This is a genomic window from Neobacillus drentensis NBRC 102427, assembly GCF_001591445.1.
GTDB classification, from domain to species: Bacteria; Bacillota; Bacilli; order Bacillales; family Cytobacillaceae; genus Neobacillus; species Neobacillus drentensis.
Genome location: NZ_BCUX01000016.1, coordinates 57672 through 115342, shown reverse-complemented (window position 1 = coordinate 115342; position 57671 = coordinate 57672). Strand labels below are relative to the sequence as shown.

Below are 57671 nucleotides of genomic sequence, written 5' to 3'. Positions count from 1 at the left end.
CCTCTTAATTGAATTGACGAAAGCGTAAAACAAAAAGTTGCCAGGGAGTGGGTATCCCTGGCAGCTTTTTTATTGTTTATTTCTTTTTGATCTAGAATATAACAAAATAAAGTAACTTAAGACGCCAAACAGGCACGTAATAAAGAAGGCATGCAGGAGGGCGATATACAGGTTTAGTCTGCTGAAGATAATCAATGCTCCCGCAATAACTTGTAAGGAAACTAGTATGAAGGATATAATCCAGCCCCAATAAAGTATCTTTTGGTCTTTGTAATGGCGAACAGCCAAATAAAGGATGTAAGCAATCCATATAAAAATTAAACCGGCAGCGGCTCTGTGCCCCATTTGTACCCATTCGTACATGTTTGAGGGCAAGGAAGGAGAGTCATTTAAACATAACGGCCAGTCTCGACAAACAAGACTCGACTTTGTGTGGCGAACCAGTGCGCCTGTGTAGATGAGAAGATAGCTATATATGGAGACCCCGATAATATGAAAGCCCATTCGCTTATCGATATAGAGCTTTTCTGCATCAAACTTCTTATCAATTTCGAAAATTAGCAGAGTTAACAATAAAACCGCTGAAAAGGAAATAAGTGAAATACCAAAATGTAAAGCGAGTACAAATCCCGATTGTCCCCATTTTACAGCAGCTGCTCCAACTAGTGCCTGTAAAAGTAAAAAGAAAAAGGAAAGGAACGAAAGAAATTTAGTTTCTCTAATATGGCCAATCGCCTTCCATGACCAAACAGAAAGTACAAGAACCATGATGCCTACTACACCGGAAACAAGTCGGTGGGATAGTTCGATAACTAATTCTGGGGTTATTTCCAACGGAAGAAATTTTCCGTTGCAAAGGGGCCAAGATCGCCCACAGCCCATACCAGAACCTGTCTTTGTTACTAAAGCCCCGCCTATTAAAATAAAAATCATTCCAATGGTAGTGGCAACCGCTAACCACTTCAAAGATTGCCTCAAAAAATTCACCTCTTAAAAAAGTTCAAAAATTTGTCATAAGTTAAGCCTGACAGTATAATAATGGAAAAGTCATCAGAAAATTAAATTCCCTATTAATAATAACGAATAAACTCAAAAATGAACAGGAATTAAGGAGAGATTTTAAGATAACTTTTATTATTAAACAAAGCTGATGAATAATAAAAAGTTTAACCTATTATTATAGTGAAAACCATTGAAACTTTGATTAGAGTCTGTTAGAAATATATATGAGGGAGTTTAATTAGAATTATTACTAATTAGTAGTCATATAAATTAACTTTGAATTTTTTTGTAGATACAAGGTTTTATAACGAATCTTGGAGATAATAAATTTAATTGGTATGGCTTTTTGTGAAAAATTGCAACTATATTTTACAAAAATGAACTTTGTCACAATTTAGTTTAAAATTATTCAAAAAAAGTTCACAAAAATATCGGAAAGTGTGATTTAATATACAGAGAAAGTGTTTTAATTCTCACTGCACTTTATAATTAATTATTTGTTCGGATTGAAGAAATTGAACTGTTATTTAGGTTTAGGAGGAGAATCAAATGCCAAACTCTAAGGCTTTTGGAGAAGCTGCCATAGAAAATGGTACGGCAAGCCTGCATTCCGATATAAAAACCACAGCATGGAAAGACTTGATGGCCCTTATCAAAATTGGGATTGTAAATTCAAACCTAATTACGACGTTTACTGGACTATGGCTCGCGCTTCATTTTTCAGGGCAAAGTTTTCTAAATAATTTAGATATTGTGTTTTTTACAGTAGTAGGTTCATCTTTAATCATTGCCGGGTCATGTGCAATCAATAATTATGTTGATCGTGATATTGATCATTTAATGGAAAGAACAAAAGCAAGACCAACCGTTACAGGGAAAGTAGGTCCAGTAAAAGTTCTCTCATTAGGTATTTTACTTATTGGACTGGGAACACTGTCTTTATTCTTTACTACCATAACTGCAACAGTAATTGGACTGCTTGGAGTTTTTAGCTATGTCTTCCTGTATACATTGTGGTCAAAACGTCAATTAGTTTCCAATACTATTATTGGGAGCATATCAGGAGCAGTCCCACCACTTATCGGATGGGCAGCGGTTGATGCAAATCTTGACATCATGGCGTGGTCATTATTCGTATTAATGTTTGTATGGCAGCCTCCGCATTTTTATGCATTGGCGATGAGAAGGGTGAAAGAATATAAGGCAGCTGGTATTCCGATGTTACCTGTAGTAAAAGGTTTTAAAACTACAAAAATTCACATCATCCTTTGGGTAGCTGCACTTCAGCCTATTCCATTTTTTCTAACCAAATTAGGAATCCCATTTCTAATTCTGGCCATCGTGTTAAATATTGGGTGGCTTGCTTTAGGGATTTATGGATATAGAATCAAAGATGACATTAAGTGGGCAAAACTAATGTTTGTTTACTCTTTGCAATATTTAACTATCATTTTTGTAGCAATGGTTATAGTTACATTAATTTAGTTTTGCATATGATTGTTTCTTGTTTAAAGGGAAGCAATCGTACTACATAATTCTTTGATCAACATAATGCTTTAAATAATTTTATTAGTGAAAGAGGGGTTTGATTAAGCTATGAAAAGGCTTGCAAAGTGGCGTTTGATTTCGTTATTTGGAATTTTAGCGCTTGTTCTCTCCGGATGTGGCGAACCGTACCTTTCCACGTTAAAGCCTGCCGGTGAAGTTGCGGAAACGCAATATGATTTAATGAAGTTAAGTACCTTAATCATGGTTGGGGTTATCGTTATTGTTGCGATTATTTTCGTTTTGATTTTGGTTCGTTTTAAAAGAAAAGATGACAGAATACCAAAACAAGTAGAAGGAAGTCACAAATTAGAAATTATTTGGACTGCTGTGCCGATTCTGTTACTATTAATTCTTGCCGTGCCGACTGTGGCCGCAACCTTTAAACTTGCAGATGTTTCTCCAATGGATAAGAAAAATTCCAAAGCACTTGTTATAAACGTACGATCACATTTATACTGGTGGGATTTTGAATATCCAGGTCAGAAGATTGTGACAAGTCAGGATTTAGTCGTCCCTACGGATGAAAAAGTTTATTTTAATTTAAAATCTACCGATGTTAAACATTCATTTTGGATTCCAGCAGTTGGTGGTAAGCTGGATACAAATACTGAAAATGTTAATAAATTCTGGCTAGAGTTTGACGATAAAAAATCAAACGAAGCAGGAAATCTTTTCTATGGAAAATGTGCAGAACTATGCGGGCCATCACATGCTTTGATGGACTTTAAAGTTAAAGCAATCAGCCGAGACAAATTTGATGCCTGGATTACAGCGATGCAGAATGTGAAAGAACCACAAAAAGCACAAGGTGCTGTGGCTGCACAGGGGCAAGAAATATTTAATCAAAGCTGTATTGGTTGCCATGCCGTTACACCATCAAACAAAATGCCTGAAACAGCACGTCTAGCACCAAACTTGTCAAACTTTGGTGAACGATCTCGTGTAGCCGGTGTTTTAGATCATAATAAAAAAGAATTAAAAAATTGGATTCGTAATCCAGAAACCTACAAACCAGGTAACATGATGACTGGTAAGTACCCGGAAATGTCTGAAGAACAGCTTGATGCTCTAGCAGAGTATTTAATGGGATTAAAGGCCCAGGAATAAAAGGGGAATTGGTGAAAGGGAGGTAAAATTGTGAGTACCTATGCTCAAAAAAAAGGATTTGGCGCAACTTTATGGGACTTTTTAACAACTGTTGACCATAAAAAAATTGCCATCCTATATCTCATTGCAGGTGGATTTTTCTTCTTAGTTGGCGGACTTGAAGCAGTATTTATCCGTATCCAACTTGCAGTGCCAAATAATGATTTTGTCAGTGCCGGATTATTTAATGAAATTATAACAATGCACGGAACAACAATGATTTTCTTAGCGGCGATGCCGCTGGTTTTTGCTTTTATGAATGCAGTAATGCCATTACAGATTGGAGCACGCGATGTAGCGTTTCCATTTGTTAATGCACTAGGATTTTGGTTGTTCTTTTTTGGAGGAATATTCCTAAACCTCTCTTGGTTCTTAGGAGGAGCACCTGATGCAGGATGGACATCATACGCGTCACTTGCACTTCATTCAAAAGGACATGGTGTAGACTTTTATATCTTAGGTTTACAGATATCTGGTATTGGAACCTTGATTGGTGGTATTAACTTCCTGGTTACTATCATTAACATGCGTGCACCAGGTATGACCTATATGAGAATGCCGTTGTTTACTTGGACAACTTTTGTCACTTCAGCACTTATTTTGTTTGCATTTCCTCCATTAACAGTTGGTTTAGTTTTAATGATGTTTGACCGTTTGTTTGGAGCAAATTTCTTTGATCCTACTCTGGGTGGAAATACTGTTATTTGGGAACATCTTTTCTGGATCTTCGGTCACCCAGAAGTATATATTTTAATACTTCCAGCTTTCGGTATTTTCTCGGAGATTTTCCCAATTTTCTCAAGAAAGCGTTTATTTGGTTACTCTTCCATGGTATTTGCAACTGTATTAATCGGTTTCTTAGGCTTCATGGTATGGGCTCACCATATGTTTACAACAGGTTTAGGTCCTGTTGCAAATGCCATTTTCGCAGTTGCTACAATGGCGATTGGTGTACCAACCGGAATTAAAATTTTTAACTGGCTGTTAACAATGTGGGGAGGAAGTGTGAAATTTACAACTCCTATGCATTGGGCAATGGCGTTTATTCCATCATTTCTTGCTGGTGGGGTAACAGGGGTAATGCTTGCCTCCGCAGCAGCCGACTATCAATATCATGATACTTATTTCGTTGTTGCACACTTCCATTACGTAATTGTGGGAGGTGTGGTATTTGCAGTTTTTGCAGGTACACATCTATATTGGCCAAAAATGTTTGGAACAATGTTGAATGAAGTTTTAGGTAAAATTACTTTCTGGTTGTTCTTTATCGGGTTCCATTTAACATTCTTTATCCAACATTTCTTAGGTTTATGGGGAATGCCGCGACGCGTTTTCACATACCTTCCTGGTCAAGGATTTGACGCTGCTAACATGGTAAGTTCTATAGGCGCTGCGTTTATGGGCTTAGGTGTTATCGTAATGTTATATAACATCATTATTACTTCTGTGAAAAATGTCAAAGTTGGAAATGATCCATGGGGAGACGGAAGAACACTTGAATGGGCAATCCCTTCTCCACCACCGTTTTATAATTTTAAGCAACTTCCACTCGTTCGCGGTTTAGATGCTTACTGGTTAGAAAAAATGGATGGTAAAAAGGGAATGACTCCGGCTGAGCCGCTTGGTGATATTCACATGCCAAATTCATCATTTTTACCGTTTATGATGGCAATGGGATTATTCATTGCCGCCTTTGGTGCAATGTACCATGTAAATGATAAAGCGTGGGCGTTACCAGTAATGATCATCGGATTATTAGTAACTTTTGGTTCCATGTTCTTACGTTCAGTGAAGGACGATCATGGATTCCATATTCATAAAGAGGATTTAATGGATGAAGAGGATAAGGGGGTTAAGGCATAATGCACGCTGATGAAAAATTTACCTATGAAACTTGGCCTGCTGCGCCAGAAAAATCAACCCTTGAATCGAAAAATAAATTCTTAGGATTTTGGTTTTTCCTGGGGGGAGAGACGGTTCTTTTTGCCTCTCTCTTTGCCACCTACCTTGCACTAAAGGATAAAGTTCCTAGTACAACTCATCATTTAGCAAAGGATTTATTTGAATTACCGTTAACTTTTGTCGCTACAATGTTATTGTTAACTAGCTCATTAACAAGTGTTTACGCGATGTATCATATGAAGAACTTTGCCTTCAAAAAAATGATGGTCTGGCTTGGACTTACAGCTCTTTTAGGTGCTGGTTTCTTAGGACTTGAGGTTTACGAGTTCACCCTATATGTTCATGAAGGGCATACATTTACAAGCAGTGCTTTTGGATCTGCTTTCTATACCTTAGTTGGTTTTCACGGGGGTCACGTTGCCTTTGGTTTACTTTGGTGTCTAACATTAATGATTAGAAATTCTAAACGTGGTTTAGACCTTTACAACGCGCCAAAATTCTATGTATTTAGTTTATATTGGCATTTTATCGATGTTGTTTGGGTATTTATCTTTACAGTAGTATATTTAATGGGAATGGTGGGATAAGCTGATGGCAAATCAACAGTTAAATTCAGGTAACCCAAGAGTTGACATTGAATATCGTCGCAAGAAAAATGCAGAAGAAATGAGATATCAATTAGTTTCATTTGCTTTAATGATTTTCTTGACTCTCATTGCTTTTTCTGCTGTTTATATTAAAGGATTTACTGCATGGTTTACAGTTCCATTTATTATCCTTTTAGCTGTTGTGCAGGTTATTTTTCAATTATATTATTTCATGCATATGAGCCACAAAGGACATGAAGCTCCTTCACTCTTTTTGTACTCAGGTGTGTTGGTAGGTGCAGTCACTATTCTTGCATTCACAACTATTATTTGGTGGTAATATGTCAAAAAAAGAAAATCGGCTTAGGCCGATTTTCTTTTTTACAGTATATATTTAGAAGGTTTCATTTCTTTGCTTATCGTTTTGACCAAGGGTATAATATAGTCAATAATTCTTCTAATTCATAATGAGGTGATTTGGGTGCTTACATTAGATATATTCGGTTTTAAAGCACTTTGGAGCCCGTATTTTTTACTGATCTTACTAGCCATTACTGTAGGGTATTTTGTTCTTACCACAAAATACAGAAGCTTATTTTTAGATAGTGAACCATTAACGAAAAAACAGGGTAGTTTATTTTTATTATCGATGATCCTGCTTTATGCCATTAAAGGATCTCCGATCGATTTATTAGCCCACCTTATGTTTTGGGTCCACATGATACAAATGGCTGCTTTAGTTTTAGTCGTCCCACCTATTTTTATTTTAAGTATTCCGAATTGGTTTTGGAGAAAATTATTTAGCAATGGGGTAGTTAATTCCGTTTTTGTGGTCTTGACCAAGCCACTCATTGCATTGATAGTCTTTAATGGATTATTTTCCTTTTATCATGTGCCTATGATTTTTGACCATGTTATGCAAAATGTATGGTTACATGCTGGCTACTCTATCCTTTTGTTTATTGTAGCCACCTTCATGTGGTGGCCTTTGCTTAACCAAATGCCTGATCATCAGACTTTAAGCGGGCTGAAAAAGGTTGGTTATATCTTTGCTGATGGAATTTTATTAACGCCTGCATGTGCTTTAATCATTTTTGCAGATACACCTATGTATGGGACCTATTCTGATCCACATGTGTGGGGGCAAGTTATGAGCCTTTGCGTAGGTTCTGCCAATTTCGCGAGCTTAAATTTGAGTGGTCCTGAACTTTTTAGTTCCATGTCCTTACTACATGACCAGCAGCTTGGTGGAGTACTAATGAAGATTATTCAAGAAATCATTTATGGAGTTATCCTAGGCCATGTTTTCTTTGAATGGTACCGAAAGGACCAGGCTGATTCTGAACGAGAAATGAAACAAACCTTAAATCCATCACTTATCAAATAAATCTCCCTCTTATGGGAGATTTTTTACTGATTAATATAATTTTAAAGTTATTAGTTGAAAAACTAGTTTAGTTACTCTAAGATTGTTGTAGAATATATGAAAAGAGAGGATTTTTGAATGAATTCCTTACCGATTTTACCGACAATCAGTACATCCTTTATTGTACTAAGTGCTATCACCGTTGCTATTGGTTGGTGGCAAATCAAGCAAAGAAAGATTGAATCTCACAAAAAGACGATGTTTATTGCAGCTATTTTTGCTGTTATCTTCTTTATTATCTATGCTTCTCGAACACTATTCATCGGGAATACTTCTTTTGGAGGACCTGATGATATTAAAAAATATTACACTATATTTTTAATATTTCATATTACTCTTGCAACTACGGGGGCTGGATTCGGGATTGTATCTATCTTAACAGGGTACAAAAACAAACTTGCTATCCATCGCAAGCTTGGACCACTAACTAGTTTTATTTGGTTCTTTACTGCTATCACGGGTGTAGCCGTTTACCTATTGCTATACGTATTTTATCAAGGCGGTCAGACAACATCGTTGATAAAAGCAATTCTTGGCCTCTAGAATTAATCATATGTAAAATAATAAAAGACGCATAAATCTATGCGTCTTTTATTATTGCTTATAAAGCGAATTTACTGACCTCAGTTTTAACTTCATCAAGTATTTTTTTACATTGATTCACGAGAGAAGTTGGGAAAGTTTCGCCTTCACCATATTCAACACCATGTGGATAATAATGTTTGCCAAGTAGTGGGGTCATTAATTGAATGGTTGCCTTATCAGCACCAATGTCGCCCTCAATTGCATGGCCACGAACACGCAGGTAAAATACACCTTCTCTTAATTCAAACTTGCGGTCGTATGTAACACGTTCGTAGTCCCATTGTCCCTCGCGAACTAAACCGTGATCTAGCATTACCTCATCTAAACGGTTTAAGTCAGCCTTTAACTTTTCAAATTCGGTATTCTCGAATTTCATCATTAATCCCTCCTAAAAACAATACCATTGCCCCTAAGTTTTCTACTTCAATAGTAAAGCAATATAATTCAATTTAATAATAGTTGAAAATGTAGCAACTTGCAATGAATTCATACAGCGAATAAAACATTCTTGATTGGAAAAACTAGAAAAATGATAAGAGGAATAAATACATGGGGGTAGTAATATGGAAAAAATCAAAGAGATCATGACAAATGATGTTGAAAGTTGCACGTTATTGGATAATGTCTATGAAGTTGCTTTAAAAATGAAACAGCTTAATGTAGGGGCCATTCCGATTGTTGATAAGGAGCAGTTAGTGGGTATGATTACAGACCGTGATATTGTTATTCGCGGAGTTGCTGAAAAACATCCTGGTTCAACCAAAGTAGAGGATATCATGAGTAATAACCTTATTACCATATCAGCTGATGCCACGAGCAAAGAGGCTGCTAAGTTAATGGCAGAACATCAAATTAGACGATTACCTGTGGTAGAGGAAGGAAAGTTAATCGGGATCGTTTCCCTTGGAGATTTCGCTGTTCATGAATTAACGGATGATCAGGCTAAAGTAGCATTAACGGAAATTTCTGAGCAGAACTTTAATGGAGTCCAATAATCAAAAATATTATATAAATAAAATAGTTTAACTAAAATGAAACAGGTACTTATAGTGCCTGTTTTCTTGTAATCATTTCATTTGTCTGACATTATTGATAATGCCTATTACTATTCAAGATATAAATGATATAATAATTTTATCTATACATATAATGATAGAAAAAGTAATAGAGAGGGTGAATGCCTCTGCGTATACTGTCTAGAATACTTATCCTTTCAGCCGTTTTTTTAACAATTGGATTTTATGCAAGTATAAATGATAATAATGATGGTAATATTTTGATCAAAGAAGATCATACGACAGAAATGAAACCAGCCAACACACAAATTCCTGATTTAAAGCAAAGTAAAAAAATATCTTCTGAAAAACCAAAAGAGGGTTTAGCATTATTGATTGGGGAAAATTTATCTGAACTACAAAAAAAACTTGGAACACCAGCGAGAATAGATGAGTCCATGTATGGCTATCAGTGGTACATCTATAATCAAGACCATAAAAGTTATCTGCAAGTGGGTGTTGAAAATAAGCATGTAGTGACGATTTTTGCCCTTGGTCAAAACCTAGATGTGGCTCCATTTGAAATAGGCCAGCCAGTTGAGGAAATTTTTAATACGCAATTTATTGATACCAATATTAATCTTGAATATAAAGGGAATACCTATCGCTTTGAATTAAACGATACCGATTTAAATCTTCGGCCAATGGTACAATTAGGTGATATATACGTCCAGCTGTATTTTGATAAGTTTACCGGCAATCTTTCAAGTGTGCGTTTCATGAATGCAGAAACACTAATTAAACAAAGCCCATATGAACTTGTTTATAGTGGAATCTTAATTCAAGCCCCTGTACTTACCGAGGAATTACAGCGTGCAATTGAAGAGGATGCGGAACAAGAGATATTTGATATAACCAATGTCTTACGGGCAAGGCATAAACTAAATGAATTAAAATGGGATGAAAATACAGCGGAGGCTGCGTTCAAGCATAGTAAGGATATGTCTGAGAACAATGATTTTTCACACACCTCTAAGAAATTTGGAGATCTTTCCAAGCGATTGAAAACTGCACAGGTGGTCTACAAAGCAGCCGGGGAGAATATTGCTGCCAATTATACCGATGGACCTGCAGTTGTCGAGGGTTGGTTAAATAGTAAGGGACACCGTGAGTCACTGTTAAACAAGGATTATTCACACCTTGGTGTTGGGGTATATCAAAAGTATTATACACAAAACTTTATTCAAAAAACAGAACAATAAATGAAAAAAGGTGACCACTTGGTCACCTTTTTTCAACTTTATATTCATTAAATAAAAATTTATTGTTATCCCAGGTTCCATACACCCGTATAACATCCCCTACTTGAAAGGACTCTTTTTTGAAGTGGTTGGTTACGGGTGTTATCTTCTGGGTTGTTATTAATCTTGTTTCTGTTTGCAGCTTTAATGACTGGACATAAATGTAGCGGTGATAATAAAAACGTTGTTTTTCCTCTGAAATGTCTTTAATTTCCCCCGACAAGATTGCCTCTTGATTTACAGAACCAGAATTAAGCCACTTTCTATCATTCTCCCTCATTTCTTTTTTTGTAAGGAAAAAAAAGTAAAGGCAAATTATTGGGATAACAATAGCGGTGACCATGTTTGATCAAACTCCTTCAGTCATTATTTACTGATGGTAAAGAAAGTACCTGTTGCATAAGCGATTTTTTTTCCGTCATCACGATAAGCTTCCCCTGAAATAACCATCGTTTTAGTGCCTTTATGTACAACCTCTGCTTTACATCGAAGTGTTTCTCCAATTCCTGGTGCAATGTAATGGATATTTAATTGATTTGTTACAGCCCCATATCCTTCTGGCTGAAGATAATTAGCTAAACTCCCCATCGCTGTATCAAGGACGGTTGCCGTCATTCCTCCATGGAGGATATTTAGGTTATTATTGAGAATTGGGTGTAAAGGGATCGTTATTTCACAGCTTGTCTCATCTATTTTTCTCTCCATGTGGAGAATCCCGTCAATATAGGTGCTGTTGTTCTGAATTTTTCTTTGGAATCCTTCTAAAAGTTGGGCTAGGGAATTTAAGTATTCCTCTGAACCACCTTCGATACAAGTTTCAAATAATTGACGTAAATCATCTTTCAAAATCTTTTCCTCCCATATTTCTTTGTCTTTTGACATCTTACCATTTGCCAGAAAATTAATAAATATATTCCACTTGGTGGGAGCTTTCACATTTGTAAAATTATTTCATATTCTATTATTGGCATTAATATGGGCTGAGGTGAGAAAAATGACGGAAAAAAAATTACACCCTTCCGTGTTACAATTTAAAGAATTTGTAAAAGAAAACCCGAAAATTATCCAAGAAGTCCGGAAAGGGAAGTCGACCTGGCAGGAGTTATATGAAGATTGGTATTTATTGGGTGAAGACGATAGTCGCTGGGAAACAATTGCAACGGTTAATAATTCAGAAGGTGAAAGCAGCTCTGAATCTAAAGTGGATTGGATGTCCAGTATTGTTGGTATGGTAAAGAAAATGGACCCCAATCAAGTGCAAAGCCATATTAATAATTTAAGTCAGGCACTCGGTGCAATCCAAAGTGTGATTACACAATTCCAAGGGAATAATCCGGCTGTGGGATCTGTGAAGCCGCCTGAAGGTCCTAAAAATCCATTTATGTTTAGAAAAGATTGAAGGAAGGAACTTTAAACCTATGCGAAGAGATGTGCTTGAGTATATCGAAAGTCAAAAGGACCTAAAACAATTTATTCGTGAACAGCCGATCTGGTATCGAAAGCTTTCTCGGAATCCCTATGAATTAAAGGCACTTGAAATTGAATCGTTACATTATTATAAAAAGACCATTCCAGACCAGGTTAATAAATTTTCAAATAGTGTACAAATGGCTTCGATGATGTATAACATGTTTCAAGCGATGAAAAATCAAAATTAACTTAAGCCACATTATCCATCATGTGGCTTTTTTTGTGCGAGAAAGAGGAGCGGAGACTAAAAAATTAGATGAAGGCGAACAATACAAGCAAAAGAAGGAGTGAAATTAAATGAAAAATCGTTTTCCGTACCTAATCCTACTGGTCTTATTGATAGGAATACTTTCGGGATTTAATCATGTATTGCCAAGCACTGAATTTCCTTCGTTAGTCGTTCACCATCAAATAAAAGGTAAACAAGTATTGATTGAATGTATTGTTACAGGCGTCAGTTTCCGGGAAAGAGACCAATCTATGCAGAGAATTGGTAAGATCGTAGTTTGGGTTGATGGGAAGAAGAAGACCGAAGTTAATTCAGCAGCATTTATTATTAGTGACTTTACACCGGGTAGCCATAAAGTGAAGCTCGAGGTTGTCAACTTAAAGAATGAATCCTATGGAATTGCAAAAGAATTTATGGTAAATATCCCTAGATAATAGGAAATTTTCGCATTACTAACACTTTCATGTTAAAATATCAGTGGAGGTGGGCGTAAAGTGCTTGCTACGTTAGAAAGTGTTGAATTATTGGAACAAGCTGAGCAATTAGCAAAAATGGTTTTAGAATCGGATATTGCAGAACAATATCAAATTTGTTTATATAAATTGCAAAGCAACAAAGAATCACAACGGAAAATAAACCGCTTTGTGAGTTTAAAGGAACTATATGAAGAAGTTCAGCGCTTTGGTAAATACCATCCTGATTATAAAAAAATCATGACTCAAATCCGTGAAAATAAGCGGGAAATGGATTTGGATCCTTTTGTTGCTGAGTTTAAATTAGCTGAAAATGATTTGCAAGACCTGCTGGATGCGATTAGTATCATTATCGGCGGTTCGGTCTCTGAACATATAAAAGTGCCATCAGGCAACCAGTTTTTTGAAACACAAACCAGTCATAGCAGTGGCTGCGGCGGTGGCGGCAGTTGTAATTGCGGGTAAAAAAATCAGCTAATTAAGGCTGATTTTTTCTTTATAATTGCAGTGTTTATTCTGTTGCAATCATAGAATATTGAAAAGAATCAAAGTTTGAATTGAAATGAAGCGTTTTAATATGCTAGACTTAGTTAAAATGATGGTTCTGTTGAAGGGGAAAAAAGTATGTTTGTTCAAAGACAAGGATTGGTTGTTTGGCTTTACTCTTTAAAACAAGCCAAAATGCTTAGGCGGTTCGGAAATGTACATTACGTTTCAAAAAAGTTGAAATATGTCGTTCTGTATTGTAATCAAGAAGAAGTGAATGAAATAATGGAAAAGTTGAATTCTTTTTCGTTTGTTAAGAAAGTAGAACCTTCCTATAAACCATTCTTAAGAATGGAATATGAGAATTCAGCACCAGATAAAGCAAAAGAATACGATTATAAAATGGGTATTTAAAAAGGTGAGGGAGAAATCCCTCACCTTTTCCTATTGAAGTGGCAGTAAATAATGATTTAGACGGAGAATGCCGATAAGGTGCTGGTAATATAGTTCTTTTTCATAAAAGATGGTGGATGGCTTAACAGATAGCTCATGTATTTTCTTACCATGTTTTTCAGCTGCAGCAGCAAAGAGATCATATCTTTTATTAGGTATAAAATTGGGGTTTGGGACACCCTCACGGCAAATATATAGAGCTTGGAACTTACCAGGGTCAGTTGGCTTTAAAACCACAACCAGGGAGGTCCTCTCCTTATCATCAATCTTTGTATTTAGTGCGAGCATGTGTTGAAGACGGTGCTGATTTGCATCTGTAAGTTCAAGCAATTCATATAAATCTGAATATCCTTCTCCTAATTCAATAAAACGCTGGATCACTGAAAACTCTCCTTTAAAATGGGGCAATTAATCAATACTTTATCATGGATGATTCATTTTTTAAATAAAAATAAAAAAAACCTGCAGAAAATTCTGCAGGGTCCTTCCATATCCTCATAAAGGATTGAAGGCAAAGGGAGAGGAGAAACCGGAGGAAGAACTTATGGGGAAACGTAAGTCTTCTCCGCGGTTGGCAACAACATCCTCGAATTGATGTTGTTACTTACATTATTTCCACAACCCAAAAGCTTATACGTACTTTATAATAAAAATTCGTAATGAAAAGATATCATCTACAGAATTGTCTACTTTTTATAAATTATGGTAGGATGTACTAAGAAATTATTTATGAAAAAGATGTGGTGATAAGTACGTGAGAGTGGTTTCAGGCGTTTGCAAAGGCAGACCTTTAAAGTCAGTTCCAGGAAATACAACAAGACCGACAACCGATAAGGTTAAAGAAGCATTATTTAATATGATTGGTCCTTATTTTGATGGCGGCATAGGGTTGGACCTATTTGCTGGCAGCGGTGGACTTGGTCTGGAGGCACTTAGTAGGGGATTGGATAAAGTGATCTTTATTGACCGAGAATCCAAAGCTATTCAAGTGATTCATGAAAATATTAAAGCTTGTAAATTTGAGGATCAAACTGAGGTTTATCGTAATGATGCAGATAGAGCCTTAAAGGCTCTCATCAAAAGAGAACTCTGCTTTGATTACATATTTTTAGACCCACCATACAAAAAACAACAACTGGTCAGTTTAATGGAAAAAATGGATAAACAGGATGTTGTTAAAAAAGATGGAATAATTGTCTGTGAACATAGTTTTGATGTTGAGTTACCAAAATCAGCGGGGCATTTGACGCAAATAAAACATGAAAAATATGGTATGATCGCGGTAACTATTTATATAAAAACAGATATTGAATAAGGGGGAGTCAATTTGACAAGAATAGCTGTCTGTCCGGGGAGTTTTGATCCAATTACATATGGTCATTTAGATATTATTAGAAGAGGTGCCAAAGTATTTGATACTGTATATGTGAGCGTTTTAAACAATTCGTCGAAAAATCCTTTATTTACTATTGAAGAGCGAATGAATCTAATTAAGGCTGTAACAAAAGATCTTCCTAATGTGAAAGTAGATGTCCATTCGGGCTTACTGGTAGATTATGCAAAGGCTGTTAATGCTAGTGCTATTATCCGTGGATTAAGGGCGGTATCAGATTTTGAGTATGAAATGCAAATCACTTCGATGAATAGAGTATTAAATGAGGATATTGAAACGTTTTTTATCATGACCAACAATCAATATTCGTTTTTAAGCTCCAGTATTGTAAAAGAAGTAGCAAAATATAATGGTGATATCTCGTCACTTGTCCCGCCAATTGTGGAAAAAGAACTAAAAAAGAAATATAAAGGTTAATAAAAAAAGAGCTAGGCTCTTTTTTTATTTAAGCGGGAAAACAAAATAAGCACATACACTAAAAGGGAAAAGATGGTGACAAGAGGACCGACCTCAATCATTTTATGATAAAAATGGTTTGACCATGAACCTTCCTCAAAAAAACCAACGGGCAGGGCATTAGAAGGCTGCTCTTGCCTACTGAAGCGCAAGTAAACGGGTTTCCACAAAATCAAGGCAAATAAGCTTGCGAAAATACCTTGAAGGATTCTTGCAATAAAAAAGGGCTTAAATCTGATATCTGTTTGGGCCAGGATACTTGCAACCTGTGCTTGGACACTAAATCCACTGAAGGCCAGGATAAAGCTGGTAATCATTGCTTTCTGCACTAGAGTAGCATCCTGTACCAGGCTAGTTAGCTTACTGCCTAATGTAATTTCAAATAAACCGGAAATAAAGGGAATACTTAACATATCCGGGAAAGACATTGAGGATAATAATATCTCAACTGCTTTTGCCAGTGCCGCTGTGATATGTAATTGATAAAGTAATTTATTAATTACGGAAAATAAAATAATAAAGCCGCCAACCATTAATAAAGTTTGAATGGAAGAATTGACTGCATCGCCTAGAAGTTTACCAATGGGGCGATTATCTTTTAATCTGGTTTGATGTAAAGCAGAAAGAGCCGATCGGATTTTGAATTTCTTTTTTTTCGTACTAGTTTCGTCAGGAGATTCATTCCCATAAAAACGCATGATTAATCCAACGCAAATATTTCCTAAATAGTGGGCTATGGCAAGGAGCACACCTAATTGTGGGTTATAGAAAAATCCAACGGATACAGCACCAAAGATAAATAAAGGATTTGAAGAATTAGTAAAAGAAACGAGTCTTTCTGCTTCGATTTGTGTTAAGTGGCCTTCCTGCCTTAGCCTTGCGGTAAATTTCGCACCAGCAGGGAATCCTGATGCCATACCCATCGCCCAAACAAATCCGCCAACACCAGGTACCTTAAAAAGAGGCCTCATCAATGGTTCCAATAATACACCGATAAATTTGACAACCCCAAATCCAATCAACATCTCAGAAACGATAAAAAAAGGTAATAGGGAAGGAAAGACAATCTCCCACCACATATTTAGTCCTCGTATGGAAGCATCTAAAGACTCTTGTGGAAATGAAATAAGTGAAGCAGCTAATATGGTGACAGAAACGGATAAAAAAATAGTTTTTAGTTTGGACCGAAACAATGAGGGGGCGCCTCCTTCCGAGGGGAATCGTTGAAACTGTGCAATCAATAAATTGAATGTTAAAATAAGAAATATTCTTATCCTGACTTGTCCTTATATAACACAAATATACTCATAGAACGTATATTTAGACCATAAGATTGAACGAGAATTCTCATTTCAGTGGAATAGACTTTGGTAGGTCCATTTTGATAAGAAGATAAAATTTTCAATCGCTTTAAATAGGAGGTCTTTCGTTATGGAGCACCCTAAAATAGGCTTGGCGCTTGGTTCAGGTGGTGCACGCGGGTTTGCTCATTTAGGAGTTATTAAAGCATTAAAGGACGCTGGAATTCCGATTCATCTGATAGCAGGAAGCAGCATGGGTGCGCTTGTTGCGAGTTTTTACGGAGCAGGAATTGACATGGAGCGGTTATATAAATTATCGACTGCCTTTAAAAGAAAATACTTTTTGGATTTTACTGTTCCGAAAATGGGGTTTATTTCAGGGAAAAAAGTAAAGGAATTTATTAAAGTTTTTACGCATGGAAAAAACATTGAGGAGCTAGACATCCCAATTGGTATCGTCGCCACTGATTTGCTGACAGGGGAAAAGGTTGTTTTTCAAACAGGGCCAGTCTCTGATGCAGTAAGAGCAAGTATCTCTATCCCCGGGATTTTTGTTCCGGAAAAATATAATGGAAGAATCCTAGTGGATGGTGGTGTATCTGACCGGGTTCCTGTGTCTGTTGCTAAAGAGATGGGGGCGGATATAGTGATCGCAGTAGATGTTTCCAGGGTGAAACGAAACGCAGAGATTCTATCTATTTATGATGTAATTATGCAAAGTATAGACATTATGCAAGCTGAAATAATTAACAATAGGGAGATTGCAGCTAGTGTAATGATTCGACCTCCAGTGGAAATTTATAGTTCACGAGCCTTCACAAATATTGATGAAATCATTAATCTTGGTGAGGAAGAAGCAAAAAAATCTTTACATCAAATAAAAACCGTGATTGACCAGTGGAAGGGGTAGAAATGCCATGCGAAAAAAAGTATATATTGGATCTACACTATTTGTTGCCATTATTTTAATCTGGGGAATGTTTTATTCCTTACCTTATTATGTTTCAAAACCTGGAATGGCGAAAGAACTTGGACCAATCATCACGGTTGATGGTGGTGAAAAGGATGAAGGCAGTTTTATGCTTACAACAGTTAGGATGGGCAGGGCAAATATTTACTCCTATTTAGAAGCAAAAACCCGAAAATATGAAGAACTCTATCCATTAGATATGATATTAAATAAAAAAGAAACAGAGGAAGAATACAATACAAGACAACTTCATTTGATGGCTGGGTCGAAACTGAACGCGATTGAGGTTGCGTACCGTAAAGCAGGATTGCCTGTGAAATATAAATATAAGGGGATTTATGTTATGCAGGTGATTCCAGATATGCCTGCGGTTGGGAAGCTTTCAGCGGGGGACCGCATATTTAAGGTAGATGGAAAGCAATTGCCTTCTTCGGAGAAATTTATTGATTACGTAAGCAAAAAACAATCTGGTGACAAAGTAACATTAACTTATCAGCGAAATAAAAGCACCAAGACTGTTACATTAAAACTTCAGCCCTTTAAAGAGGATCCTCAAAAGGTGGGTATTGGGATTTCGCTTGTGGACGATAAAGAAATAGTAGTGAAGCCGAAGGTTAAGGTAAAGACGGATGAAATAGGTGGACCATCTGCCGGCTTTATGTTTTCGTTAGAAATCTATAACCAGTTAACAGAAGGGGACTTAACTAGAGGATATCAAATTGCTGGCACTGGAACGATTGATGGGGATGGTACAGTCGGACCTATTGGAGGAATTGAACAAAAAATTGTTGCAGCTGATAAGGCGGGTGCAGAATACTTTTTAGCCCCTAATGAAAAGGGGATAAAGAATTCTAATTACCATGATGCTGTAAAGACAGCTCGGGATATTAACACCAAAATGAAAATCATTCCAATTGATACATTTGATGATGCGGTGAATTATTTAGAAAAGTTGAAAGAAAATAAAAAATGATGGTGCGTCTGCATCATCTTTTTTATTTTTCCATTATATATATTGGCGGCTGCTCAAATTCCTGCCGAAGCATTTTAGCTTTTAAATGACTGGGAATCCCAATCGAATAAATACGAGCAGCTTTAATATCTAGGTTTATTTCTTTTTCCTTAAACGAAGCTAGTTTCGAAATAAGCGGCAAACTAAGGTGAGATTTCTTTTTATTTAAATATTCCCTACCAGTAGAGGTCATTCCTAGAAGTCTTAAATAAGTGGCTTTTTCCGAATGTCTTGCCATTTCCTCTTTTTTTGTGTTCGTTAAAATATGAACACATAGCCTTTGCAGTCTTGTCCAAGTATAGCGTTTCGTTTTAATTTTCTGCATGAATTGATGAAAGTTATCTGTCTCAAGAGCTGCAGCTTGAAGCCTGTTTTCAAGCCCCTCTTCCACCTCGTAGATTTCCCTAAGTTCACTGGGGCTAGAATGAATCAAGCGAAATTGGAGGTAGTTCCAATAATTCTCCCATTGGTGAAATCCATGATATTGGTGAATATACTCTTTTAACAAAATCTTTGTTTGCTCTGGCACATATTGATCTATTTCTGTTTGGTTATTGTCATTTGTAAAAATAGCTTTACGGATACTTGTTGCACTGGCAATTGTTGCCGAAGCGAAATGCTCATCGTGATAGTCAGCGTTTTTCCGAGCAATCGTCAGCGGCCTGACTGCGCTCTTTTGCTGTTGGATTGCTTTTATGTATTCAAGTCCCAGAATATTATTGGGCTTTGCTAGATCCAAATAATTATCTGCAGCAGGCAATTGTTGAAAAGCCAGGGATAGGGCTTTTGGATAGCTGACACCAGTATCTAAGTGACTTTTAATATTTTCATTATAAGGGTTTTGCTGTTCTTTTAAGTAATCAATCGTTTGAAGAAAGTCGGATAAATCTCCACTTTCACTACCAAAACAAAGGGAGTCACAGTGGACGGCATCTAAAATTGACACAGCCCCGAAGGCAAAGGATTCTGCTTTTTGAGTAGCAAAACGATACGGAAGTTCAAAAACAATATCAACTCCATTAAGCAATGCCATCTTGGTGCGCTGCCATTTGGATACAAGGGCAGGTTCTCCGCGCTGCAAAAAGTTCCCACTCATTACGGCAATGACAACGTCTGCCTGCGCAGCCTCTTTAGATGCTTGCAAATGATAAGCGTGTCCATTATGGAAAGGATTGTATTCCACGATTAAACCAACAGATTTCATATCTTCGCTCCTTTTTTTAAAAGTACTAATATTATAGCAAAATTTTAAGGTAACCAATCAAGTTATATGATAAGATATTAAAGATGTTTGCAAATAGCTTATCTGGTTAAACTAATATAGGAAACTCATATGAGCGTTTTGCCTTTTTTAATCACCTGACGGGGTGTAAAGAAAAAACATTGACAAAAAATTTATCGAAGGCTATAATTATTTTTGTTGCCTTGGGGTGATTCAATTGAAATGGACATTAAGTCAATTACAAAAATATCGAAACAAGGATTTTTTGATTGATGAAATAGTTCGTGTGGATGAGATTATACAAGATGATCCAACCATTCGAGAAGTTTCTCCGATGCATATTACCGGTCGGGGAGATATTGATTCAACAAAAGTAACTTTCCATTTAAAAATAGAAGGTTACTTAATACTTCCTTGTTCTCGTACTTTAGTGGATGTTAAACTTCCAATTAATGTCGAAACAACTGAAACGTTCCTCTTACAAGCTTCAGTATATGAAACTGAAGAGGAAGCATATCAAGTAAATGGTGATGTGATTGATATTATGCCAATCCTTCGAGAGATTCTTTTACTTGAAGTTCCAATGCAGGTTTATTGCGAAGATGTTAATCATGAAGATGCGGCTCCACAGTCTGGCAAGGATTGGGAAGTTGTTCATGAGGAAGATAAATCTAAAAAAATGGATCCAAGACTTGCAGGTCTTGCCAAGTTTTTTGACGAAAACAATTCTTCTTCGTAAATCTAATCGACAAAACCTAAGAAGCAAAGTGAAGCCCAGCATTTCTGGCCTTCATTACTTTCTTAATACTCTTTAAGGAGGTGGGAAGAATGGCTGTACCTTTTAGAAGAACTTCTAAAACTGCAAAAAGAAAACGTCGTACTCATTTTAAATTAAACGTACCTGGTATGGTAAGCTGCCCAAACTGTGGTGAAATGAAACTTTCACACCGCGTATGTAAAGCTTGCGGAACATACAAAGGAAAAGATGTAGTAAACGACTAATTTTAAGGTAAGATAGTAAGCACAAGGACGTATGAGTCCTTGTGCTTTTGTCGTTTTTAGATAAATACATAAATATATAATGAAAGGTTGCGGCAGTTTGTCATATTCGATTGAAAAACAGGAAAAGGGTTATTTATTATTTACGATTAATAGAAGCGAAAAAAGAAATGCTATTAATTTTGACGTAATGGAAGGCTTGGCAGAAGCGATAAAAAAAGCAACTCAACCTGATATTAAAGCACTTGTTATTACCGGAAAAGACGATCAGGCTTTTTGTTCAGGTGGAGACTTATCTGTTTTTCATCAACTTCGTACAAAGGAAGAAGCATACAACATGCTCTCAAAAATGGCAAATATTCTTTATTCTCTACTTACCTTGCCTATCCCTACTATTGCTCTTATTAATGGAACAGCAGTTGGTGGGGGCTGTGAACTTGCTGCGGCTTGTGATTTTCGCCTCGCCCGAGAAGGAATAAAAGCAGGGTTTGTCCAAGGGAAACAAGCAATAACAACGGGATGGGGAGGAGGTTCGATTTTAGCAGAAAGGCTGCCATCGGCGATTGCTATGAAACTTTTAATGGAAGCTGAACTCCAACCAGTCGCATATTTAAAGGAAATTGGCTTTATCAACTCTTTATATACGGATAACTCTCTTCAGGCTTGTGAATCATATCTTGAAACAATGCTATCGAATGATTTAAGTGTGCTAAACTCCTATAAAAAGATCTGGATCAGAAAGTGGGAAGAAACAAAACTGCGTGAAAGAATTGAGGATGAGGTTAGGAATTGTGCAGTCCTCTGGGAAAGCGATGCCCATCATGAATATGTAAAAGCTTTTATACGAAAAAAACAATGATTTAGGATGAAAACACAGGGCTTGATTAAGTCTATCTTTTCTAGTAGATGCATATGTATTATAAAAACACTAGGAGGGATGATTTTATGTCACCGACTCGACAAGATGCATGGTCTCAAGACGAAGACTTGTTGCTTGCTGAAGTTGTGTTACGTTACATCCGAGAAGGCGGGACTCAACTGCAAGCTTTTGAGGAAGTAGGGAAGCAGCTGACGCGTACCTCAGCAGCCTGTGGCTTTCGTTGGAATTCATTTGTCAGAAAACAATATAAATCGGGAATAGAGCTAGCCAAAAAGCAGCGTAAAGAGTTGAAAAAGCAACCAGCCTATAATGAAGAAGAGTTTGTTCAAGAAGCGGTTAAGGAAGAAGTCGTTCCATCACCCGCAGGAAATGAGCAAGGCAGCAAAATCACGTTTGCGACTGTTATTCATTTCTTAGAGGGTCTCCAACAAAAAGCGCAAGCCTCAACCAGTTATGAAACAGACCGGAAGCGTTCTACTGAAAAAATCAAAGAGTTGGAAAAGAAGGCATACCATTTGGCCGCGGAGAATGAAAGATTAGCCAAAAATTTAAAAGCGATTGAAGAGGATTATCGTTCTTTAATTGAAATTATGGAAAGAGCTCGGAAAATGGTCGTCCTTCAGGATGAGGACCGACAACAAAAGGTGAAATTCCAAATGGACAAAAATGGAAACCTTGAAAGAGTAGAAAAGTAGAAAAAGCGGACTAATCGTCCGCTTTTTACTTTATATATTAATTATTATTCTGTGCCTCGACACCAGTTGGATACCAAACCAATGGATTTTCCCCACGGTCACGCTCCATATCATATTCTACATTGGCGAAGTCCATCTTTTCCCAGAAGTCTCTTGATTGGACTCTAGGGTTTGTCTTAATTGGGAGACCAAAGCTCTTCGCGAATTCTACAAGTACTTTCCCATACCCCTTACCTTGATATTCAGGTAATACTTCAAGCTTCCAAATCTCTAAGTAGTTTTGCGGTGGATAGAAGTAGCGGTCAAATTTTGCTTCAATTTGATATAAACTCATCCGTGCTACTAATTTATCACCAAAGTAAATTCCGTAAAATGGAGAATCGCTATCGTTATCGACCAAATTTTCTTCAAGGTCTTCCGACATTGACAGTTCTTGAATCCCGTATTCTTTAAATTTTTTAAACTCTTCTAGTGTTTTAAAGTTTACTTTTAGTTTTTCCACTTTAGTTACCATAGCCAAACCTCCCTATAATGAAAACCTCATAACCTTGTATATATTCATTTGTCCCTGAATATCATGATATGAAACAATTTTTTGGATTATTCAAATGAATCACTATTATTATATAACATAAACTTAAAAAATTCTTCAAATAAGTTCAAAGCGTTTTCATAATTTGCGTGGAAGGTAGAGAATGATACAGAAACATATTAACGAAAGTTTTTTGAGGAGGGGAATTATGGCTGTAAATAACACATGGAATAATCACTTAAACGAGAACCGTAAGATGATTGAGGCGGGCGGGCATCCAAAATATCATGAGAAGGCTAAAGAGCAAAAGAAGCTTTTTGTTCGAGAGCGTCTTGCCTTATTGTTTGATGGAGGAAATTATGAAGAAGATGGTAAGTTTGCCAATTTTAAAGCCAAGGATCTTCCTGCTGATGGTGTTGTAACGGCGATTGGTAAAATTAAAGGCCAGACGGTATGTGTCATGGCAAATGATTCGACAATCAAAGCAGGTTCATGGGGAGCAAAAACGGTTGAAAAAATTATTCGCATTCAAGAAGTAGCCGAGAAATTAAAAGTTCCGTTATTTTATCTGGTTGATTCAGCTGGAGCAAGAATTACAGATCAAGTTGAGATGTTTCCAAATCGTCGTGGTGCTGGAAAAATCTTTTATAATCAAGTGAAGCTTTCCGGGATGATTCCTCAAGTGTGTATTCTGTTTGGCCCATCCGCGGCAGGTGGAGCTTACATCCCTGCATTTTGCGATATTGTGATTATGGTCGATCAAAATGCTTCTATGTATTTGGGGTCACCCCGTATGGCTGAAAAGGTTATCGGCGAGAAGGTAACGCTTGAAGAAATGGGTGGTGCCAAGATGCATTGTTCCGTCAGTGGCTGTGGGGATGTACTCACCATCAGTGAGGAAGAAGCGATAGAATCAGCAAAAAGGTATATCAGCTTCTTTCCAGGCAGTTTTAAAGAAAAAACAAAGATGACTAATGGGATTGCTGCAAAACGAGGTCGTGAACTAGAAGCGATCATTCCAGAAAACCAGAATGCACCGTTCGATATGTATGAATGTATTGATAGACTTGTGGACCAAGATAGTTTTTATGAAATTAAAAAATTATTTGCCTCAGAATTGATAACTGGATTAGCTAGAATCGATGGAAGAGCGATTGGAATTATTGCTAATCAGCCCAAAGTAAAAGGCGGCGTTTTATTCGTTGATTCTGCTGATAAAGCTGCAAAATTTATTCAGCTTTGTGATGCATTTCATCTCCCTTTATTATTTTTGGCAGATGTACCTGGTTTTATGATTGGAACAAAGGTTGAACGTGCTGGGATTATCCGTCATGGAGCAAAATTTATTGCTGCAATGAGTTCAAGCACCGTTCCGAAAATATCTGTCATTGTTAGGAAAGCATATGGTGCCGGTTTATATGCCATGGCAGGTCCTGCTTTTGAACCGGATTGCTGCATAGCATTGCCGACTGCACAGATTGCTGTTATGGGGCCGGAAGCTGCTGTCAATGCCGTTTATTCAAATAAAATTAATGAAATAAAAGACCCAAAAGAAAAAATTGCTTTTGTCTTAGAGAAGCAGAGAGAATACAAAGAGCATATCGACATTTACAAGCTAGCCTCAGAGCTTATTGTAGATGAAATTGTCGCTCCCTCTGAATTACGAAATGTGCTAATTCAACGCTTTGCTTACTATGAAACGAAAGAAATTACTTTCAGCGTCCGCAAGCATCCCGTTTATCCTGTCTAACAAGAAAAGCGGAAGCGCCCCTATTCGACGATTATAGAATAGGGCTTTTTTTCTAATCTTTCTAACAAACTATCGACAGCTTCTGATAAAATATGGGTAAAGTTGACTAAAAAGAGGGGTTTCTATGAGGGTAGGAATTATAGGTGCAGGTTCGATTGGCTTATTATTTGCCGCTTATATTAGTAGAGTATTTGAGGTTACGGTCTACACGAGAACGACAGAGCAAGCATCTGAGTTAAATAAATATGGAATCGTTCTAAAGAAAAAAGGAGAACAGAGGATTTCCTTTGTAAATGCCCTGCCCATTTCCGAGTGGATGGGAGCGGAGGATCTGACAATAATCGCAGTTAAACAGTATCAACTTAATCCAATCATTGAAACAATCAATCAGTTACCGATAATTCCTAACAATCTATTATTTTTACAGAATGGTATGGGGCATTTAAAACAGCTGGCAGTGATTTCGAATACGAATATTTTTGTGGGGTCTGTGGAACACGGAGCGCTCAAAGAGAATTCATTTACTCTAGCTCACAATGGTGAGGGAATAACAAATGTTGCTGTTTTTAAGGGGGATCCAACTCTTTTGAATGAGTTTGTTTCCTTAGCACCAATCGAATTTCCAGTGCTTCTCAAAAAAGATTACATGAGAATGCTGCAAAATAAATTAATTGTCAACGCAGTAATTAATCCATTAACGGCCATCCTTCAGGTGAACAATGGTGAATTAATAAACAATCAATACTACCTTCAAGTATTAAAAAATTTATTTTCCGAAATTTCAACAGTATTAACTTTGGAAAACGCTGAAGAACATTTGCAGCAAATCATTGATATTTGTAAAAATACTTCCGAAAACCGCTCCTCCATGCTTAAAGATATTGAAGCAAACAGAATGACAGAGGTAGATGCAATCCTTGGCTATATTTTAGGGGAAGCACAACGCAAAGAAATGAAAGCACCTAACATTGAAACCTTTTATTATTTAATAAAAGGGAAAGAGTGGATAAAGGGGGGGATTTCTTGATTACTTTTTTATCCTCTATAATTTCTATATTCTTTGCATTACCATTTTTAGGATTTCTCCTTGTGTTTATTATTACAAAACTGGTGACAAACAATAACCGGAAATCAGTGCACAGGGCACTGGATTATACAACAATTTTATTTGTTATTTCAGTTCATTTTTTAATTGAAACTATTTGGGGAAAATCGCTATTTTGGTTAATAATACTAATAATGATTTTAATTGCAATGATTTTTGTGTTTGTTCATTGGAAGGTAAAAGAAGAAATTGTCTTGAGAAAAGTGCTGAAGGGTTTTTGGCGATTCAATTTTATCCTCTTCCTCCTGGCATACATAACATTAACACTATATGGATTACTTCATCGTGCAATATTATTTACCTTTTCCAACTGAATAGTAAGCCAAAGTTTTTTTCAAATCCGGTTGGTAGTGGTATACTCTTAAAAGAATGAATTTGGGTGATCAGAAAGGAAGTACATGAATGGAGATTTTAAATCTCTCTTTACCGGCAACAAATCGGTTTGCTTCGAATTATTTGGAACAATCTCCTGAAATCCAGTCTTTTTTTCATTACAGGTATAACGAATGTAATGATGACGACAAAAGGGTTTCTGAACTTAGTAACCGGTCCTTTCCTCGCATGGAAGTTGCTGAACACATTGAGAGCTTTATGAAGCGGTTTCCATCGTCTGAAGCTGTTATAAAGTCAATTGATAAACTTAAAACAAATAATAGCCTCGTAGTTATTGGAGGTCAGCAGGCAGGTATCTTAACAGGACCGCTTTATTCAATACATAAAGTTATTTCAATTATTAAGTTAGCGGAGCAAAAGGAGAAGCAGCTAGGAATACCAGTTGTTCCTATATTTTGGATTGCAGGAGAAGATCATGATTTCCAAGAAGTTAATCATGTATTTGTGCCTGTTAATCAAAAGGCGGATAAATGGACCTATCCGGAAAGAGTAGTTAAGAAGAAAATGGTCTCTGATATACAGTTAAATCAAGAGGTCTGTCTTACATGGGTGCATAATCTAATTGAGAATTTCGGTGAGACCGAGCACACGAATAAATTATTAGAATTTGCGAAAGAACAAGTGTCGATTTCATATACCTTCGTTGACTTTTTCGCAAATATAATTATGGAACTGTTTAAGGATTATGGGTTGTTAATTGTCGATTCTGGTAACAAAGAGTTTCGTCAGCTGCAAAAAGAATTTTTCAAGAGTCAAATTTTTCATCATGAAGCAATAACAGACAAATTATTGGAACAACAGAGGAAAATTGAAAAAAGTGGTTTTCCAATTACGATTGAAGCAAGTGAAGAAAATGCAAACCTATTTTACTATGATCGAAATATGGGGGAACGGATTTTACTTGAATACGATCGAGGGAATGATCGTTTTGTGGGGAAAAGTGGTTCCTTGGCATTTACGAGAGAACATTTAGTAGTGCTTGCTGAAGAGAATCCGGCTTATTTAAGCAATAATGTGGTGACTCGTCCGTTAATGCAAGAATGGCTTTTTCCAACTATTGCTTTCATTGCGGGTCCAGGAGAAATAGCATACTGGGCAGAACTCAAATTAGTTTTTGAACATTTTGATATTAAAATGCCGCCGATAGTACCCCGTTTGAATATTACCATCCTTGACCGATCAGTTGAAACGGATGTGGCAGAATTACATCTAAATTTAGCAGACGTATTGAGCGCTGGTACGATGAAAGGAAGACACCAATTTCTTGAATCAATTAAGGATAAAGAAGTGGAGTCACTATTTTCAATTACGAAAGACCAATTAATAAAGCAGTACCGTCAGTTAGAAGCAAAAACACTCGAATTGGACCGCGGACTGTTACCTTTGTTAAAGAAAAACGAAAGTTATTTAATAAAAGAAATTGAGTTTTTGGAAAAGAAATTAGATGAATCCGTACGATTGAAACATGATAATATCATCAAAAAATATGCACGTGTCGATCTTGCTTTAAGACCAGACGGCTTTCCTCAAGAAAGGGTTTGGAATATCTTTTATTATCTTAATCAATATGGATTGAATTTTATTAGCGATTTAATGGCAGGCAGTTTCGAATTTGATGGGCGCCACAAGGTTATGAAATTTTAGAAAAACTTCACTTGAGCAGTGGAGTTTTTCTTTTTTTGTTAAAAAATAACATTATGAAAAAGGAATATAAAGAATTAAGGCGAATAGTTAAAAAATAGGTGGTGGAAAGTGGGGGAATGTGGTACATTTTTAATAGAAAGTGGGGGTCATGGGTATGTTCATGGGTGAATACCATCACAGCATTGATAATAAAGGCCGCATGATTGTGCCCTCCAAATTCCGTGATGAGCTTGGTGAAATGTTTATAATCACGCGTGGATTGGATCAATGTTTATTTGGTTACCCCATATCAGAGTGGGAGCTGATTGAAGAAAAGTTAAAAGGCCTACCTCTGACAAAAAAAGATGCCCGTGCTTTTACTCGCTTCTTCTTTTCTGGAGCAACAGAGAGTGAACTTGATAAGCAAGGAAGAATTAATATCCCAGCACCACTATTGCAATATGCAAAGCTAGAAAAAGAATGTGTAATTTTGGGTGTTTCCAATCGAATTGAAATTTGGAGCAAACAGATTTGGGAAGACTATTTTTCACAGTCAGAAGAATCTTTTGCGGAAATTGCAGAAAATATGATTGGCTTTGATATATAATGGATAAATTATGTTAATATATTTTCTGTTATAGATCGTTCGATTGGAAAAGGTGGTTACTACATGTTTGAACATACAACTGTGTTGTTAAAGGAAGCTGTTGAAGGATTAAATATTAAGTCAGATGGTATTTATGTTGATTGTACTTTGGGTGGGGCAGGACATAGTGCCTTGATTCTTTCCAAACTCGGGCCCCAAGGAAAACTCTTTGCATTTGACCAGGATGAAACTGCGATTGTACATGCTAAAGAGAAGTTAGCACAATATGGAGACCAATTAGAGATAATTAAAAGCAATTTCCTATATTTAAAAGAAGAACTTGAAAATCGAGGAATTGCTAAGGTGGACGGAGTTCTATACGATCTCGGGGTATCCTCGCCACAATTGGATACACCGGAAAGAGGTTTTAGCTACCATCATGATGCACCACTCGATATGAGGATGGATAATGAAGCTGATGTTTCTGCCTATGACGTGATTAATCATTGGGCATGGGAAGACTTAGTTCGCATCTTTTTTCGCTATGGTGAAGAGAAATTCTCTAAACAAATAGCCCGTAAAATTGAAGCGGCAAGAGCTTTGAAACCGATTGAGACAACAGCAGAATTAGTTGAATTGATAAAGGATGCTATCCCGGCGCCAGCTAGAAGAAAAGGTGGACATCCTGCCAAGCGGGTTTTTCAAGCAGTAAGGATTGCTGTCAATGATGAATTAGCTGTGTTTGAAAAGTCAATAAATCAAGCAATTGATTTATTAAATCCAGAGGGGAGAATAAGTGTTATTACCTTTCACTCTCTAGAGGACAGGATTTGTAAAGCAGCCTTTAAGAAAGCAAGTGAAACTCCTAATTTACCTCCAGGTTTACCAATCATTCCAGATGAGTATAAACCGATTTTAAAGCTAATTTCACGGAAACCTCTTCTTCCTTCTGAAGAAGAATTGGAACAAAACAATCGTGCTAGATCTGCAAAGCTCCGTATAGCAGAAAAATTATAAAAAATATCAACTCCTAGGCCATGGTAGAAAATGAAAAAATCTGGAGGGGAAATGTTTGAGTAATCTTGCCAGGAAGTTTTTAGAGCAGCAACAAACAGAGAAGAAAGTCCAAAAAGAGAGTCAAGTACTAATCAAAAAATCCTGGCTCACTCCCGGAGAAAAAATAATTGGACTGGCCTTTGCCGGATTTGTGTGTTTTGGTGCCGTTCATATTATTTCGAACCAAGCAAAAATTTACGAGGTCAATAAAGACATTCAGATTATCGAAGCAAAAGTATCTGATCAGCAGAAGGTAAATAGCGATTTACAGGTGCAAGTAAGCGAATTAAGTGCTTACGACAGGATTTATAAAAAGGCTAAGGATATGGGCCTTATTAAAGATGAAAATAATGTCAAGGTAGTGCATTAAAATGAACAAGAAACAGCCATATATGAATGTAGGAGCAGCCATTTTATTTGGATTTTTTGGCTTGCTCTTTTTTGTATTACTTTTCAGGTATTTTTCTATTCAAATCTCTGGAGAGGTTGACGGGCAGCCGCTTGCCGCGAAAGCACAAGAAAAATATAGCAGAGAAGGGAATCTGACTGCCTTAAGGGGCGATATCTTTGACCGGAATGGCGGGGTAATTGCAGAGGATACCAATGCATATACAATAATTGCAATTTTAAATAAGAAGATGACGACAAATCCTAAAAAACCACAACATGTAAAAAATCTGGACAAAACAGCAAGAGAATTGTCAAAGTACCTAGAAATGGATGAATCAGAGATTTATAGTATCTTGTCCAAAGGGAAAAAAAATAAAAAGTTTCAAGTTGAGTTTGGTAAGTCAGGCAGAGATATTACACATCAAACAAAGAAAAAGATAGAAGATTTGAAGCTGCCAGGAATTACTTTTATTCGTGATTCTAAACGCTTTTACCCAAATGGAGTTTTTGCTTCACATTTAGTGGGGTATGCAGACCGGATTGAGCAAAAGGATAAAACGATTAAATCGATTGGGAAAATGGGAATTGAGAAAATTCTTAATGATGAATTAACAGGGAAGAATGGGAAAGTAAATTTTGAGAGTGATTTGTGGGGGTATATACTTCCTGATGGGAAGGAGAAAATTACTCCTGCTCAAAATGGGAATGATGTCTATTTGACCATCGACCAAAAAATACAAACTTTTCTAGAAGATGCAATGAACAAGGTAGACAAGGAATATAAACCTGAAAAAATTATTGCGATTGTTGCAGATCCGAAAACGGGTGAAATATTAGCGATGGGGCAACGCCCGACCTTTCATCCGAAAACAAAAGAAGGAATTGATAAAGGCTGGCATAATGAAGCGATTGAAACCTCATTTGAACCCGGTTCGACAATGAAAATTTTTACGCTTGCAGCAGCTGTCCAGGAAAAGGTGTTTAATCCGAATGAATCCTATCAATCCGGCTCCTATCAAGTCACTAACAAGGATAAAGCAATTCATGACCATAATTACTCAGGGTGGGGAAAGATCTCCTATCTTGAAGGTGTGCAACGTTCCTCTAACGTTGCCTTTGCGAAAATCGCGAAAGAGAAGCTGGGATTTGAAAGGTTTAGAGAATATTTAACAAAATTTGGTTTTGATAAACCTACAGGTATTGACCTTCCCGATGAAACGTCGGGAAAGATTCAGTTTACCTATCCGATTGAAAAAATTACGACTGCCTACGGACAAGGGACGGCAATAACACCGATTCAACAAATTCAAGCGGCAACAGCAATAGCTAATGACGGGAAAATGATAAAACCGCATGTTGTCAAAAAGATTGTTAATCATGATACAGGGGAAACAATTAAATCAAACTCTCCTGAAGTAGTTTCAACTCCAATATCAAAAGAAACAGCAAAACAGGTTCGCGATATCCTTGAAACCGTTGTTACCTCACCAAAGGGAACGGGTGGCCGTTATAAAATCGATGGGTACAGTGTTGCCGGGAAGACGGGGACCGCAAATATACCAGGGCCGAACGGAAGATATTTACAAGGGGCAGATAATTATATGTTTTCGTTTCTAGGTATGGCCCCTAAGGATGATCCCGAATTAATTGTCTATGTTGCTGTTCAGCAGCCTGATCTTGACGGGACTGGGATGGGTGCGCTTCCTGTCTCGGGTATTTTTAACCCTGTCATGAAAAACAGCCTGCATTATTTAAATATTAAACCTTCTAAGAGTCAAAAAGCACAATTAAACAAACTGTCAGATTTTATTGGGAAGTCGGCCGATGAAACTGAAAAGGAACTAAAGGCAAAAGGCATTGAATCGGTAGTTATTGGTAAGGGAACAAAGGTTGTCAGACAATTGCCAGCGACAGGAACGACTGTTTTAGAAGGTGAAAAGGTAATTATCCAAACTAATGGAGAAAAGCTTGCCCCTGATATGACAGGCTGGTCGCTGAGAGATGTCATGAAAGTTGCTAATATTGCTGGCTTAAAACTAAATTCAAAGGGCCAAGGCTACGTAGCTCAGCAGAATATCAAACCAAAGACTATTATGCGAAACGGTGATTTCTTAATAGTTGATTTAAAAACTCCTGAAGAGCAGTGGAATTTAGACAATAAGGCTGAAACAGACACCCAAGAAAAAACAGAAGTAAAGGTCCAAGATTAATTGTGAATCCCGCTTATTTAAGCGGGATTTTCTCTTCAATATACACGATAAGCTGCGTTCTAATACAGGGAGTACAAGCATATAAATGAACGATAGAAAAAGGAGGTTCGTTCAAAAAATGCGTGTTTCTAATGTAACTGTTCGTAAACGTTTAATGATTGCTCTATTTGTGGGTATTCTAACCTTCTTAATTATTGATGTGCGGCTTGGATATGTTCAATTTGTTTTGGGGGATTGGCTGACTTCAGGGGCAAGGGACTCTTGGAGTCGTAATATCCCCTTCGAACCTGAGCGCGGACAAATTGTTGACCGTAATGGGGTGCCGCTGGCAACAAATATTAGCGCGCCAACGGTTTATGTTATGCCAAGACAAGTAAAAGATCCGGCTGCAACAGCAGAGAAGCTGGCCTCCGTGTTAAATATGCCAAAAGAGAAAGCCTATCGAGAAATTACAAAAAGTGCTTCTTCCGTTCGGATAAAGGAAGGAAGAAAAATTTCCCATGAAAAGGCAAAAGAAATCAGATCTCTCGGTCTAGATGGCGTTTATATTGGAGAAGACTCCAAGCGCCATTATCCAAATGGGAGTTATCTTTCTCATGTGCTTGGATTCACAGGGGTGGATAACCAAGGTTTGATGGGACTCGAGCAGTACTATGATAAAGAGTTAAGCGGTGAACGTGGAGCAGTTAAGTTTTATGCTGATGCAAAAGGAAAAAGAATGAATAGCATGGCAGATGATTATGAGCAACCGATTAACGGTCTTGATTTAAAACTGACAATCGATTCAAAAATACAAACCATTATCGAAAGAGAACTGGATATTGCTGAGGCGAAATACAATCCAGATGGTATTATTGCACTTGCCATGAACCCAAATAGTGGTGAAATTTTGGGCATGTCCAGCAGACCAACTTTTAATCCTGCGAATTTCCGGAATGTCCCCCAAGAGGTCTATAACCGGAACCTGCCAGTTTGGTCAACCTATGAACCTGGTTCGACTTTTAAAATCATTACTCTGGCTGCAGCGTTAAATGAAGGAAAGGTTAACTTGGAGAAGGAACATTTCCATGATTCTGGTTCGGTGCAGGTGGCCGGTGCAAGGTTAAAATGCTGGAAGAGGGGCGGGCATGGTGATCAAACCTTTTTAGAAGTGGTTGAAAACTCGTGTAACCCTGGCTTTGTTGAATTAGGTGATCGGTTAGGAAAAGAGAAGCTTTTTAAGTATGTTAAGGATTTTGGGTTTGGACAAAAAACTGGTATTGATTTACAAGGAGAAGGAACAGGGATATTATTTAATTTGAATCGAGTAGGTCCTGTTGAACAGGCAACGACTGCTTTTGGACAGGGAGTATCTGTAACACCCATCCAGCAGGTAACTGCAGTGTCCGCAGCGGTCAATGGTGGAATATTATACAAGCCGTTTATTGCGAAGGAGTTAATTGACCCCGTAACAAAAGAGATTGTGATGAGAAATTCACCAGTTGAAAAAAGAAGAGTAATTTCCGAAAAGACTTCAAAGGAAATTCGCCATGCACTTGAAAGTGTGGTCGCCCAAGGGACAGGTGGAAGGGCATTTGTTGATGGCTACCGTGTGGGTGGTAAAACTGGTACAGCGCAAAAAGCACAAAACGGGAGATATTTAGAAAATAACTTTATTGTTTCTTTTATGGGCTTTGCTCCTGCAGATGACCCAGAGATAGTCGTATATGTTGCTGTTGATAATCCGAAAGGAGTAACGGCATTTGGGGGAACCATCACTGCTCCAATCGTAGGTAATATTATGAAGGATAGCATGAAAGCAATGGGTGTTAAGCCGAGAAAAGACCAAATTGAAAAAGAACTAAAATGGCCGGATACCCCTTTAATAAAACTCCCAGATTTTACAGGTTTAACGAAAATGGAGTTAATGGATCAGCTTATTAACTTAAAGGTGGATGCAAGTGGAGAGGGAGATGTGGTGATTAGACAATCACCTGAAGCAGGAGCCAAAGTCAAAGAAGGCTCGAAAATAAGACTTTATTTCGGGAAGGAAGATTAACTCGCGGGAAATGCAATTCTTTGTGGCAGGGCGGTCGGAATGGTTTCCGCCGCCTAATTTTTTCATTAAGGTGTGATTACTAAATAGCAAAATAAAATATTTTAATGTAAAATAAGATGGAACTTTCGTTAGGGAAAGATCCCTAAGGTAAATACCGATATTTTGTTTGACGGTAATGAGAGGATTTGAGTGAAATGAAGCTACAAAAGCTGCTTAAGAATTTGCATCTTTTAATTCCTTTTAAAGGTGAGGACGTGGAAATTACATCGATTGAAAACGATAATCGAAAGGTGCAAAACGGGAGCTTATTTATTTGTATTAAAGGCTACACAGTTGACGGCCATGATTTTGCGGAAGCAGCTGTAAAAAACGGCGCAGCAGCCATACTCGCAGAACGTCCGATAGCACTTGATGTGCCTGTAATTCTTGTGAAAGATACAACAAGAGCAATGGCTGTGCTTGCTGATACCTTTTATGGGCAGCCAACCAAAAAGCTGCATTTAATTGGAATCACTGGAACAAACGGAAAAACAACCACCAGCCATTTAATTGAAAAAATAATGGTAGATGCCGGTCAAAGGACAGGTTTGATTGGCACGATGTACACTAAAATTGCTGAAGAGACCATTGAAACAAAAAACACAACTCCTGAAAGCTTGACATTGCAAAAAACCTTTCAACAAATGGTTGATAGAGGGGTAGAAACAGCAGTAATGGAAGTGTCTTCGCATGCCTTAGACCTCGGCAGGGTACATGGCTGTGATTATGATGTGGCAGTATTCACAAATCTAACACAGGACCATCTTGATTATCATAAAACAATGGACGAATATAAGCGTGCCAAGAGTTTATTATTTGCCCAGCTTGGGAATACGTTTAATCATCAAAACCCCAAATTCGCTATTTTAAATGCAGATGACCAAGCATCAGAAATGTATAGGAGGGCAACTGCTGCACATATAGTTACCTATGGAATTGACATGAAGGCTGATATTCAGGCGAAGGACATTCAAATGACTTCTTCTGGCACTAGTTTCAATCTTATAATTGAAACAGAAATATATCCGGTTCAAATGCAATTAATCGGGAAATTCAGTGTTTATAATGTTTTAGCAAGTATTGCTGCTTCCTTTGTATCTGGAATCGAAATTAATCAAATTATCAAGTCTATTGAAAGTGTAGAAGGTGTTTCCGGAAGGTTTGAACTTGTAAATGCAGGCCAAGATTTCACCGTTATTGTTGACTATGCCCATACTCCTGATAGTCTTGAAAATGTATTAAAAACGATTCAGCATATTGCGAAGAAAAAAGTTTTTGTCATTGTTGGCTGTGGTGGAGACCGCGATCGTACCAAGCGGCCATTAATGGCTCAGATAGCCTGCAAATGGGCTACTGATCCAATCCTTACTTCGGATAACCCTAGAAGTGAAGACCCTTTAGCCATTTTGAAGGAAATGGAAGCCGGGGTTAAGGGTGGAAAATATAAAATCATACCGGACCGCAAAGAAGCAATTACTACAGCTATTCAGCAGGCGTCAAAAGATGATGTGGTCTTAATTGCAGGTAAAGGACATGAAACATATCAAATTATTGGCAATTTAGTTCACGATTTTGATGACAGACTCGTGGCACGAGAAGCAATTGAGGGGAGATAGCTATGTATTTAGCTTTGAAAGACTTGGGGAGTCTATTTGATAGCCGTGGCATCCAAGACGACCTTTCGTTTGCTTCCGTGAGCGACCAAGCAAACGAAGCACAGCCAAAAGGATTATTTGTATCATTTAATGGAACGGATGGGGAGCTTTCTGAAGCGATTTCAAATGGCGCAATCGCAGCCGTTTGGAATATCAACTATGACCTTCCAAGGTATACACCGAACCAATTTCCAGTATTCTTTACAAACGACCCTGCTGCTGCAATCGTAACTATTTTAAAACGATATATTGAAAAACTAAATGGAGAAACAGACAAAATTATGGAGATAACTAACTTTAAATTTTCAAATAAAAAACTTCTTAATAAAAATAATGAAACATATGATATAGCTGTGATGTTAAACGAGATCACGAGTAAAAACAAACCTGAAAGGAGGGAATAAAATGCTTGAGCAAGTTATATTTTTCACAATTATAATGGGTTTTCTTATATCGGTATTACTTTCTCCTGTTTTTATTCCCTTTTTAAGAAGGTTGAAATTTGGACAAAGCATTCGTGAAGAAGGACCAAAATCCCATCAGAAAAAATCTGGCACACCGACCATGGGCGGTGTGATGATTATGTTTTCAATCGTCATTACGACTCTCGTAATGACAGGTAAATTTTCCGAACCAACCGTTAAAACGTATTTATTGCTTCTCGTAACACTTGGCTTTGGATTACTTGGCTTTTTAGATGATTTTATCAAAGTGGTCTTAAAACGGAATTTAGGGTTAACCTCTAAACAAAAACTAGCAGGTCAAATCATTATTTCCATTATCTTTTATCTTATTTATAAACAACAGGGCTTCTCTACTGAAATTAGCCTTCCATTTACTGAAACCACATTTGATTTAGGCTGGTTTTTCATCTTCTTCGTCATATTCTGGCTAGTAGGCTTCTCAAATGCAGTCAACTTAACAGATGGACTTGATGGCTTGGTGTCAGGCACCGCAGCTATTGCTTTTGGTGCATTAGCAGTGCTTGCTTGGAATCAATCTCAAATGGAAATTGCAATCTTTTCTGTAGCGGTTGTAGGGGCAGTGTTAGGGTTCTTAGTTTTTAATGCGCACCCTGCTAAGGTTTTTATGGGAGATACAGGTTCACTTGCTCTCGGAGGAGCAATTGCCACGATTGCTATTCTGACTAAGCTGGAAATATTGCTTATTATTATTGGTGGAGTATTTGTCATAGAAACCTTATCAGTTATTTTACAGGTTATTTCCTTTAAAACGACTGGTAAACGGATCTTCCGTATGAGTCCGTTGCATCATCATTATGAATTGGTAGGCTGGTCAGAATGGCGGGTCGTCGTCACTTTTTGGAGTGTTGGATTAATTCTTGCGATACTAGGAATCTATATTGAGGTGTGGTTATAAGTGAAACAGATTAATTCTTTTAGTCATAAAAAAATTCTAGTCCTAGGTTTAGCGAAAAGCGGGGTAACAGCAGCCGCATTATTACATAAGCTTGGTGCATTTGTAACCGTAAATGATAAAAAGCCTTTTTCGGAGAATCCTGAGGCTCAGGGGTTGTTAGAGCAAGGGATTAAAGTCATTTGTGGTGAACATCCAATTGAACTTCTTGATGAAGGATTCGAGATTATCGTCAAGAATCCCGGTATTCCTTATAACAACCCAATGATTGCAGGAGCTATTGAAAAGGGCATTCCAGTCATTACGGAGGTGGAGCTTGCGTATGAAATATCGGAAGCCCCGTTTATCGGGATTACAGGAACAAATGGAAAAACAACAACGACTACCTTAGTCTATGAAATGTTGAAAGAGGGTCAAAAGGACCCGCTGATTGCTGGGAATATTGGTACTGTTGCATCAGGGGTAGCCGAGGAGGCAACATCAGAAAATACGATTGTCATTGAATTATCTTCGTTTCAACTAATGGGAATTGTTGATTTTAATCCAAAGATCGCCATTCTAACAAATCTATATGATGCCCATTTGGATTATCATGGGACTAAACAGGAATATATTGCTGCAAAGGCAAACATCACAAAAAATCAAACAGAACTCGAATATCTAATTATTAATGCCGATCAAGAAGAAACCTTAGCGGTTGCTCGGCACTCTAAGGCAGGCATCATTCCTTTTTCGACAAAGAAGGAACTGCCGGAAGGTGCATATATTTCTGATGGCTGGTTAATGTTTAAACGAGAAAAAGTGATGGAAATCGAAAATATAGCTCTTCCTGGTAACCACAATCTTGAAAATATCTTATCTGCTATGGCTGCAGCAAAGCTTTCAGGAGTGGAGAACAGGGCCATACAAAGGGTTCTGGAAACTTTTACTGGTGTCAGGCACCGACTCCAGTATGTTACAGAGGTGGACGGAAGGAAATTTTACAATGATTCTAAGGCGACAAATATCTTAGCAACTATTAATGCGTTGGCTGCTTTTGAAGCTCCAGTTATACTTTTAGCGGGCGGGTTAGACCGCGGTAATGAGTTTGATGAGCTCCTGCCCTATTTAAAAAATGTAAAAGCTATGATTACATTTGGGCAAACTGCTCCTAAGATGGAACGGATTGGGAAACTGGCCGGAATAAAAACAATCATACGTGTCGATAATGTTGACAAGGCAGTGCCTGAAGCTTATCGATACTCCGAAACAGGTGATGTTATATTATTATCTCCTGCATGTGCAAGCTGGGATCAATATAAAACTTTTGAAGTCAGAGGAGACATTTTTATTGAAGCGGTGCATAAGCTTAAGTAAGGGCTTGTCTACAAGAAAAGCGGAAGCACCCGTTTAGTGCTCGAGCTAGACAAATATCTTAGTTAATATAACGGAGCCCTAAAACTTAGCAGTTGAGGTGTATGGTTGTGCCGACAAAGAGAACAACTCCTGATTTTATTTTAATGATCGTAACATTCACGCTATTGGCTATAGGGCTTATCATGGTGTACAGTGCAAGTGCTATTTGGGCTGAACATAAGTTTAATGATTCCTTTTTCTTTGCGAAAAGACAAACTCTATTCGCTGGGGTTGGAGTTATTGCTATGTTTTTTATTATGAACATTAACTATTGGACATGGCGGACCTGGTCGAAAACCTTTGTTATTGCTTGTTTTATCTTACTTATTCTAGTCTTAATTCCTGGAATTGGTAATGAGAGAAATGGTTCTCGAAGCTGGATTGGGGTAGGGGCATTTTCCATCCAGCCATCAGAATTTATGAAGCTAGCGATGATTGCGTTTTTAGCAAAATATCTTTCAGAAAGACAAAAGCTGATTACTTCCTTCAAAAAAGGTCTTGTTCCCTCATTAGGGCTTGCCTTTGTCGCCTTTTCAATGATTATGCTTCAACCGGATCTAGGTACAGGAACGGTTATGATGGGAACCTGTGTCGTAATGATATTTATTGCAGGTGCACGGGTTAGCCATTTTGGTTTTCTTGGGCTATTAGGTGTCGCAGGATTCGTGGGCTTAATTGCTTCGGCGCCGTATCGAATTCAAAGGATAACCTCCTTTTTAGACCCTTGGTCTGACCCGCAAAATAGTGGTTTCCAAATCATTCAATCACTTTACGCGATAGGGCCGGGCGGATTGTTTGGACTTGGACTTGGCGAGAGTCGGCAGAAGTTCTTTTACTTACCAGAACCTCAAACGGACTTTATCTTTGCAATTTTATCTGAAGAATTGGGCTTTATTGGTGGATCGTTCATATTACTATTATTTGCATTGTTGCTATGGCGAGGGATTCGAATTGCTTTAGGTGCACCAGATTTATATGGCAGCTTTTTGGCTGTGGGAATTATCGCCATGGTGGCGATTCAGGTGATGATTAATATCGGAGTTGTCACAGGGCTTATGCCCGTTACGGGTATTACCTTGCCATTTTTAAGCTATGGAGGTTCTTCATTGACGTTAATGTTAATGGCTATCGGGGTTCTCCTTAATATTAGCAGGTATTCACGATTTTGAACCTTTCCCCTGTTTAGTGGCAGGGTTCTTTTTATTTTAATAAGAAATATAATTGATAACTTTACAATTAGATAACATTCTTTTTTCATTTGAGTTATTTCGTTCGTTTTTATAGTAAGATAGTTATGGCAATCTGGTGTTAAATAGTTAATGAGGTGGAAAAAATGAAAATAGTTATTAGCGGTGGAGGAACTGGTGGTCATATTTATCCTGCCCTTGCACTCATTCGAGAAATTCAAAAACAGAACAAAAATGCACAATTTTTATACATAGGGACTCGTAACGGATTGGAAAGTAAGCTTGTTCCTAGGGAGAATATAGCTTTTAAATCCATTCATATTACTGGTTTTCAAAGAAAGCTTTCCTTTGAAAATATTAAAACTGTCCTGCGCTTTCTAAAAGGTGTAAAAGACAGTAAAAGAATGTTGAAAGAGTTCAAACCAGACATTGTCATTGGAACGGGAGGATATGTATGCGGACCGGTTGTATATGCTGCATCAAAGCTAGGAATCCCGACAATCATTCACGAGCAAAATAGTGTTCCCGGGCTAACTAATAAATTTTTAAGCCGGTATGTAAACAAAATTGCGATTTGTTTTGAAGAGGCCAAAGAATTCTTTCCGAAAGAGAAGACTGTTTTCACAGGTAATCCTCGTGCATCTGAAGTAATTGGCAAGGATGGGATTCAGGGTCGGCTTGCGGCAGGGCTTAGTACAACAATGCCAGCCGTTTTAGTATTTGGAGGCAGCCGTGGTGCAAGACCTATTAATGAAGCTGTCGTAAAGGCATTTGCAGAATTGGCTGAAAAACCATATCAAATTCTTTATATTACAGGAGACGTTCATTTTGAGGATGTCAAAAAAGAAGTGGACCTAATTGGAAACCCCAAAAATGTAGTAATTAAACCTTTTATTCATAATATGCCAGAAGTTCTGGCGGGGATTGACCTAGTCGTTTCAAGAGCAGGAGCAACGACACTAGCAGAGATCACTTCGCTCGGTATTCCCAGCATTCTTATCCCTAGCCCATATGTAACAAATAATCATCAAGAGAAAAACGCAAGATCATTAAGTGACCATGGCGCGGCAGAATTACTCCTTGAAAAGGATTTAAATAATAAAAGCCTTGTAAACCATATAGATCGTATTCTTTTAAATAAGGATAATTTAAAGGAAATGAAGCTTAAGTCTAAAAAAATGGGTGTTCCGGATTCAGCTTTCCGACTTTATTCCTTAATGCAAGAGCTTGTAAAGGCAAAACAAAGGTAGCCCAAAATAGTTTTTAGCATAAACTGAAATAAATGCAACTTGGAAAGTTAGGGTGATTAATATGGACGCAATTATAACTGAATTAGAAAATTTAAAGATTGGTAAAGTGAAAAAAAATGAACCTCTTGTCAACCACACAACCATCAAAATAGGCGGTCCTGCTGACCTTTTTATTGAACCTTCATCTGTAGAAAATTTAAAACAGGTTATGAGTTTGGTGAAAAAATACAGCTTAAATTGGCGGGCAATTGGGAGAGGTTCTAATCTTTTAGTCTCTGACAAGGGCATTGAAGGGGCAGTAATTAAACTCGGTTCCGGGATTGATGAACTCAAAATCAATGGCACAGAGATTACAGTGGGCGGCGGACATTCCTTAGTAAGCTTGGCTACCCTTATTAGTAAAAAAGGAATGTCCGGTCTGGAATTTGCTAGCGGAATCCCTGGATCTGTTGGCGGTGCAGTATATATGAATGCAGGTGCACACGGATCTGATATTAGCAAAATACTGACACGGGCTCATATTTTATTTGAAGATGGGACGATGGAGTGGCTTTCGAATGAAGAAATGAAGTTTTCTTACAGAACATCTGTCCTCCAGAAAATCCGACCCGGCATTGTTGTGGAAGCTTCATTTCAACTTGTTGAAGGTGATAAAGAAGCAATTGTCTCACAAATGATTAAGAATAAGGATTATCGAAAAGAAACACAGCCGTGGAATTTTCCTTGTGCGGGGAGTATATTCAGGAATCCGCTACCGAATTACGCTGGAAAATTAATTGAAGTGGCTGGCTTAAAGGGTTTTAGTATTGGCGGTGCGAAAATATCAGAAATGCATGGGAATTTTATCGTTAATGCCGGAGATGCAACAGCAGGTGATGTGCTTGCCTTAATTCAGCATGTAAAGGATGTCATCTACAGCTTATATGAAGTAAAAATGGAAACAGAAGTAGAAATAGTCGGGAGAAAGTAAGAAATATTCATCGTCCGAATAGCGGCTAGTTTACTAGCCGCTATTCGGACGATGGGATAAGACTATTAGCAAAATTTCCAAGAAATAATACTTTCATTTCTTATTATAATTCCCGTACGAATGACAAATATTGTGTTATAATTACTGATAATATTATAGGTGTATCCTCGAAAAGTAACAGACGGCATGATTTTTCGTGCCGTTGTTTCTCTTTTCGAGGTAACACTATCGAATGTTTGGACAGGCATAGAAAGCTTTTCCTGAGGCAGCTGCTTTTTATTTGGAGGAAAAATAAATGGAAAAAGGAAAAATTGTTGCTCTCGAGGACCGTATCCCTAAGTTAAAGGAGCAAAGACGACGAAAAGCAAATAGACGACTTGTGCTCTTGTTAATTCTGTTTTTTACAATGATAGTTGTTATCGCCTATTCACAATCACCTTTAAGTCATGTAAAGACGATAACAATTAAAGGCAATGGAGTGTATTCCGCTGAGGAAGTAGTCAGTCAGAGCGGGCTTTCGAATAATACGAATATTTGGAAAATAAAAAAGGAAGAAGTTGTTTCTAAAATACAGCGATTATCTGAAATCAAAAAAGCAGAAATTAAGATTCGTTGGCCTAATACAGTGATTATTTTTATAAAAGAACATAAAAGAATTGCCTATCTTAAACAAGGGAATAAGTTCTTTCCGATTATGGATAATGGGAAAATTATAAAAAATAGAGAGGCAAATAAAATTCCTGTAAATTGTCCAATTTTATTTGAGTTCAAAGAAGGGGGAGCCCTTAATCAAATGGTTAAAGATTTAGAAAGTCTTCCTAGCGAAATTTCTAACTCTATTTCTGAAATCCATTACACTCCGAAGAGAACAGATCCCTTTCATATTTCCTTATTTATGAATGATGGATTTGAGGTGAGTGCGACATTAAGAAGTTTTTCGGAAAAGATGATGTATTATCCTTCAATTATCTCGCAATTAGATCCTAACAAAAAGGGGATTATTGACCTAGAAGTAGGATCATATTTTAAGGCTTTTGAATCGGAAGTGGAGGAAAAAAAAGTTGAGTAAGATTAAGGTGAAGGGTAAACATGTTGTTTTATCCCTTGTCTGCCTTGTATTAGGATTTATGATCGCTTTTTCTTACCATTTGACGCAAATAGAAAATAAAGAAAAAAACCCCAACGTATCCGGTAAACAATGGGAAAAGACGCTTGCATTAAGAAATCAATTAATTGCAGAAGAAAAAAGCAATCGTGAACTGCAAAAGGAGTTAAACCAAAAACAAGATATGGTTCTTAAGAATGAAAAGGAACTTTCGAAGGAAGCACAGATTTTTCTTAACCTTGCAGAAGATGCTGAAAAATATCGAATGTTTTTGGGAAAGGTGAAGGTCCAAGGTAAGGGGGTCAAGGTAACCCTCACTGATGGTGCATACGACCCAAAAGAAGACAACATCAATAATTACCTCGTTCATGAGCATCACGTATTTAAAGTGGTAAATGAACTATATATATCAGGAGCTGCAGCAGTTGCCATAAATGGGCAAAGGCTGACTAGCCATTCTTATATTATTTGTAATGGACCGGTTATTACGGTTGATGGTATTGAACATCCTGCACCATTTACAATTACAGCAATCGGAGACCCTGACGTCCTCTCATCATCGATAAACCTAATTGGAGGGGTGAAGGATCAACTAGTGAATGATAATATCGTTTTCACATTAGAAAAAGACGATAAAATTGTCCTAAATCCAATTCTAGGGAGTTAGGCTTTTTCCAAGTACTGTCCACGAGTTGATAATTTAAAAGGTTAGGTGAAAAAAAGTGGACAACCAAAAACTTAATGCTAGTTTTACATTGATAGCAGTCTTGGTTGGTTTCATGATTGCTATCCAATTTCAAACCATAAAAGAACCTGCTGAACGTGACACGCGTGATATTTGGCAGCTGCGTGAAGCGTTACTTAAAGAAAAAGAACTTCAATCCAATTTGTTAAGTGAAATCCGTTCGAATGAAGAAAAGCTGGCAGCCTATGAATCTAAGCGAAAACAAAGTAAAGAACAAACTTTAATCGATACATTAAAGGAATTAAAGATTGAAGCGGGTTTAACCGAAATAAATGTTCCTGGAATTACCTTGCATATAGAGCCGGTTATCGAAGAGATCAAGCCGGGTACCCCAGTGAATAAGGTTGTTTCTCCAGAACTTTTAAAAAGGTTGCTAAACGAATTAAATATGTATGAGGCAAAATATGTGGCGATTGATGGCCAAAGAGTTATTAATACGACTGTGATTCGTGACATCAATGGGGTAACAAAAATTGATGGGCATACGATTAATAGTTTGCCGATTGAAATTATCGTGGGTGTTGATGGTAATAATACAGCCGAAAAACTATACAATCGGATGAAAGTATCCAAATCTTCGGAAGAATTTTTTATTGAAAATCTAAAACTTTCCGTTTCAAGACCAAATCCGAACGTAACGGTACCAGCCTATGATAATTCCATTCGTATCCGCTACATGGAACCGGAAAAAGAAGGGGGCGATTCTTAATGTGGCTTCCATTCATTGGATTAATAATTGGGATCATTCTTGGCTTATTAACAGAGATACGAATTCCTGAAGAATATTCCAATTATTTGTCGATTGCTGTCTTAGCGGCATTCGACACTCTTTTCGGTGGAATTAGGGCTTACCTGCAAAATATATATGACGAAAAGGTGTTTGTATCAGGATTCTTTTTTAATATTATGCTTGCTGCAAGTTTAGCTTTTCTCGGTGTACATCTTGGTGTAGACTTATATTTAGCGGCAGTTTTCGCGTTTGGTGTCAGATTATTTCAGAATATTGCCGTAATAAGGCGAATAATATTGACAAAATGGTCAACAAACAAAGAAAAAGTAGAAAAAAATTGAAATTTTTTAAAGGGAATCATTTAGTTGTGACGAATATTTTAATAAAATATGACTATGGAAACTTTTCTTGGACAAAAAAATATAGTTGTTGTTCAACTTAAGGAAATCTAAAGGAGGTGCCAAAGAATGAACAGCAATGAAATATATGTTAGTCTTGACATCGGTACATCCAGTGTGAAGGTTATCATTGGTGAAATGGTCAATGACTCGGGTAAAGACTCATTAAATATAATTGGTGTTGGAAATGTAAAGTCTGAAGGATTACGAAAAGGCTCGATTGTAGACATGGACGACACCGTTCATTCGATTAAAAGGGCAATTGAACAAGCAGAAAGAATGATTGGGATGGAAATTAGGGATGTGGTGGTTGGCATTTCTGGGAACAATGTTATGCTGCACCACTGTCATGGAATTGTAGCAGTTTCAAGCCAAAACCGAGAAATTACGAATGAGGACGTCATTCGTGTTATTGAGGCATCCCATGTTGGATCAATCCCACCTGAAAGAGAGAACATTGGCGTTATTCGAAAACAATTTATTCTGGATGGAAAAGATGAAATTAATGATCCCCGCGGTATGATAGGAGTCCGCTTGGAAATGGATGGAACACTCATTACTGGCTCCAAGTCCATAATCATAAACACCCTCCGTTGTGTAGAACGTGCCGGACTCGAGATTGTAGATATTGTCCTTCAACCTTTGGCAGCAGGAGATTATGCCTTGTCAAAGGATGAGAAAAACCTTGGGGTAGCTCTTATTGACCTTGGTGGAGGATCAACAACAATCGCTGTTTTCGAAGAAGGATTTATAACTCAAACTAGTGTCATTCCAGTTGGCGGGGACTATATCACTAAAGATCTTTCTGTAGGGTTACGAACCTCAACTGAAGATGCAGAAAAAATTAAAGTAAAACATGGACACGCATTTTATGATGAGGCTTCAGAAGATGAAGTGTTTAGTGTTCCAATAATTGGCAGTGATCAGCATCAACAATTTAATCAGTTAGAAATTTCTGATATTATTGAAGCTAGAATGGAAGAAATTTTTGAACTAGTATTACATGAAATGAAACGCTTAGGATTAAGTGATCTCCCCGGCGGTTATGTTTTAACTGGCGGAATAGCAAATATGCAAGGTGTACTAGAGCTTGCCCAAGTGATTTTACAAAATCGAGTCCGTATTGCCGTGCCTGACTATATTGGTGTTAGAGAACCTCAATATACTACGGCTGTTGGTTTAATTAAATATGCCTACAAGAATGCTAGATTACCTGGTGGTACCATTGGTTCATCAACTATTGCTGAACCAGTCGAAAAGAGAGTACCAAAACAACAACAGCCTAAAGCAAAAGTAGAAAAACATCCGGAAGATAAGATGTCAACTAAAGTAAAGAAATTCCTTGGTTACTTTTTTGAATAGAAAATCAAAAAAGGAAGCGACGAATTAGGAGGATTGTCATGTTAGAATTTGATACAAATTTAGATTCTCTTGCAACAATAAAAGTAATCGGTGTTGGCGGCGGCGGTAATAATGCGGTAAACCGTATGATTGAACATGGTGTTCAAGGGGTAGAATTTATCGCAGTTAATACAGATGCTCAAGCATTAAATCTTTCCAAAGCAGAAGTTAAGATGCAAATTGGTGCAAAGCTTACTCGTGGACTAGGAGCAGGTGCAAATCCTGATGTGGGAAAGAAAGCTGCAGAAGAAAGTAAAGAACAACTAGAAGCAGCGTTAAGCGGCGCAGATATGGTATTTGTAACAGCCGGAATGGGCGGAGGTACTGGTACAGGTGCTGCACCTGTAATTGCTCAAATTGCCCGTGACTTAGGTGCATTGACAGTGGGTGTTGTTACACGTCCGTTTACATTTGAGGGTAAAAAACGTTCAGGACAAGCATCTGGCGGTATCGGTGCAATGAAAGAAGCCGTGGATACTCTAATCGTTATTCCTAATGATCGACTCTTGGAAATCGTTGATAAAAGCACGCCAATGCTTGAAGCATTCCGTGAAGCAGATAATGTGCTTCGCCAAGGTGTTCAAGGTATTTCAGATTTAATTGCTGTCCCTGGTCTAATTAACTTGGACTTTGCAGATGTGAAAACAATCATGTCCAATAAAGGTTCTGCATTAATGGGAATCGGTGTATCTGCAGGTGAAAACCGTGCAGCAGAGGCAGCAAAGAAAGCTATTAGTTCTCCTTTATTAGAAACCTCCATTGATGGAGCGCAAGGGGTACTAATGAACATTACAGGCGGAACAAATTTAAGTCTTTATGAAGTACAAGAAGCTGCCGATATAGTAGCCACTGCTTCTGACCAAGAAGTTAATATGATTTTTGGTTCGGTTATCAATGAAGCGCTTAAAGATGAAATTATTGTTACGGTAATTGCGACTGGATTTAAAGAAGAAAATACGCAGCCAAAAGCTACTCGTCCAACATTTGGACAAGCTAAGCCGACAATGGGCAATGTTAAGAGAGAGCAGCCAAAACGTGAAGAGGTTCAGCAAGAACCAGTTCGCCACAGCCAAGTTTCTCAAGAAGAAACATTGGATATTCCAACCTTCTTACGCAACCGTAATCGGAGAAGATAAATATTGAATACAATAAAAAAGACACGGCCAACAATAGGTCGTGTCTTTCTTTGTGTAGACTTAGTTTAATCGTGTTATTGATATAATCAACAGCCAGGTTTAATTAACATCATAATCTATCTGACAAAATCCGTTGTGAATAGTGGAAAATTCTGTTTTTTTGATTACAGAAAGTGACACACTTCAGCCATACAAGTACGTTATACTTTTTCGTAAACAGAAAGGAAAAGCTGACAATTTAAAGGGAGGAAGCTCGCCTGACTATTTATTTAGATGTGATTTGGGCACTAAATTTGTTTTTTGATAGCCTGCTTCTATATTTAACAGCTATTTTTCTTAAAAGAGAAATAAAATTAGCACGGCTGTTTGCTGGTGGCTTTATTGGTTCATTGATCATTTTATTATCATTTACACCATTAAATGTCTACACAAGCCATCCAATTTCAAAATTCTTATTTTCAATCGTAATGGTGTTAATAGCCTTTGGGTATAAACGGTTAACTTTTTTCTTTAAAGCCTTAATGACACTTTATGTTTCAACTTTTTTAATTGGCGGGGCATTAATGGGGACCCATTATTTTATTCAATATGACTCTGAATTGACCACTAGAGTCCTAATGACAAGTGTAAAAGGGTTCGGTGATCCAATAAGCTGGCTATTCGTCTTTATTGGATTTCCTGTAGCATGGCACTTTTCTAGAAAAAATATTGAAAGTATGGAGATGACCAAAATTCAATTTGATCAAATTGTTAAGGTAACCGTGAAAATTGACAATGAAACCCTTACTCTAAAAGGATTAGTGGATAGTGGAAATCAACTGTATGATCCATTATCAAAGCTTCCTGTTATGTTTGTGTCAATTAAAAACCAGCTAGATACTATCCCTGAGACAATCAGGAAACTTGCAGAAGAACCTGACGTCCTTATTAATGGCTGCGGAGACCTCCCAGAGGAATGGCAGAATAGGCTTAGAATCATTCCTACGCGAGTTATTGGACAAGAGCATCAGCTGATAATAGCAGTTAAACCTGAAAGTATCTTAATCGAACACAATGGGACTCAGTATTTATGTGAAAAGGGACTTGTATCTTTCACAATTAAGCAACTCTCTAGTGAGGATGCATTTCAATGTATTGTTCATCCAAAGATGCTGACAGGACAAAAGCACCAAACAGATACCGTTAAGGTAAGTTAATATTACTATACTCAGAAAAACATATTTTAGAAGGAGGAACACGCATGAAAAAATGGAGGCTTCGCCTATCCTACTACTGGTATAAACTATTAATGAAATTAGGCTTAAAAACAGATGAAGTTTATTATATTGGTGGTAGCGAGGCATTACCGCCTCCTTTGAGTAAAGATGAAGAAGAGATGCTATTAAAAAAACTTCCCGGTGGCGACAAAGCTGCAAGGTCGATATTAATTGAGCGAAATCTTCGTCTCGTTGTTTATATTGCCAGAAAATTTGAGAATACAGGGATTAATATCGAGGATTTAATTAGTATTGGTACGATTGGATTAATAAAAGCTGTAAACACCTTTAATCCTGAGAAAAAAATAAAACTAGCTACATATGCCTCTAGATGTATCGAGAATGAAATTCTCATGTACTTAAGACGTAATAATAAAATTAGATCTGAAGTATCCTTTGATGAACCATTAAATATTGATTGGGATGGGAATGAGCTTTTATTATCTGATGTATTAGGAACAGATGATGATATTATCACAAAGGACTTAGAAGCTAATGTGGATCGAAAGCTTTTGACTAAAGCTCTCCATCAACTTACAGACCGTGAAAAACAAATTATGGAACTCCGGTTTGGTCTAACAAACGGGGAAGAAAAGACCCAAAAAGACGTGGCCGACATGCTGGGTATTTCCCAATCCTATATATCAAGATTAGAAAAAAGAATCATTAAAAGATTACGGAAAGAATTTAATAAAATGGTATAAGAAAAGCGGAATCGCCCGTTTAGCGGCGTATGGACTGGAGCGCTTCGACTGAGATAAAGGAAACACGGAGAGCGTAGCGATTCGATGTTGACTTATCGTAGGGAGGAGAGCGAAGTCCACTAGACGCTGGGCGATGTAGCTAGACAGTTGTCTAAGTAAATAGAATTACTATTTTTACCGTGGGAAAAGAAAATTTTTTTCGCAAGAAAAACCTAAGATTTTCGCGACTTTATTCCATTTTTCGACAAATATGCACTTGTCCACTTGCGTGGATAAGTGCATATTTTTCCTTCTCAAGGAGATACTGTTTTTTGTACAGCAACTCCTGTGAGGAGGGAAAAGGATTGACTCGAAATAAAGTTGAAATTTGCGGTGTGGACACAGCAAAACTTCCTGTCTTAAAGAACGAAGAAATGAGAATACTCTTCAAGCAAATGCAAGAGGGCGATATTTATGCCAGAGAAAAGCTCGTCAACGGTAATTTACGACTCGTATTAAGTGTCATTCAACGTTTTAACAATCGAGGCGAGTTTGTTGACGACTTGTTTCAAGTTGGCTGTATTGGGCTAATGAAGTCAATTGATAACTTTGATTTAGGCCAAAACGTAAAGTTTTCAACCTATGCGGTTCCGATGATTATTGGAGAAATTCGAAGGTATCTTCGTGATAATAATCCAATTCGTGTTTCAAGGTCCCTTAGGGATATTGCCTATAAGGCCCTTCAAGTAAGGGAGCGATTGATGAGCGAGACTTCAAGGGAGCCGACTGCAGAAGAAATTGCCAAGGTCTTAGAGGTTCCACATGAAGAAATTGTATTCGCCCTTGATGCCATACAGGACCCAGTGTCCCTTTTCGAGCCAATTTATAATGATGGCGGCGATCCGATTTATGTAATGGACCAATTAAGTGATGAGAAGAATAAAGATATCCACTGGATTGAAGAAATTGCTTTAAAAGAAGGAATGCGAAGGTTAAACGATCGTGAAAAGTTAATTCTACGTAAACGATTTTTTCAAGGAAAAACCCAAATGGAGGTCGCGGATGAAATCGGGATTTCACAAGCTCAGGTTTCTCGACTAGAGAAGGCGGCCATTAAACAAATGAATAAAAATATTCAAAGTTAAGCTGTCCTTTGGGCAGCTTTATTTTTATTCCTTTTTCTAAAATGATAGGTCCAATCATATATTTTCTATAGTAATGAAATTGGGAGTGAGAGATGATGGTGAAAATATCCGAATTCCAAATAAAAGATGTGGTTAATGTAGCAGATGGAAAGAGACTTGGAAACATTGGTGATATTGAGATAAATTTAACGACGGGAAAAATCGATGCGGTTGTGATTAGCGGCAGCGGCAGAGTACTTGGGTTCTTTGGAAAAGATGATGACGTTGTTATTCCTTGGAAAAATATCATTAAAATTGGTCAGGATGTCATTTTGGTTCGATATAGAGGAAGTGATGAGATGTTACCTTCGGAAACTGAAGGTTGATATTAGTTATTAACGGTGACCATTTTTTCTTTTCATGGTAAACTATAGAAAAAACAAAAGAGGTATGGGAATGGAACCCTTTGTTTTAAAGAATCAGTCGTTTTTCACAATAGAAAACTGGATAAAGCAATTTACTGGTTTGTCTGCCGGTATGACCACCAAACATGGAGGGGCGAGCAGAGGGGATTACAAAACCCTAAACCTTGGCTTTCATGTTGGAGATGAATTAAGTGCTGTTTGCACCAACAGAAGTAAAGTTTCTGATCTGGTGGAATTTCCTCTAAACACCTGGGTGGGGGCAGAACAAACACATGGTATTCATCTGAAGAAAATAACCAAAGCAGATCGTGGGAAAGGGTCCCATTCCTATGAAAATTCAATTAAAGACACTGATGGTTTTTATACGAATGAGGAGGGCATTCTGTTATCGCTGTGCTTTGCCGACTGCGTCCCTCTTTTTTTTATTGCACCTGAATCAAGGATGATTGGAATTGCTCATGCTGGCTGGAAAGGGACCGTAGGTCAGATTGCTAAGGAAATGATCATTGCATGGGGACGCGAAGGAATCGATCCTCAACAAATTTTAGTCGCAATTGGTCCATCAATATGTGAAAAATGTTATATTGTTGATAAGCATGTCATAAATATGGTTGAAAATACACTAGAAGATGTCGAAATATTACCCTATAATTTAATTAGTGATGGTCAATATTCTTTAGATTTACGTGACGTAAATCGGCGTATTATTATAAAATCTGGTGTACCAGAATCTAATATCCTGATGACTAGACTTTGTTCTAGTTGTGATGAGGAGTTCTTTTCCCACCGTCGTGATCAAGGTAGGACAGGAAGAATGTTAAGTTTTATTGGTTGGAAGGAGACTACGAAACGTTTATGAGGGTAGCAGTAAATTTTGAACAAATAAAACAACAAATTATTAACGTATGCCTTCGAGCAAAGCGTAACCCTGAAGAAGTAAAAGTAATAGCCGTCACAAAATATGTTAGTACAGAGAGAGCTAGTGAAGCTTTAGATGCAGGTATAATAAACTTAGGTGAAAATCGTGATGAAGGGCTTCTTCAAAAGTGGGAAGTTCTAAAGGACAAGCCTACCTGGCATTATATCGGTTCGCTGCAAACACGTAAAGTAAAAAATATAATTAATAAAGTAGAATATATTCATTCCTTGGACCGGATTTCACTTGCTGAAGAAATTAATAAACGAGCAGAGACAAATGTAAAATGCCTGGTTCAAGTTAACGTATCCGGGGAGGAATCTAAGCACGGCTTAAGTTCTGAGGAAGCGGTAATATTTATTGAATCGCTTCACAAATTTGAGAAGATTCGTGTGGAAGGATTAATGACAATGGCTCCCTTAACGAATGATGAAAAACAAATTCGAGAATGTTTTCGCAAATTAAGAGAACTTCGCGATCAAGTTCAGGCCTTAGATTTGGATTACGCCCCGTGTACAGAGCTCTCAATGGGCATGTCTAATGATTATGTCATTGCAATTGAAGAAGGGGCTACAATGGTAAGAATAGGTACAGCGCTTGTTGGTGAAGATGGTTAGGAGAGAAGATAATGACGATTAAATCAAAATTAAAAACCTTTTTCTTTTTGGATGAGGAATATGATGATAATAATGAAGATTATGAACAAACAGCTGAGCTAGCACCAGTTAAACAAAAGCTGCAGCCAGTGCTAAAAAATCAAAATGTGGTTAGCTTACAAAGTGTCCAAAAAGCGACCAGCTCTTCAAAGTCATCAAAGGTCATATTAGTCGAACCACGAACATATTCTGAGTCCACTGATATTGCTGACCATTTAAAAAATCGCCGTGCAGTTGTAGTGAACCTGCAGCGAATTGATAGTGAACAAGGAAGGCAAATTGTGGACTTTCTAAGTGGTGTTGTCTATGCACTAGGGGGAGACATTCAAAAAATTGGTTTAAGTATATTTTTATGTACACCTGATAATGTTGAGGTATCAGGAAATATATCCGATTTGATTCCTGATTTTGATAATCAAAATACGAGGTGGTAAATCCTAATGGAATTAATTTTTGTGATACTCGGTAAGGTAATTTATTATTATTCGTGGGCTTTAATTATTTATATTTTAATGTCTTGGTTTCCTAATGCCAGGGAGTCAGCGATTGGTCAATTCCTAGCGAAGATTTGTGAACCATATTTAGAGCCATTTAGAAAAATCATCCCTCCCATTGGGATGATGGATATTTCGCCCATTGTAGCATTTCTTGTTTTAAATTTCGCCAGCAGTGGGTTAAACAGTGTATATGGCTGGCTAGCTTAAGAATATTAGTCTAGGTTGTGTAATGAAAAATGAACATATATCAGCACTTTCGTCCGGAAGAACGAGATTATATTGACCAAGTGTTAAATTGGAAGGATTATGTTGAGACAAATTATTCTCCAAAGTTAACAGATTTTCTTGATCCAAGGGAGCAGTATATCCTAAAAATGTTAATTGGTGAACACGGTGATGTAAACTATAAACTTTTTGGCGGTACCCTTGATGTTGAACGAAAAAGAGCCCTAATCTTTCCGGATTATTTACCCGTTACTGAAGAGGAATTTCAAATCAGTCTTTTTGAAATCCAATATCCCGCCAAGTTCGTCACTATTGAACATCGACAGGTCTTGGGCACGCTTATGTCCTTGGGGCTAAAGCGGGGGAAATTTGGTGATATCCTAACAAAAGATGGTAAATGCCAATTTTTCGCTGCGAAAGAAATAAGTGATTATATTAAAAGCAATGTTGAAACAATTGGCAGGGCAGGGGTAAAACTGATTGAAACGGATATAGAGAATGCAATTCCAACCAAAGAATTATTGGTGGAAAGTGATTTAACCGTATCTTCCTTACGACTTGATACGGTTATTTCAGGGATATATCATGTATCACGGCAAAAATCACAGCTTTTTATTCAACAGGGGCTTGTAAAAGTAAATTGGACATTAACCGAAAACCCTTCATTTGAATGTGGAGTCGGTGATATGCTTTCGGTAAGAGGTTATGGAAGAGCAAAAGTTCTCGCCATTGAAGGGAAAACAAAAAAAGAAAAATGGCGAATTAATGTCGGAAAACAAAAATAACTACATAAGTAAAGAAGGAAATTCGAAGAATGCTGTCGAATATTTGCTTATACATATAGAAACAGAGATTTTATGGAGGTGGCATCAATGCCGTTAACACCGTTGGATATTCACAATAAAGAGTTTAATAAGGGTTTTAGAGGATATGATGAAGATGAAGTGAACGAATTTCTTGATCAAGTCATCAAAGATTATGAATTAGTGCTCAGAGAGAAAAAAGAAATGGAAGAGCGCTTGAACGATATGAATGAGCGCCTTTCTCATTTTGTCACAATTGAGGATACTCTGAATAAATCAATTATCATTGCTCAAGAAGCTGGGGAAGATGTAAAACGTAATGCCTCAAAGGAAGCAAAGCTAATCATTAAGGAAGCAGAGAAAAATGCGGACCGAATTGTCAATGAATCCCTCTCAAAGGCAAGGAAAATTGCTCTGGAAATTGAGGATTTAAAAAAACAGTCAAAAGTATTCCGAACCCGTTTTAAAATGTTAATCGAAGCGCAGTTGGATATGTTGAATACGGATGATTGGGATCATTTATTAGAGTATGAGCTAGATGCGACTGAGTTAAAAATTCATCAAGAAGAAGATTCATTAGCTTGACGAAATATGTTTTTTTAGCATATAATTTCTTAACAGTTATAAAGAATGGTCAATGACGATGAAAGGGACAGTACAATTTTCTAAGGCTTTTTAAAGCGAGTCGGGGGTGGTGGAAGCCCGGTAAAGTTGGAAAATTGGAAAATCGCCCTCGAGTTCCGCAGCCGAACCTCCTTTTAAAAGGATAGTAGGCTTAGGCGAGTTATTCACGTTACGAATCTTTAAGAGGATAGGACGATTATTTTGTTCTATTTATCAGGGTGGTACCGCGGGAATAAAACCTTCTCGTCCCTATTTTGGGATGAGAGGGTTTTTTTATTTGTCGATTGGCTATTCTGTTATATGAAGAGGATTACAGGAGGAAGTAGAGATGGAATATAAAAATACGTTGTTAATGCCGAAAACAGAATTTCCAATGCGTGGTAATCTTCCACAAAGAGAACCTGAGATTCAGGCGAAATGGGAAGAGATGAATATTTATCAAAAGGTTCAGGAGCGAACCAAAGGGCGTCCGATGTTTGTTTTGCATGATGGACCTCCGTATGCCAATGGTGATATCCATATGGGGCATGCCCTTAATAAAATCTTAAAGGATATGATTGTCCGTTATAAATCAATGAGCGGTTATCATGCACCATACGTACCAGGCTGGGATACACATGGCCTTCCGATTGAGCAAGCTTTAACTAATAAGGGAGTAAAACGTAAAGAAATGACGGTTGCAGAATTCCGTCAGCTTTGTACAAAATATGCCCTTGAGCAAATTGATAATCAACGTGAACAATTTAAACGTCTTGGTGTCCGTGGTGACTGGGAAAATCCGTATATTACGCTTAAGCCAGCATATGAGGCACAACAAATTAAGGTTTTCGGTGAAATGGCCAAAAAAGGGTATATTTATAAAGGTCTAAAGCCTGTCTATTGGTCACCATCAAGTGAATCAGCACTTGCTGAAGCTGAAATCGAATATCAAGACAAAAAGTCAGCATCTATTTATGTTGGCTTTAAGGTGAAAGATGGAAAAGGTGTTTTAGAAGCGGATACCCAAATTATTATCTGGACAACAACTCCATGGACCATTCCAGCAAACTTAGGTATTTCCGTTCACCCTGATTTAACATATGTTGTGGTTTCTGTGAATGGGAACAAATATCTTGTTGCAGAAGCTCTTCTTGAATCTGTTTCAAAGGAAATTGGCTGGGAAGATGCAACGGTTGTTAATAAATTAAAGGGGAATGAATTAGAGAATATTTTAGCGAGTCATCCTCTATATGGTCGTGATTCATTGGTTATGTTGGGAGAACATGTAACAACTGATGCCGGTACGGGCTGTGTTCATACAGCACCGGGTCACGGGGAAGATGACTTCTATGTTGGTCAAAAATACGGCTTAGACGTATTATGTCCTGTCGATGATAAAGGTGTAATGACAGCTGAAGCACCAGGCTTTGAAGGATTATTTTACGATACTGCGAATAAACCTATTACACAAGCTTTAGAAGATGCAGGTGCATTACTAAAACTTTCGTTTATTACTCACTCTTATCCGCATGACTGGAGAACGAAGAAGCCGGTAATCTACCGTGCTACAGCACAGTGGTTTGCGTCTATTAAGGACTTCCGCAATGAATTACTAGAAGCAGTAAAGGAAACTAAATGGGTACCAGCTTGGGGCGAAACACGGCTATTTAATATGGTTCGTGACCGTGGGGACTGGTGTATTTCACGTCAACGTGTCTGGGGAGTACCTATTCCAGTTTTCTACGCAGAAAATGGGGAAGAAATTATTACTGATGAAACGATCAATCATGTATCTGACTTATTCCGAGAGAATGGTTCGAATATTTGGTTTGAACGTGAGGCAAAAGATATACTTCCGGAGGGCTTTACACATCCAGGAAGTCCAAACGGAACCTTTACAAAGGAAACAGATATCATGGACGTGTGGTTTGATTCAGGTTCCTCCCATCAAGCGGTCTTACTTGAAAGAGATGATTTAGTCCGTCCTGCTGACTTATATCTTGAGGGATCTGACCAGTACCGCGGCTGGTTTAACTCGTCATTATCAACTGCTGTCGCTGTTACAGGTGAAGCACCATATAAAGGAGTATTAAGCCACGGCTTTGCACTTGATGGTGAAGGAAGAAAGATGAGTAAATCAATCGGAAATGTGGTTATTCCGGCAAAGGTTATGAATCAGTTAGGCGCAGATATTTTACGACTATGGGTTGCATCTGTAGATTATCAGGCGGATGTTCGAGTATCCGATGCGATATTAAAACAGGTGGCTGAAGTTTACCGGAAAATCCGTAACACGTTCCGCTTCTTATTGGGGAATTTAGCGGACTTTACTCCTAATGATAAAGTCCCTTATGAAAACCTACGAGAAGTCGATCAGTTTATGCTAGTCAAATTAAACAAGCTGATCAAAAATGTTCGTAATTCTTATGACAACTATGAATTTGCAGGTATTTATCATGCGATTAATAATTTCTGTACCCTTGATTTAAGTTCATTCTATCTAGATTTTGCAAAGGATGTTCTTTATATCGAGTCAACAGATAATCATGAGCGCCGTGCTATTCAGACTGTTTTATATGAATCACTTCTTGCTATAACAAAGTTGGTTTCACCAATTTTATCTCACACAGCTGACGAAGTGTGGAAGTTCATCCCATCCGTTACAGAAGAAAGTGTTCAATTGACTGACCTTCCAGAATACCAGGAATTAAGCAATGCAAAAGCTTTGGAAGAAAAGTGGACTGAATTTATGCATCTGCGTGATGATGTATTAAAAGCACTTGAAGAATCCCGGAATCAAAAGGTGATTGGAAAATCGTTAACAGCAAAAGTAACCCTGTATGTTAATGAAAAATCGAGAGCACTTTTAGATTCGATTGAT

General features: G+C 37.6%; 65 protein-coding genes and 1 other annotated feature (2 of these 66 cut by a window edge). Of the genes, 57 read left to right on the top strand and 8 right to left on the bottom strand.

The genetic code is table 11. The features are described 5' to 3' along the window. On the top strand, positions 1-28 hold the final stretch of the coding sequence (pyc, locus tag BDR01S_RS09785) for a pyruvate carboxylase (protein ID WP_066252507.1). Its footprint begins 3416 nt before the window's first position; only the last 28 of its 3444 coding nucleotides appear in the window; its start codon lies off the left edge, out of view; it ends in the stop codon at positions 26-28. A 41-nt stretch (positions 29-69) separates the two neighbouring features. On the opposite strand, the gene BDR01S_RS09780 is transcribed toward pyc, so the two are convergent. Continuing rightward, the gene (locus tag BDR01S_RS09780; RefSeq protein WP_066252509.1) at positions 70-978 is read right to left on the bottom strand and encodes a COX15/CtaA family protein; all 909 of its coding nucleotides are present in this window, start codon (positions 976-978) and stop codon (positions 70-72) included. Between the two features lie 573 nt (positions 979-1551). On the opposite strand from BDR01S_RS09780, the gene cyoE reads away from it, so the two are divergent. The 7 genes from cyoE to BDR01S_RS09745 all read left to right on the top strand — a co-directional run bounded on the left by cyoE (position 1552) and on the right by BDR01S_RS09745 (position 8154). After that, on the top strand, positions 1552-2487 hold the full coding sequence (cyoE, locus tag BDR01S_RS09775; protein WP_066252511.1) for a heme o synthase: 936 nt from the start codon (positions 1552-1554) through the stop codon (positions 2485-2487). Between the two features lie 111 nt (positions 2488-2598). After that, positions 2599-3657 carry a cytochrome c oxidase subunit II gene (coxB, locus tag BDR01S_RS09770; protein WP_066252513.1) on the top strand — a complete coding sequence of 353 codons (1059 nt, stop codon included), beginning with the start codon at positions 2599-2601 and terminating at the stop codon, positions 3655-3657. A 30-nt stretch (positions 3658-3687) separates the two neighbouring features. Next, the gene (ctaD, locus tag BDR01S_RS09765; protein ID WP_066252515.1) at positions 3688-5559 is read left to right on the top strand and encodes a cytochrome c oxidase subunit I; all 1872 of its coding nucleotides are present in this window, start codon (positions 3688-3690) and stop codon (positions 5557-5559) included. Further along, complete coding sequence (locus BDR01S_RS09760; RefSeq protein ID WP_066252516.1) at positions 5559-6185, top strand: cytochrome (ubi)quinol oxidase subunit III; 627 nt, start codon at positions 5559-5561, stop codon at positions 6183-6185. The genes ctaD and BDR01S_RS09760 overlap by 1 nt, the downstream gene beginning before the upstream one ends. Before the next feature lie 4 nt (positions 6186-6189). Further along, positions 6190-6525, top strand: a complete 336-nt coding sequence (gene ctaF / locus BDR01S_RS09755; protein ID WP_066252518.1) for a cytochrome c oxidase subunit IVB — start codon at positions 6190-6192, stop codon at positions 6523-6525. Between the two features lie 141 nt (positions 6526-6666). Next, a complete protein-coding gene (gene ctaG, locus BDR01S_RS09750; RefSeq protein WP_066252520.1) occupies positions 6667-7572 on the top strand; it encodes a cytochrome c oxidase assembly factor CtaG in 906 nt (301 codons plus the stop codon). Positions 7573-7689: 117 nt separating this feature from the next. Further along, positions 7690-8154, top strand: coding sequence for a DUF420 domain-containing protein (locus BDR01S_RS09745; protein WP_066252522.1), 465 nt, complete (start codon positions 7690-7692; stop codon positions 8152-8154). Between the two features lie 58 nt (positions 8155-8212). On the opposite strand, the gene BDR01S_RS09740 is transcribed toward BDR01S_RS09745, so the two are convergent. Then, the gene (locus BDR01S_RS09740; RefSeq protein WP_066252524.1) at positions 8213-8572 is read right to left on the bottom strand and encodes a YugN family protein; all 360 of its coding nucleotides are present in this window, start codon (positions 8570-8572) and stop codon (positions 8213-8215) included. Positions 8573-8759: 187 nt separating this feature from the next. Between BDR01S_RS09740 and BDR01S_RS09735 the strand changes: the two genes are divergently transcribed. Beyond that, positions 8760-9191, top strand: a complete 432-nt coding sequence (locus tag BDR01S_RS09735) for a CBS domain-containing protein (RefSeq protein WP_066252526.1) — start codon at positions 8760-8762, stop codon at positions 9189-9191. Positions 9192-9373: 182 nt separating this feature from the next. Then, positions 9374-10453 carry a CAP domain-containing protein gene (locus BDR01S_RS09730; RefSeq protein WP_066363133.1) on the top strand — a complete coding sequence of 360 codons (1080 nt, stop codon included), beginning with the start codon at positions 9374-9376 and terminating at the stop codon, positions 10451-10453. A gap of 22 nt (positions 10454-10475) precedes the next feature. Here BDR01S_RS09730 and BDR01S_RS09725 read toward each other — a convergent pair whose 3' ends face one another. Then, on the bottom strand, positions 10476-10835 hold the full coding sequence (locus BDR01S_RS09725) for a hypothetical protein (RefSeq protein ID WP_066252527.1): 360 nt from the start codon (positions 10833-10835) through the stop codon (positions 10476-10478). Positions 10836-10858: 23 nt separating this feature from the next. After that, entirely contained in the window at positions 10859-11338 is a 480-nt protein-coding gene (locus BDR01S_RS09720) for a PaaI family thioesterase (RefSeq protein WP_157406133.1), read from the bottom strand. A gap of 148 nt (positions 11339-11486) precedes the next feature. Between BDR01S_RS09720 and BDR01S_RS09715 the strand changes: the two genes are divergently transcribed. The 5 genes from BDR01S_RS09715 to BDR01S_RS09695 all read left to right on the top strand — a co-directional run bounded on the left by BDR01S_RS09715 (position 11487) and on the right by BDR01S_RS09695 (position 13564). Next, on the top strand, positions 11487-11891 hold the full coding sequence (locus tag BDR01S_RS09715) for a YlbD family protein (protein ID WP_066252530.1): 405 nt from the start codon (positions 11487-11489) through the stop codon (positions 11889-11891). Between the two features lie 19 nt (positions 11892-11910). Next, a complete protein-coding gene (locus BDR01S_RS09710; RefSeq protein ID WP_066252532.1) occupies positions 11911-12150 on the top strand; it encodes a YlbE-like family protein in 240 nt (79 codons plus the stop codon). Positions 12151-12259: 109 nt separating this feature from the next. Then, positions 12260-12625 (top strand): hypothetical protein, encoded by a 366-nt coding sequence (locus BDR01S_RS09705; RefSeq protein WP_066252533.1) that lies wholly within the window; start codon positions 12260-12262, stop codon positions 12623-12625. 60 nt (positions 12626-12685) lie between these two features. Beyond that, on the top strand, positions 12686-13129 hold the full coding sequence (locus tag BDR01S_RS09700; RefSeq protein ID WP_066252535.1) for a YlbF/YmcA family competence regulator: 444 nt from the start codon (positions 12686-12688) through the stop codon (positions 13127-13129). Between the two features lie 159 nt (positions 13130-13288). After that, entirely contained in the window at positions 13289-13564 is a 276-nt protein-coding gene (locus tag BDR01S_RS09695; RefSeq protein WP_066252538.1) for a YlbG family protein, read from the top strand. A 30-nt stretch (positions 13565-13594) separates the two neighbouring features. On the opposite strand, the gene BDR01S_RS09690 is transcribed toward BDR01S_RS09695, so the two are convergent. Further along, positions 13595-13984 (bottom strand): DUF7147 family protein, encoded by a 390-nt coding sequence (locus BDR01S_RS09690; RefSeq protein ID WP_066252541.1) that lies wholly within the window; start codon positions 13982-13984, stop codon positions 13595-13597. Between the two features lie 373 nt (positions 13985-14357). Between BDR01S_RS09690 and rsmD the strand changes: the two genes are divergently transcribed. Beyond that, positions 14358-14918: a 16S rRNA (guanine(966)-N(2))-methyltransferase RsmD gene (gene rsmD / locus BDR01S_RS09685; protein WP_066252545.1), complete on the top strand. Its 561-nt coding sequence runs from the start codon at positions 14358-14360 to the stop codon at positions 14916-14918. A gap of 12 nt (positions 14919-14930) precedes the next feature. Then, positions 14931-15413: a pantetheine-phosphate adenylyltransferase gene (gene coaD, locus BDR01S_RS09680; RefSeq protein WP_066252547.1), complete on the top strand. Its 483-nt coding sequence runs from the start codon at positions 14931-14933 to the stop codon at positions 15411-15413. Between the two features lie 11 nt (positions 15414-15424). On the opposite strand, the gene spoVV is transcribed toward coaD, so the two are convergent. After that, positions 15425-16597 carry a dipicolinic acid transporter SpoVV gene (spoVV, locus tag BDR01S_RS09675; RefSeq protein ID WP_235846534.1) on the bottom strand — a complete coding sequence of 391 codons (1173 nt, stop codon included), beginning with the start codon at positions 16595-16597 and terminating at the stop codon, positions 15425-15427. On the opposite strand from spoVV, the gene BDR01S_RS26485 reads away from it, so the two are divergent. The 3 genes from BDR01S_RS26485 (at position 16545) to BDR01S_RS09665 (ending at position 18696) form a co-directional block, all read left to right on the top strand. Then, positions 16545-16679 (top strand): hypothetical protein, encoded by a 135-nt coding sequence (locus BDR01S_RS26485; RefSeq protein ID WP_268874670.1) that lies wholly within the window; start codon positions 16545-16547, stop codon positions 16677-16679. The genes spoVV and BDR01S_RS26485 overlap by 53 nt on opposite strands. A 204-nt stretch (positions 16680-16883) precedes the next feature. Next, positions 16884-17663, top strand: a complete 780-nt coding sequence (locus tag BDR01S_RS09670) for a patatin-like phospholipase family protein (RefSeq protein WP_066252550.1) — start codon at positions 16884-16886, stop codon at positions 17661-17663. A 7-nt stretch (positions 17664-17670) separates the two neighbouring features. After that, positions 17671-18696: a SepM family pheromone-processing serine protease gene (locus tag BDR01S_RS09665; RefSeq protein WP_066252554.1), complete on the top strand. Its 1026-nt coding sequence runs from the start codon at positions 17671-17673 to the stop codon at positions 18694-18696. Positions 18697-18718: 22 nt separating this feature from the next. On the opposite strand, the gene BDR01S_RS09660 is transcribed toward BDR01S_RS09665, so the two are convergent. Beyond that, the gene (locus BDR01S_RS09660) at positions 18719-19939 is read right to left on the bottom strand and encodes a nucleotidyltransferase (protein ID WP_066252555.1); all 1221 of its coding nucleotides are present in this window, start codon (positions 19937-19939) and stop codon (positions 18719-18721) included. Between the two features lie 235 nt (positions 19940-20174). Between BDR01S_RS09660 and BDR01S_RS09655 the strand changes: the two genes are divergently transcribed. The 4 genes from BDR01S_RS09655 (at position 20175) to BDR01S_RS09640 (ending at position 22531) form a co-directional block, all read left to right on the top strand. Beyond that, positions 20175-20696, top strand: coding sequence for a YceD family protein (locus BDR01S_RS09655; RefSeq protein ID WP_066252557.1), 522 nt, complete (start codon positions 20175-20177; stop codon positions 20694-20696). Positions 20697-20785: 89 nt separating this feature from the next. Then, positions 20786-20959 (top strand): 50S ribosomal protein L32, encoded by a 174-nt coding sequence (gene rpmF / locus BDR01S_RS09650; protein ID WP_026566356.1) that lies wholly within the window; start codon positions 20786-20788, stop codon positions 20957-20959. A gap of 97 nt (positions 20960-21056) precedes the next feature. Beyond that, positions 21057-21815 carry an enoyl-CoA hydratase/isomerase family protein gene (locus BDR01S_RS09645; protein WP_235846532.1) on the top strand — a complete coding sequence of 253 codons (759 nt, stop codon included), beginning with the start codon at positions 21057-21059 and terminating at the stop codon, positions 21813-21815. A gap of 86 nt (positions 21816-21901) precedes the next feature. Continuing rightward, the gene (locus BDR01S_RS09640) at positions 21902-22531 is read left to right on the top strand and encodes an RsfA family transcriptional regulator (protein WP_066252561.1); all 630 of its coding nucleotides are present in this window, start codon (positions 21902-21904) and stop codon (positions 22529-22531) included. A 37-nt stretch (positions 22532-22568) separates the two neighbouring features. Here BDR01S_RS09640 and BDR01S_RS09635 read toward each other — a convergent pair whose 3' ends face one another. Continuing rightward, positions 22569-23045 (bottom strand): N-acetyltransferase, encoded by a 477-nt coding sequence (locus BDR01S_RS09635; protein WP_066252563.1) that lies wholly within the window; start codon positions 23043-23045, stop codon positions 22569-22571. Between the two features lie 226 nt (positions 23046-23271). Here BDR01S_RS09635 and BDR01S_RS09630 point away from each other — a divergent pair, with 226 nt between their 5' ends. From BDR01S_RS09630 to ileS, 33 genes are all read left to right on the top strand, one after another. Beyond that, positions 23272-24813 (top strand): acyl-CoA carboxylase subunit beta, encoded by a 1542-nt coding sequence (locus BDR01S_RS09630; RefSeq protein ID WP_066252566.1) that lies wholly within the window; start codon positions 23272-23274, stop codon positions 24811-24813. Positions 24814-24937: 124 nt separating this feature from the next. Next, the gene (locus tag BDR01S_RS09625) at positions 24938-25840 is read left to right on the top strand and encodes a 2-dehydropantoate 2-reductase (RefSeq protein WP_066252568.1); all 903 of its coding nucleotides are present in this window, start codon (positions 24938-24940) and stop codon (positions 25838-25840) included. After that, positions 25816-26232: a DUF3397 domain-containing protein gene (locus tag BDR01S_RS09620; RefSeq protein ID WP_268874668.1), complete on the top strand. Its 417-nt coding sequence runs from the start codon at positions 25816-25818 to the stop codon at positions 26230-26232. The genes BDR01S_RS09625 and BDR01S_RS09620 overlap by 25 nt, the downstream gene beginning before the upstream one ends. Positions 26233-26320: 88 nt before the next feature. Continuing rightward, the gene (gene bshC / locus BDR01S_RS09615; protein WP_066252573.1) at positions 26321-27955 is read left to right on the top strand and encodes a bacillithiol biosynthesis cysteine-adding enzyme BshC; all 1635 of its coding nucleotides are present in this window, start codon (positions 26321-26323) and stop codon (positions 27953-27955) included. A gap of 154 nt (positions 27956-28109) precedes the next feature. Next, the gene (gene mraZ, locus BDR01S_RS09610) at positions 28110-28541 is read left to right on the top strand and encodes a division/cell wall cluster transcriptional repressor MraZ (RefSeq protein ID WP_066252575.1); all 432 of its coding nucleotides are present in this window, start codon (positions 28110-28112) and stop codon (positions 28539-28541) included. Between the two features lie 63 nt (positions 28542-28604). Next, entirely contained in the window at positions 28605-29537 is a 933-nt protein-coding gene (gene rsmH, locus BDR01S_RS09605) for a 16S rRNA (cytosine(1402)-N(4))-methyltransferase RsmH (RefSeq protein ID WP_066252577.1), read from the top strand. Positions 29538-29592: 55 nt separating this feature from the next. Next, positions 29593-29946, top strand: coding sequence for a cell division protein FtsL (ftsL, locus tag BDR01S_RS09600; protein ID WP_066252579.1), 354 nt, complete (start codon positions 29593-29595; stop codon positions 29944-29946). Position 29947: 1 nt separating this feature from the next. Then, positions 29948-32176 carry a penicillin-binding protein gene (locus BDR01S_RS09595; RefSeq protein ID WP_066252581.1) on the top strand — a complete coding sequence of 743 codons (2229 nt, stop codon included), beginning with the start codon at positions 29948-29950 and terminating at the stop codon, positions 32174-32176. 118 nt (positions 32177-32294) lie between these two features. Continuing rightward, the gene (locus BDR01S_RS09590) at positions 32295-34214 is read left to right on the top strand and encodes a stage V sporulation protein D (RefSeq protein WP_066252583.1); all 1920 of its coding nucleotides are present in this window, start codon (positions 32295-32297) and stop codon (positions 34212-34214) included. A 194-nt stretch (positions 34215-34408) separates the two neighbouring features. After that, the gene (locus tag BDR01S_RS09585; RefSeq protein ID WP_066252585.1) at positions 34409-35869 is read left to right on the top strand and encodes a UDP-N-acetylmuramoyl-L-alanyl-D-glutamate--2,6-diaminopimelate ligase; all 1461 of its coding nucleotides are present in this window, start codon (positions 34409-34411) and stop codon (positions 35867-35869) included. A 2-nt stretch (positions 35870-35871) separates the two neighbouring features. After that, positions 35872-36312, top strand: a complete 441-nt coding sequence (locus BDR01S_RS09580; RefSeq protein WP_066252588.1) for a hypothetical protein — start codon at positions 35872-35874, stop codon at positions 36310-36312. A 1-nt stretch (position 36313) separates the two neighbouring features. Next, complete coding sequence (gene mraY, locus BDR01S_RS09575) at positions 36314-37288, top strand: phospho-N-acetylmuramoyl-pentapeptide-transferase (RefSeq protein ID WP_066252589.1); 975 nt, start codon at positions 36314-36316, stop codon at positions 37286-37288. Then, positions 37289-38641 carry a UDP-N-acetylmuramoyl-L-alanine--D-glutamate ligase gene (gene murD, locus BDR01S_RS09570; RefSeq protein ID WP_066252590.1) on the top strand — a complete coding sequence of 451 codons (1353 nt, stop codon included), beginning with the start codon at positions 37289-37291 and terminating at the stop codon, positions 38639-38641. A gap of 101 nt (positions 38642-38742) precedes the next feature. Then, positions 38743-39849, top strand: a complete 1107-nt coding sequence (gene spoVE, locus BDR01S_RS09565; RefSeq protein WP_374725381.1) for a stage V sporulation protein E — start codon at positions 38743-38745, stop codon at positions 39847-39849. A gap of 164 nt (positions 39850-40013) precedes the next feature. Beyond that, a complete protein-coding gene (murG, locus tag BDR01S_RS09560; protein ID WP_066252593.1) occupies positions 40014-41117 on the top strand; it encodes an undecaprenyldiphospho-muramoylpentapeptide beta-N-acetylglucosaminyltransferase in 1104 nt (367 codons plus the stop codon). A 61-nt stretch (positions 41118-41178) separates the two neighbouring features. Then, the gene (murB, locus tag BDR01S_RS09555) at positions 41179-42087 is read left to right on the top strand and encodes a UDP-N-acetylmuramate dehydrogenase (protein WP_066252596.1); all 909 of its coding nucleotides are present in this window, start codon (positions 41179-41181) and stop codon (positions 42085-42087) included. A gap of 295 nt (positions 42088-42382) precedes the next feature. Next, positions 42383-43156: a cell division protein FtsQ/DivIB gene (locus tag BDR01S_RS09550; RefSeq protein ID WP_066252598.1), complete on the top strand. Its 774-nt coding sequence runs from the start codon at positions 42383-42385 to the stop codon at positions 43154-43156. Next, positions 43149-43859, top strand: coding sequence for a DUF881 domain-containing protein (locus BDR01S_RS09545; RefSeq protein WP_235846531.1), 711 nt, complete (start codon positions 43149-43151; stop codon positions 43857-43859). Before BDR01S_RS09550 ends, BDR01S_RS09545 begins: the two co-directional genes overlap by 8 nt. A gap of 55 nt (positions 43860-43914) precedes the next feature. Then, positions 43915-44646, top strand: coding sequence for a DUF881 domain-containing protein (locus BDR01S_RS09540; protein ID WP_066252600.1), 732 nt, complete (start codon positions 43915-43917; stop codon positions 44644-44646). Then, positions 44646-45008: a small basic family protein gene (locus tag BDR01S_RS09535; RefSeq protein WP_066252602.1), complete on the top strand. Its 363-nt coding sequence runs from the start codon at positions 44646-44648 to the stop codon at positions 45006-45008. The genes BDR01S_RS09540 and BDR01S_RS09535 overlap by 1 nt, the downstream gene beginning before the upstream one ends. A gap of 126 nt (positions 45009-45134) precedes the next feature. Further along, on the top strand, positions 45135-46427 hold the full coding sequence (ftsA, locus tag BDR01S_RS09530; RefSeq protein WP_066252603.1) for a cell division protein FtsA: 1293 nt from the start codon (positions 45135-45137) through the stop codon (positions 46425-46427). A gap of 38 nt (positions 46428-46465) precedes the next feature. After that, positions 46466-47602: a cell division protein FtsZ gene (gene ftsZ / locus BDR01S_RS09525; RefSeq protein WP_066252606.1), complete on the top strand. Its 1137-nt coding sequence runs from the start codon at positions 46466-46468 to the stop codon at positions 47600-47602. 257 nt (positions 47603-47859) lie between these two features. After that, the gene (spoIIGA, locus tag BDR01S_RS09520) at positions 47860-48798 is read left to right on the top strand and encodes a sigma-E processing peptidase SpoIIGA (protein ID WP_066252607.1); all 939 of its coding nucleotides are present in this window, start codon (positions 47860-47862) and stop codon (positions 48796-48798) included. 44 nt (positions 48799-48842) lie between these two features. Then, positions 48843-49562: an RNA polymerase sporulation sigma factor SigE gene (gene sigE, locus BDR01S_RS09515; RefSeq protein WP_026566384.1), complete on the top strand. Its 720-nt coding sequence runs from the start codon at positions 48843-48845 to the stop codon at positions 49560-49562. A gap of 344 nt (positions 49563-49906) precedes the next feature. Then, positions 49907-50686: an RNA polymerase sporulation sigma factor SigG gene (sigG, locus tag BDR01S_RS09510; RefSeq protein WP_066252609.1), complete on the top strand. Its 780-nt coding sequence runs from the start codon at positions 49907-49909 to the stop codon at positions 50684-50686. Between the two features lie 95 nt (positions 50687-50781). After that, complete coding sequence (locus BDR01S_RS09505) at positions 50782-51051, top strand: YlmC/YmxH family sporulation protein (protein WP_066252610.1); 270 nt, start codon at positions 50782-50784, stop codon at positions 51049-51051. Positions 51052-51121: 70 nt separating this feature from the next. Then, on the top strand, positions 51122-51949 hold the full coding sequence (pgeF, locus tag BDR01S_RS09500) for a peptidoglycan editing factor PgeF (protein WP_066252612.1): 828 nt from the start codon (positions 51122-51124) through the stop codon (positions 51947-51949). Then, a complete protein-coding gene (locus BDR01S_RS09495; RefSeq protein ID WP_066252614.1) occupies positions 51946-52623 on the top strand; it encodes a YggS family pyridoxal phosphate-dependent enzyme in 678 nt (225 codons plus the stop codon). The genes pgeF and BDR01S_RS09495 overlap by 4 nt, the downstream gene beginning before the upstream one ends. 11 nt (positions 52624-52634) lie before the next feature. Further along, positions 52635-53096 (top strand): cell division protein SepF, encoded by a 462-nt coding sequence (locus tag BDR01S_RS09490; RefSeq protein WP_066252616.1) that lies wholly within the window; start codon positions 52635-52637, stop codon positions 53094-53096. Positions 53097-53102: 6 nt separating this feature from the next. After that, positions 53103-53366 carry a YggT family protein gene (locus tag BDR01S_RS09485; RefSeq protein ID WP_066252618.1) on the top strand — a complete coding sequence of 88 codons (264 nt, stop codon included), beginning with the start codon at positions 53103-53105 and terminating at the stop codon, positions 53364-53366. Between the two features lie 29 nt (positions 53367-53395). Next, positions 53396-54169: a YlmH family RNA-binding protein gene (locus BDR01S_RS09480; protein WP_066252619.1), complete on the top strand. Its 774-nt coding sequence runs from the start codon at positions 53396-53398 to the stop codon at positions 54167-54169. Between the two features lie 87 nt (positions 54170-54256). Further along, positions 54257-54772 (top strand): DivIVA domain-containing protein, encoded by a 516-nt coding sequence (locus tag BDR01S_RS09475; RefSeq protein WP_066252622.1) that lies wholly within the window; start codon positions 54257-54259, stop codon positions 54770-54772. 49 nt (positions 54773-54821) lie between these two features. Beyond that, positions 54822-55065 (top strand) — a binding site (T-box leader). A 74-nt stretch (positions 55066-55139) separates the two neighbouring features. Then, a protein-coding gene (gene ileS, locus BDR01S_RS09470) for an isoleucine--tRNA ligase (RefSeq protein ID WP_066252623.1) crosses the window boundary here: on the top strand, positions 55140-57671 show its 5' portion. The gene runs 234 nt beyond the window's last position; the window shows 2532 of its 2766 coding nt (coding positions 1-2532); its start codon is at positions 55140-55142; its stop codon lies off the right edge, out of view.

What these genes read in the sequence shown, in the direction of transcription:
- cyoE (WP_066252511.1), top strand. Translation starts at nt 1,552, where the DNA reads ATGCCAAACTCTAAGGCTTTTGGAGAAGCTGCCATAGAAAATGGTACG.
- coxB (WP_066252513.1), top strand. Translation starts at nt 2,599, where the DNA reads ATGAAAAGGCTTGCAAAGTGGCGTTTGATTTCGTTATTTGGAATTTTA.
- BDR01S_RS09760 (WP_066252516.1), top strand. Translation starts at nt 5,559, where the DNA reads ATGCACGCTGATGAAAAATTTACCTATGAAACTTGGCCTGCTGCGCCA.
- ctaF (WP_066252518.1), top strand. Translation starts at nt 6,190, where the DNA reads ATGGCAAATCAACAGTTAAATTCAGGTAACCCAAGAGTTGACATTGAA.
- BDR01S_RS09745 (WP_066252522.1), top strand. Translation starts at nt 7,690, where the DNA reads ATGAATTCCTTACCGATTTTACCGACAATCAGTACATCCTTTATTGTA.
- BDR01S_RS09740 (WP_066252524.1), bottom strand. Translation starts at nt 8,572, where the DNA reads ATGAAATTCGAGAATACCGAATTTGAAAAGTTAAAGGCTGACTTAAAC.
- BDR01S_RS09735 (WP_066252526.1), top strand. Translation starts at nt 8,760, where the DNA reads ATGGAAAAAATCAAAGAGATCATGACAAATGATGTTGAAAGTTGCACG.
- BDR01S_RS09730 (WP_066363133.1), top strand. Translation starts at nt 9,374, where the DNA reads ATGCCTCTGCGTATACTGTCTAGAATACTTATCCTTTCAGCCGTTTTT.
- BDR01S_RS09725 (WP_066252527.1), bottom strand. Translation starts at nt 10,835, where the DNA reads ATGGTCACCGCTATTGTTATCCCAATAATTTGCCTTTACTTTTTTTTC.
- BDR01S_RS09715 (WP_066252530.1), top strand. Translation starts at nt 11,487, where the DNA reads ATGACGGAAAAAAAATTACACCCTTCCGTGTTACAATTTAAAGAATTT.
- BDR01S_RS09710 (WP_066252532.1), top strand. Translation starts at nt 11,911, where the DNA reads ATGCGAAGAGATGTGCTTGAGTATATCGAAAGTCAAAAGGACCTAAAA.
- BDR01S_RS09705 (WP_066252533.1), top strand. Translation starts at nt 12,260, where the DNA reads ATGAAAAATCGTTTTCCGTACCTAATCCTACTGGTCTTATTGATAGGA.
- BDR01S_RS09695 (WP_066252538.1), top strand. Translation starts at nt 13,289, where the DNA reads ATGTTTGTTCAAAGACAAGGATTGGTTGTTTGGCTTTACTCTTTAAAA.
- BDR01S_RS26485 (WP_268874670.1), top strand. Translation starts at nt 16,545, where the DNA reads ATGGAAGCATCTAAAGACTCTTGTGGAAATGAAATAAGTGAAGCAGCT.
- BDR01S_RS09670 (WP_066252550.1), top strand. Translation starts at nt 16,884, where the DNA reads ATGGAGCACCCTAAAATAGGCTTGGCGCTTGGTTCAGGTGGTGCACGC.
- BDR01S_RS09665 (WP_066252554.1), top strand. Translation starts at nt 17,671, where the DNA reads ATGCGAAAAAAAGTATATATTGGATCTACACTATTTGTTGCCATTATT.
- BDR01S_RS09660 (WP_066252555.1), bottom strand. Translation starts at nt 19,939, where the DNA reads ATGAAATCTGTTGGTTTAATCGTGGAATACAATCCTTTCCATAATGGA.
- rpmF (WP_026566356.1), top strand. Translation starts at nt 20,786, where the DNA reads ATGGCTGTACCTTTTAGAAGAACTTCTAAAACTGCAAAAAGAAAACGT.
- BDR01S_RS09640 (WP_066252561.1), top strand. Translation starts at nt 21,902, where the DNA reads ATGTCACCGACTCGACAAGATGCATGGTCTCAAGACGAAGACTTGTTG.
- BDR01S_RS09635 (WP_066252563.1), bottom strand. Translation starts at nt 23,045, where the DNA reads ATGGTAACTAAAGTGGAAAAACTAAAAGTAAACTTTAAAACACTAGAA.
- BDR01S_RS09630 (WP_066252566.1), top strand. Translation starts at nt 23,272, where the DNA reads ATGGCTGTAAATAACACATGGAATAATCACTTAAACGAGAACCGTAAG.
- BDR01S_RS09625 (WP_066252568.1), top strand. Translation starts at nt 24,938, where the DNA reads ATGAGGGTAGGAATTATAGGTGCAGGTTCGATTGGCTTATTATTTGCC.
- bshC (WP_066252573.1), top strand. Translation starts at nt 26,321, where the DNA reads ATGGAGATTTTAAATCTCTCTTTACCGGCAACAAATCGGTTTGCTTCG.
- mraZ (WP_066252575.1), top strand. Translation starts at nt 28,110, where the DNA reads ATGTTCATGGGTGAATACCATCACAGCATTGATAATAAAGGCCGCATG.
- rsmH (WP_066252577.1), top strand. Translation starts at nt 28,605, where the DNA reads ATGTTTGAACATACAACTGTGTTGTTAAAGGAAGCTGTTGAAGGATTA.
- BDR01S_RS09595 (WP_066252581.1), top strand. Translation starts at nt 29,948, where the DNA reads ATGAACAAGAAACAGCCATATATGAATGTAGGAGCAGCCATTTTATTT.
- BDR01S_RS09590 (WP_066252583.1), top strand. Translation starts at nt 32,295, where the DNA reads ATGCGTGTTTCTAATGTAACTGTTCGTAAACGTTTAATGATTGCTCTA.
- BDR01S_RS09585 (WP_066252585.1), top strand. Translation starts at nt 34,409, where the DNA reads ATGAAGCTACAAAAGCTGCTTAAGAATTTGCATCTTTTAATTCCTTTT.
- BDR01S_RS09580 (WP_066252588.1), top strand. Translation starts at nt 35,872, where the DNA reads ATGTATTTAGCTTTGAAAGACTTGGGGAGTCTATTTGATAGCCGTGGC.
- mraY (WP_066252589.1), top strand. Translation starts at nt 36,314, where the DNA reads ATGCTTGAGCAAGTTATATTTTTCACAATTATAATGGGTTTTCTTATA.
- spoVE (WP_374725381.1), top strand. Translation starts at nt 38,743, where the DNA reads ATGGTTGTGCCGACAAAGAGAACAACTCCTGATTTTATTTTAATGATC.
- murG (WP_066252593.1), top strand. Translation starts at nt 40,014, where the DNA reads ATGAAAATAGTTATTAGCGGTGGAGGAACTGGTGGTCATATTTATCCT.
- murB (WP_066252596.1), top strand. Translation starts at nt 41,179, where the DNA reads ATGGACGCAATTATAACTGAATTAGAAAATTTAAAGATTGGTAAAGTG.
- BDR01S_RS09550 (WP_066252598.1), top strand. Translation starts at nt 42,383, where the DNA reads ATGGAAAAAGGAAAAATTGTTGCTCTCGAGGACCGTATCCCTAAGTTA.
- BDR01S_RS09535 (WP_066252602.1), top strand. Translation starts at nt 44,646, where the DNA reads ATGTGGCTTCCATTCATTGGATTAATAATTGGGATCATTCTTGGCTTA.
- ftsA (WP_066252603.1), top strand. Translation starts at nt 45,135, where the DNA reads ATGAACAGCAATGAAATATATGTTAGTCTTGACATCGGTACATCCAGT.
- ftsZ (WP_066252606.1), top strand. Translation starts at nt 46,466, where the DNA reads ATGTTAGAATTTGATACAAATTTAGATTCTCTTGCAACAATAAAAGTA.
- sigE (WP_026566384.1), top strand. Translation starts at nt 48,843, where the DNA reads ATGAAAAAATGGAGGCTTCGCCTATCCTACTACTGGTATAAACTATTA.
- BDR01S_RS09505 (WP_066252610.1), top strand. Translation starts at nt 50,782, where the DNA reads ATGGTGAAAATATCCGAATTCCAAATAAAAGATGTGGTTAATGTAGCA.
- pgeF (WP_066252612.1), top strand. Translation starts at nt 51,122, where the DNA reads ATGGAACCCTTTGTTTTAAAGAATCAGTCGTTTTTCACAATAGAAAAC.
- BDR01S_RS09495 (WP_066252614.1), top strand. Translation starts at nt 51,946, where the DNA reads ATGAGGGTAGCAGTAAATTTTGAACAAATAAAACAACAAATTATTAAC.
- BDR01S_RS09490 (WP_066252616.1), top strand. Translation starts at nt 52,635, where the DNA reads ATGACGATTAAATCAAAATTAAAAACCTTTTTCTTTTTGGATGAGGAA.
- BDR01S_RS09485 (WP_066252618.1), top strand. Translation starts at nt 53,103, where the DNA reads ATGGAATTAATTTTTGTGATACTCGGTAAGGTAATTTATTATTATTCG.
- BDR01S_RS09480 (WP_066252619.1), top strand. Translation starts at nt 53,396, where the DNA reads ATGAACATATATCAGCACTTTCGTCCGGAAGAACGAGATTATATTGAC.
- BDR01S_RS09475 (WP_066252622.1), top strand. Translation starts at nt 54,257, where the DNA reads ATGCCGTTAACACCGTTGGATATTCACAATAAAGAGTTTAATAAGGGT.